The organism is Halobacillus sp. B23F22_5, from assembly GCF_043497085.1.
GTDB lineage: Bacteria > Bacillota > Bacilli > Bacillales > Halobacillaceae > Thalassobacillus.
In genome coordinates, this window is sequence record NZ_JBIEKI010000012.1 from 1 (window position 1) to 57,671 (window position 57,671).

The window sequence follows — 57,671 nt, forward strand, 5'->3', positions numbered from 1 at the left end:
AAAGACAGGGTTTTAAGAATGATTGAATTTGTATAGTGAAAGTTAAGGTTATGGTTGGAAAAATATTGAAAAATAGATCGGTCATAACTCTCTTTTCGCAACACTCATTGTTAGCTTGACGGTTATGCACCGCTTCCCTACGCCCCTTGTCATAGGAAGTTCTCGAAGGAAACTGCCCATGATAATAGGAAGAAGACTTTGGCCTTTTATATCCTTTGTAAATGCATCAGGATGAAGGTTTCAACTACATTCTTTCTCTTTTTGAAGGGTCCGTTTAATAAACTGGCTGGATGGGAAGGGAATGGTGAGACTCCCGCGGGAGAAGGGGCTAGGCAAGATCCCACAGGGCTTTAGCCCGAGGAAGCTTGCCAGGTCCCCCGCAGGAAAGCGAGCCGTTTCCCAGACCATCCTATTCCTCTCAAAATAACGGACCAAATCATCTCGAAACTGAGTATTCAGCTAAAGGGAACTTATATGTGAAATCACCACTGAAATTAGAGACATAAAAAAAGACTGTCTCTACAGAGACAGTCCAGGAAATCAGCTGCGAATTCCAAAGAACTTTTTAACTTTAGTAAAAAAGCCTTTTTCCTCATCAAAAGAAAGCAACGGAACTGATTCACCTAATATCCGGCGAGCAATATTCCGATAGGCCAGCGATGACTTTGTATTCGGGTGCAACGCGACAGGTTCACCGCTATTAGAAGCCTTAATCACTTCATCATCATCCGCTACCACCCCTAATAAATCGATGGATAACACGGATACTATTTCATCCACATCCAGCATATCTCCATTTTGGACCATATGGTGACGGATACGATTGACAATCAATTTGGGTGGTTCTATATCTTCTTGTTCCAATAAACCGATGATTCGATCGGCATCACGAACACTAGATTTTTCCGGGTTGGTTACGACAACCGCCTTATCTGCACCTGCTACGGCATTTTTATAGCCTTGTTCGATTCCTGCCGGACAGTCTATGATTATGTAGTCGAAATCCTGCTTTAACTCGTCTACTATTTTTTTCATGGCTTCTGGTGTAACTTCAGACTTGTCACTTGTTTGCGCTGCCGGAAGCAATTGCAGACAGTCGAAACGTTTGTCAGGAATTAAAGCCTGTTTGGTCTTCACGCGTTCCTGCACCACATCCACAAGATCGAAAATAATACGATTCTCCAGCCCCATTACTACATCAAGGTTACGCAACCCGATATCCGTATCAATCAGGCAAACCTTTTTGCCAAGTAATGCAAGTGCTGTACCGATATTAGCGGTAGTTGTCGTTTTCCCGACACCGCCTTTACCAGAAGTTACAACAATAGCCTCACCCATTAAACATTCTCCTTTCAAAGCTGCTGATGTCCGGCCTTTTTTTTATGATATCCTGTAGTCGGTCAATCAAAATTTTGTCTGCATCTTCATCTAAATAGCCGCACTCCATATAGACTCCCTCTGTTTCATGATCAGGGGCCCTGCTGATTGCATTGGCGATTCTTAACTGGCTCGGCTGCATGTAGGATGCGGCGATCACAGCACGGGAGTCCCCATCAACACCAGCATGTGCAATACCCCGAAGGCTTCCCATTACAAATATATTGCCCGTAGCCATAACCTTACCGCCGGGATTTACATCTCCGATCAATAATAGGTCTCCTTCTACATTGATCACTTGACCTGACCTTACCACCCTGACTAAAGGTTTTACCTCGGCATGCTTTTTCCATTCTGAAGCTTCCTCTTTTGTAAGTACATTAGATTCTATCTTTCCGACCACAAGGTTTTGGTTGTCCCTGACTACTTCTTTCAACTTTTCTTTTTGTTCCTTGGTAACATACCGGTTTCCAAGTTGAATCTTAACTGATATCAGCCGGTCCTCTTCCAGCAAAGCATTCAAAGAAAGTTTTTCTTTTAATTCTCCTAATACATCTTCATACGCACATTGATCGTCTATTTTTAAAATAAGTCCGTCTCTCGTGCCTTTAATTGTTATAAATTGTTGATTTGCTATCACGTTAGTTCCCCCTAACCTGCAAGGATCTGCTTCCCGATGCAAAAAGGAAGATCAGTTGCTCAGTAAATTTGCCGCCCACTTTTCCAGTTTTCCTTTTATTATAGGATAGGCAAGTAAAAAGAAGAGAAGATTCGCTATCCCTGTCGGCAGCAATCTATTTTTCAAAAACACTTCCCACGTCATTTGGGTCACCTGGACGAAGGAATAGATAGTATATAAAAGTAACTCTGTCAGCACCAGGCCAAGCACTGCTAGCAGAATAGCGACGATAAAGTTACCGTGAAGCATTTTTTTTAGCCCATGCAGTAAGTAGATCACGATTCCATATGTGAACATATAAACACCTAAAATGCTTGTATAAACCATATCGATCAATAGACCAAATAGGATTGCATATAACAGGGAGTAATAGGTATCATCATTATCAAAAAAAACAGTGATAAGGACAAGGAGGACAAGTACCCAATGAGGTGTAATCAGTAAATCCGAATAAGCTAATTTTGGCGGCAGCAGGCTCATTGCCATACCTTGGAATACAAGAAGAAAGAGTAAAATCAAAGGAAGATAGAATCGTTGTATCATTCCTCTTCCTCCTCATTTTGCCGCTCCATATCATAGGTAGGCATGCTCCTGTCTACAATCATCACCTGATTGATATCATAAAGATCAGCAGCAGGCTCTACGTAGGCTGTTTGTGTTAAACCATACTCATCCATTTCAACCTTAGTAACCTCTCCAATCAGTAACCCTGCAGGAAAGACTCCACCTTTCCCGGAAGAAACAACCTTTTCTCCTTCCTTGATCTCTGCGTCATAGTCAATTTCTTTTAATAATAATGACTCAGTATCTTCATCGTATCCCTGAATCAGGCCATGGATCGGCTGGTCTTCCTGCCAAACCCAGGCAGAAATCCTGTTGGACAAACCGAATCCGCTCAGTAATCGGACAGTAGAATGAAACTTGTCGGTCGACTGAATTTTCCCAATCATTCCTTCGCCTGTAATTACTGCCATATTCCTTTTGACCCCATGGGCTTCTCCACGGTTCACAATCATCTGGCTAAACCATCTTTCAGAACTCCTTGCTATGACTGATGCATCAATAGGATCATAATCTGTCAGACTATCCTGGTAATCGAGGCTTGAACGAAGTTCTTCATTCTCTTTTTTCAGCATCTGATTTTCTTGCATGATACTTTTATATTGGGATAGACGTGATTTCAATATTTCGTTCTGTTCATATGTTTTACTGATATCTTGTATATTTTCGTATGTGCCTTGGATAAATTGTACGGGTTGGTTAAATATAGTTTGTATCCACCCGACCGAATCATGGACAAATTTCTCCGGCCAGGTAAGTTCACTCCGCTCTCTTAGCGAAAAACCAATCAAAGCGACGAGCAAAATGAAACTGACGAGTACAAGAATAAGTCGTTTTTTTTTGAAAAATGAAGGCATAGAAGCGTCAGTTACTCCATTCTGGCTCTTGAAGCCACGTTAGGCTGCGCCTTGAAGTGATGAATGTATTCCAAGGATTTCCCCGTACCGATCGCTACGCAATCAAGTGGATCATCAGCTACAAAAACAGGCATTTTTGTTTCATCACTGATAACTTGATCCATATTCTTCAGCAAAGCACCACCACCAGTCAATACAATTCCTCTGTCCATGATATCAGCTGCCAGTTCAGGAGGTGTTTTTTCGAGTGTATTTTTCACAGCATCAATAATAGCATCTACTGTATCTTTTAAAGCTCCGGAAATTTCAGCAGCTTTGATAGATATTGTTTTTGGCAGTCCTGTCAATAAATCTCTTCCGCGGATATCCATTTCTTTATCTTCTTCGGGACTGCCGGCTGCACCTATTTCCATTTTGATATTTTCTGCGGTACGCTCTCCAATCATCAAGTTGTATTGTTTCCGGATATATTGAATGATCGCATCATCCATTTCATCTCCGGCTAACCTGATAGATTGAGAGGTCACGATTCCGCCTAAGGAAATAATCGCTACTTCGGTAGTACCTCCTCCGATATCTACCACCATACTTCCGGTCGGCTCCCATACAGGAAGTCCCGCTCCAATAGCAGCGGCAAAAGGTTCAGCAATCGGGTATGCTTCTTTCGCTCCGGCTTGTTTAGTTGCATCGATGACAGCACGTTCCTCGACCATCGTAATACCTGAAGGTACACAGATCATAACGTTCGGCTTTCTTGCAAAGCTTGATCTATTTTTCATCGCTTTATTGATATAATACTTCATCATTTCAGCGGTAGTATCATAATCGGCAATAACGCCGTCTTTCATAGGTCGTACAACAGAAATGTTGCTAGGCGTACGTCCAATCATATTTCTGGCAGGATTCCCCACCGCTTCAATGTTGCCTGTCGTAATATCACGAGCTACTACTGAGGGCTCACGAACTACGACTCCTTTGTTCTTTATAAAAACCAACGTATTCGCTGTGCCTAAATCAATTCCTAAATCTTGTGAAAAACCAAATAAACCCAATACCGATCTCCCTTTCTACTCTATCTCGAGGGTATTCTAATTCGTTAGTAATATCTAATAATATTTGCTGTTGAAAAAATTCAGTAAGCAAGAGAAAGAAGCGCCTATTATAAGATCCAGCTTATAAAAAGGCGCTAATTTTCACTATCTATTCAATTATACGAAAAAAATGAAGAAATGGATAGTCTTACAAGTACCCTTTTTCTTTAAGAGAGACAAATTTCCGATCACCAATCACTAAATGATCCAACAATTCGATACCGATCATCTTCCCTGATTCTGCTAATCTTCTCGTTACATTGATATCTTCTTGTGATGGGGTCGGATCACCAGAGGGGTGGTTATGAATGCAAATAAGTGAGGCAGCTGACCGCTTGACGGCTTCTTTATACACTTCACGCGGGTGAACGATTGAGGCGTTGAGACTTCCAATGAAAATCGTTTGTCGATGCAGAACTTGATTTTTCGTATTCAGAAAAAGGCATATAAAATGTTCCTGTTTAAGTCCTCGCAGCTCTTCCATTACAAAGTCCGCCCCATCCTCCGGGCTGCGAATGATATAGCGTTCCGGGGGCTTCATTTGATGAATTCTTTTACCAATTTCTAAGGCTGCCTGGATGAGCACAGCTTTAGCTGTACCTACTCCTTTGATTGCTGTCAATTCTTCAATTGTAGCATCCTTCAAAAGATCCAAGCCCTCAAAGTGTATCAGTAAACGCTGGGACAAGTTCATCACTGAATCGTTCTTCGATCCACTGCCAAGGAGAATAGCTATCAATTCCTGGTTCGATAAATGACGGGGGCCATGTTCTATCATACGCTCCCTCGGTCTATCAGCTAAAGGCACATCTTTCAACATAACCTGGGCATCTGACAAATTCACTGCACCCTTTCCTGTTTTTCCTCACAATTTATTTTCAGGAGGGGGTGATGTTGAATTTTTCAAGCTCTTTCACCAGATAAGCGATAGGAAGCCCGACGACATTATAATAATCACCGCGGATTCCTTTTACCAACAATGCTCCTTTCGTTTGTATTCCATAACTTCCCGCTTTATCAAAAGGGTCTCCTGTATCTACATAACGATTGATATCTGTTTCTGTTAATTCCATAAATTCTACGTCGGTTTTTACAGAAAAGATTTTAGATTGATTGTATCCCCGAATCATCACCCCTGTATGAACGGAATGGGAATTGCCGCTTAACAGCTGGAGTGTTTCGATTGCTTCCTTTCGGGTTTCCGGTTTTCCCAACACGTGCCCAGCAAAGCTTACCACTGTATCCGCTGTTACTAATACTTCATTTTCTGTTGTAGCGATTTGCTCAGCTTTTACCTGTGCAAGCTTCTGAACTAACATTTCAGGGTCATTAATCTTAACGAGGGATTCATCCGCATCGCTTGTCCTGACTGCAAATTGAAAGCCAGCCAATTCAAGCAGACTTTTCCTTCTCGGTGAAGCTGACCCTAACACTAATGATTTGTACATCCTGACACCCTTCCCAATAACAAAACTGTGAGGTTCTAACCAGTGTATTAAACTTTCAAGAAATAATAAAAATAGTTATAATGCATTATAACCTCTTCTCTATTCTACAATATCTGGTTTTTATTATAAGCTTTTCCTACTTTCTTGTTTAATAATTAAAGTAAAATAAAAAAATAGGTACGTAAAGCACCTATTTCTTAAGAATACCTTCATAGCTTTTCCAAACTTTTAATAAAAGCACATCCTGTTGGCTACGGTTATTCGATTCATTAAAATTCTTTATGGCAGCTTTAAGCTCATTGAATGTTTCATTTTCAGGCAGGCGTCCAGCTAGATGATTCCATTCCTCTGTCGTCTCTTTTCCATCCAAAGTCGAATAGAATAAATCAGCGAAACCGCTTAGAGGTTCCGCTCCTTTTAGGTTCACCTTTTCATTTGCTGCGACTTCCCAAGGTTTGACATAGGTTTGAAGGTCATCTTTAAGTAGTGGGGATGCTTTTTCATTGGCAGACTCATAGCTTCTCGCCAGCCCTGTAAACAGGAAAACATCGCCCTCCCGCTCCCAAACGACAGTAGGATATCCTTTTTCTATATAGTTTTGACTCCATTCTTCGGCTTTCTCTATGCTCGTAAAATATCCTGCCTGAACCACATACGCTTCGACAGCCGGGAGCTTAATGGCTTTTCCCCCATCCGTTGTTACTGTTTCAGCATTTTCAGTATCTGTTCCTCCTGTATATGCGACAGGATTATCAGTTGCTGCTCCATCACTTTCAGTAATCCCTACAAACATACGGAGTAATATAAATCCTAGTAAAAGCCCTAACAATAGTGCTGCAATTACTGAAGCGATGATATTCTTAATGGGAGAAGATAGCTTCTTTTTCCTTTTCTTCTTTTTATAATAGGGATGTTTCTTCCAAGCTTCGGGTTTGATTACTTTTTTCTGTTCCGAGTGTTCATATTCATAAACTTCTGCCGTAGCAGCTTGTTCTTCTTGAGAAGTAGCTACCTCCTTTATCGCTTCCTCGTCCTCACGTGGGATTAATGTCTCTTTACCATTCATCCTTATAGAGATTTTATCCTGCTTGTCCACTAGATCCACCACCTCTGGGTCGTTTTGTACCACTCTACCAAAAGTGTTTAAAAAAAGTAGACGAAACTTGTCACCAGAATGCAATTAACGTTCGACAATTTCTTTTTGTAAAAAATAATACCTTAGGTAAAGATCCTGTTATTGTTGTTATGGATTTTTCATAAGTGACTTAATTATTGGGCCGAAAAGTCGAAGACTTGACTTCGAGATATTGTAAGAGGGGAAGGGGCGTAGGGGAACGAGTCGCTTTCCACGGGAGTTCGCTGAGCCTCCTCGAGCTAACGCTCTGTGGGGTCTCACCTGGAACTCTTTTCCCGTAGGAGTCTCCCGTTCCCCTACGCCCCTTGCCACAAAAGATTATCGAAATCGCCCTTGAATGTCCATATATAATTTTTGAATGAAAGCCTATCACAATCACGGATTGATCGTACTTTCCTGTTCAAAAGCACCCTATTCTTGATAGGCGTTTCAAGATTCTAACCCCTTGTATGGTGGCTGGGAAAACGGTGAGACTCATAGAAAATGCTACGCATTTCTTCGTGCGCTGATTATTCAAGATGCAAATTCAAAGTCCTGTGGGATGAATATGGTCGTGGAGATCCCGGAAGGCGAAGCCTGAGGAAGCCCTGTTAAAAGAAACCGATGTACCATAGCAGGATTTTGTCACTGTAAAAGAAGGCAGTCAGTGATCCAAAGATGATAAATGGGGCAAAGGGGATGGGATGGCTTCGCGATGCTTTCCCTGACAACATCAGAACCATACCGAGGCAAGCTCCACTAATGACAGACAGAAAAAAAGAAACCATCAAACCTTCTATCCCCATGATGAAGCCAATTATTCCAAACAACTTCATATCTCCAGCCCCCATGCCCCCATTACTAAGACGAATAATCATTCCTATGAGCACTATACCGAAAATCCCCCCAAGAAAAGCATTGCCCCAGGAAACCATAGGCTGAAATATACGAAGTACCAGGAATAGTATGAAAAATACGAGTAGCACTTTATCTGGGATATGCATATAAGCCATGTCACTCACGAAAATAATGCTAAACAAGGATATTAATAGTAAAGCTGTGAAAAGCTCTAATGTTAATCCAAAAATGTTATAGCTGTACGCAAATAAACTACCGGTGAAGAGTTCTACAAAAGGATAAATAATAGAAATAGAGGTGTGACAGTACCGACATTTTCCTTTCAGGTGAAAGTAAGATAAAACAGGGATCAAGTCCTGCCAGGAAAGCTGATTGTCGCATGAGGGACAGTGGGAACGGTGATGACGGAAAAAAGATCGTTTTGGAATTCGAAAGCCGACTACATTGAAAAAAGAACCGAATACCAAACCAATAAGGAAGAAATAAAAAATAAGAATTAGGTTCATTAACCATTCTCCTTCGAGGGAATTGGGGGATAGGAAAAACGAAGATAAGGTGTAGAATTTACTAGAGATAGCTATATTGACTATTCAGCTACCCCTAGTAAACTTTCATAGTTGGCAACTTTGTTGCGTCCTTGTTGTTTTGCGCCTACGTACATAGCCCGGTCCGCATGGCGGACAAGCTCAAGTGCTTCTTCACAGTGGTCGGGATAAGCTGCTACCCCAATACTTGCTGTAATGGAAACAGCAGCCGGTCCATCCTGGTCTACAATATGATCATAAGCATAAAAAGTGGATGAAGCTATACTTTCCCTTAGTTTGTCAGCGGTCTTCATCGTTTCACTAAGATTATAGGAAGGTAATAAGATAACAAACTCCTCTCCACCATAGCGAGCTACCAGACCTTCACTTCCAATCAGATTACTTAACAAATCTGCCACATCGCAAAGAATCTCATTTCCGCTTTGGTGACCATATGTATCATTTACTACCTTGAAATGATCAATATCCAATAATATAAGTGACATAGGCTGATTTGTGTTTTTAAGGGTCAGAAATGTTTTATCCAATTGCTCTTCAAAGTAACGGTAATTATATAGGTTCGTGAGTGGACAACGTTCACTTTTATTTTTGGTGAGCTCATAATTGTTCGCATTTTCAATAGCTACAGCAAGATAATTGATCAAAATGTCTAATATCATATACTGATACTTTTCAAATGCGCGCTTTTGATTAGAAATGACCGTAATAACCGAAACGATTTGATTATTTCGGAAGACAGGAAGCGATAAAACGCTTTCTCCGTCATTCGGAATAAAGTTACTATCCAAATGCAGCCACTCGCGTCGACTTTGGTACCGTACACCCTTTCTTTTTTGCCATACATAGCCGCTGACACCCTCCCCCGGCCTTAAGGTGAATTCGGTGATGCTATGTTGCCCGCTTCCATCATAAAACCTCATCAGACTCAGGCTTTTCTCGTCTTTCACATTAAAAATATAAATGTATTTCAGGGGTAAGAGATCTGCTACCCGTAGGATGAAAAGGTCGATCACTTCCTTGGACTTCAGACGTCCCGTAAGCTCATGACCGATATCACTCGTCTTTTGCAGGTATCCATTGATCTGTTGGCTGGTATGGTAAAGCATGAGCATGGCAGAAATAAAAACAAAAGGGATACCTACGTAATAAACAGCCACGACTCCCAGCTCAGAATATAGCCTGAACAAAACAAAACCTACAGGGAAAATGAGCACAGTGGTATAGGTTTCCCATAAAGTAGCACGATCAATCAATTGAAACCGTCGCTTCTGCAAAAGTACTCCTAATACTTTAATCAGTGTCTGATTCACTAAAAATATAGTCATCGCATAAGCAAGAATAGGAAAGATGTCATACAACTCATTATAGGCAGCATTACCATGCTCTCCCCCAAGAAGATAGTAGACTATAGCGCCAACGATACTCGTCACTAAAAACATCAGCATGTTCATCGGAAAGCGGTGTAGATCCTCCCGTGTAATCCGCATTTTTATTAGTAGGGAAATAACACCTATTTGGGTCAGAACTATTTCCATGAATAAGCCGAAATAAAGAAATACCGCCAGACTGACACCCTGGATCAGAAAAATCGGGCCCTCTTTAAATATCAGAGGGAATAAAGAGACAATACAAATTAAAATGGCAAAAGAGAATAGATCAGCCATTATACCTTCAAAACCCGGTTCCATATAACTATATACTCCATATAAACTAATCGGCCAAACGAAAAGCCAGGCCAGCCATATGGCAATCCTCTTCTCTTTCGTCATCACATGCATCTCCCTGCATCAAATCTATTATACTTTTACCATTTATTGCTTGATGATGAATGCAAAAGATGTATTTATAGCGTAAGCAATTTTCAGATAATTATTATACTATCATACCTTTGACCTATATTCAAAGTATTTTCTGACATCAGATATGAAATATAGCGAGCCTGCCACAAGCAATACGTCGTTATGGGTCATTTTACCCACAACGTTTTCCAGGGCTTCCTCCCACACTTGTTCTGCGCTAGCATTGTCCCCATCATAAACTTCCTTCAATAAACGCGCCTCCATTGCCCGAGGAAAGTTGAAACTTGTGAATGTGATGTGATCAAAATTGTCTTTAAGCTGCTCCAGCATTCCTTTAACCGGTTTATCTTCCAGGGCTGCATAGAGTAGAAATTTACGTTTGTCAGGGAAATGCTCACCAACTGTTCTCATCAAAGTTTCCGTACCCTCTTCATTGTGGGCCCCATCTATGATAACCAAAGGCTTTTCAGATACCCGTTCAAACCTGCCAGGCCATTTTGTTGACATAATACCATTATAGTAATCTTCCCGGTGGAACGGATAACTTTTATCCCGTAGCACCTCCATAATCTCTAAAGCAACTGCAGCATTCGCTTCTTGATGTCTTCCTTTCATACGGCTTGTCAGTAATTGGGATTGATAGGAACTATTTGAAAAGAAAAAGTGTTCTCCTTCTTCATCACTGCTTTCATGACTTATAAAGAAATCATGGTTCAATCGGAATAGATTCGAAGATGTCTCATGACACTTCTGCTTAATTACATTAATAGCTTTTTCGCTTTCTACAGCAGTGACCACTGGTACATTATCTTTGATGATGCCAGCCTTTTCTACAGCAATTTTTTCGTAACTGTCACCAAGAATTGACATGTGATCGAGCCCTATATTAGTAATAGCCGCTACAATAGGCTGAATAACGTTAGTTGAATCAAAACGCCCCCCTAAGCCTGTTTCCATGATTACGAAATCAAGACTTGCCTGCTTGAAATATAATAGGGCCATGGCGGTAATGACTTCGAATTCAGTTGGTTCTCCTAATGGTGTCTGGCCTAACTCTTCAGCTAAAGGCTTGATTGTCTTTACAAGCTGCACCCAATCATCATCTTGGATTGGTTTTCCATTTACACTGATCCGTTCATTGAAGTGAATGATATAAGGAGAAGTGAAAGTACCGACATCCTTTCCTTGTGCTTCTAACAGATTCCGCAAAAAAGACAGTGTCGAACCTTTTCCATTTGTCCCAGCAATATGGATGGCATTCAGCTCTTGTTCTGGATGATCAAGCTTTTCCATCATCCATTCCATCCGTTTCAGTCCTGGTTTAATTTTGAATTTTTCACGACTATGAATCCATTCAATCGCCTGCTCATACGTCAACATCTGATATTTCTCCCTTCACAACAAAGAGAGGGCATCCCCACTTGGAACACCCTCAAGTTTTCCTACTCTTTAAGCTTTCAACTCTTGGATACGTGCTTCTACTTTTGCCCGCTTATCTAAGTAGTCGGTTTCTTTTTCACGTTCTTCCTGGACCACGTGCTCAGGAGCTTTTTTGACAAAACCTTCATTCGAAAGTTTCTTTTGTACTCGCTCCACTTCTTTATCCCATTTTTCCCTCTCTTTTTCCAGGCGTTGAATCTCATCTTCGATATTGATCAGTCCAGCTAAAGGAAGGTAAAGCTCAGCACCTGTTACTACAGCAGACATCGCTTTTTCTGGAGCTTGCAGACTTGTTGCAATCGTAAGTTCACTTGGATTACAGAAACGCTCCAGATAGTGGCGATTTGTTTCTAATTCTTTCTCCACTTCTTCATTTTTTGCCTGAATCAGCAACTGAATTTCTTTGGACATCGGCGTATCCACTTCCGCGCGAATGTTACGAACTGCACGAATGATTGTGACTAGCCGTTCCATTTCACCGACAGCTTTCTCATTATCGAATTCCGTCTTAACTTTCGGCCATGCTGCTTGAGTAATAGACTCACCTTCATGTGGCAAATGCTGCCAAATCTCTTCTGTAACAAATGGCATGAATGGATGCAGCATTCTCATAATGTTGTCTAGTGTATAAGCAAGCACGGAGCGAGTTGTTTTAATCTTCGCTTCATCTTCACCATATAAAGGCAGCTTTGCCATTTCAATATACCAATCACAAAACTCATCCCAGATGAAATTATATAGGTGACGCCCAGCTTCCCCAAATTCATAGCGGTCGATATTCTTTGTCACTTGTTCTACCGTTTGGTTCAAGCGAGTTAAAATCCATTGATCTGCAACCGATTTTTCTCCGGACAAATCAATATCTTCATACTTCATATCTCCCATATTCATTAATGCAAAACGGGAAGCATTCCAGATTTTGTTGACAAAGTTCCAGGTTGATTCTACTTTTTCCCATTGGAAACGCAGATCCTGCCCAGGCGCTGACCCTGTAGATAAGAAATAACGTAGTGAGTCCGCTCCATACTTTTCAATGACATCCATCGGGTCTACCCCGTTGCCAAGAGACTTACTCATCTTCCTGCCTTCAGCATCTCTGACCAGACCATGAATCAAAACGTCTTTGAATGGGCGACGATCTGTAAATTCGATGGACTGGAAAATCATGCGGCTCACCCAGAAAAAGATGATATCATAACCGGTTACCAAAGCATCTGTAGGGAAGTGACGTTGAAAATCTTCATTGTTTTCATCCGGCCAGCCCATTGTGGAGAATGGCCACAATGCGGAGGAGAACCATGTATCCAATACATCTGTATCCTGCTCCCAATTTTCTGCATCCTCGGGAGCTTCTTTTCCTACATAAAGTTCCCCAGTTTGTTTATGATACCAGGCCGGGATGCGATGTCCCCACCATAATTGTCTTGAAATACACCAATCCCGGATATTTTCCATCCAATGAAGGTAGGTTTTTTCAAAACGATCCGGTACAAAGTGCACCTTGTCATCACCTTGCTGGAGCTTAATCGCTTCCTTCGCCAGCGGCTCCATATTGACAAACCACTGAGTAGAAAGGTAAGGCTCAACGACAGCCCCGCTACGCTCGGAATGGCCTACCGAATGATCATGATCTTCGATTTCGAATAAAATGCCTTGTTCCTGTAAATCCTTCACCAGTTGTTTACGGCATTCGAAGCGGTCCATTCCCTGGTACTTGCCTGCGTTTTCATTCATGGTCCCGTCTTCGTTCATGACAAGAATCCGTTCTAAGTTATGACGGTTTCCAATTTCAAAGTCATTTGGATCATGAGCAGGGGTGATTTTCACTGCACCTGAACCAAATTCCATATCCACATAATCGTCCGCTACAATTTCAATTTCACGGCCGGTAACAGGCAATGTAACCTTTTTACCAATCAGATGCTTATAGCGTTCATCTTCAGGATGCACAGCAACTGCAGTATCGCCTAACATCGTTTCCGGACGGGTAGTAGCTATTTCAATATGACCGGAACCATCACTTAATGGATATTTCATATGATAAAAATGCCCGGTAACATCTTTATAAATAACCTCGATATCAGAGAGCGCGGTTTTCGTAGCCGGATCCCAATTGATGATATATTCACCACGATAGATCAAATCTTTTTCATATAGCTTTACAAAAACTTCTTTAACTGCATCAGATAACCCTTCATCTAAGGTGAAACGCTCACGGGAGTAATCCAGTCCCAGCCCTAGTTTCTCCCACTGGGTGCGGATGAAATCCGCATATTCTTCTTTCCAGGACCAGGCCTGTTCCAAGAATTTTTCCCTTCCTAGATCATAACGGGAAAGGCCTTGTTCTTTCAGCTTGGCTTCTACTTTTGCCTGGGTTGCGATACCTGCATGGTCCATACCTGGAAGCCATAATACATCGTAGCCTTGCATTCTTTTTGCTCGTGTTATGATGTCTTGCAATGTAGTATCCCATGCGTGACCAAGGTGTAGTTTACCGGTAACGTTCGGTGGCGGAATGACAACTGTATAAGGTTCTTTCGATTTGTCACCTGTTGCTTCGAAAAATTTTCCATCCACCCAGTATTTGTATCTTCCATTTTCAACTGTGGTCGGATCATACTTGGGCGGTAATGATACTTCCTGATTGGTCATATTGCATTTCCTCCTTTAAATTACCGTGATTAGAAAGACTTGGCTTATCGCTAAGTCTTATGGCGAAAGCCTAAGTTTTTTTATACTTTTTTCCTTTAACAAAGTTAAACCTTCATAAAGTAAAAATAAAAAAATCCCCTTCATCCAAAAAAGGACGAAAGAGATTGATTCCGTGGTACCACCTTTATTCACAAGGTATAATATTTCTCCCTTGTGCGCTTCATTCGTTAACGGCTTCAAACCGGCTCCTTCTACTTTTATTCGTTTTCAAAGAAGCTGCGTCCGGGGCGACCTTCTAGCATACAATATCCTGGAAAACTTTCAGCACATGTTTCCCTCTCTGTAGGTTTGCATCCTGTACTCTTCCCCATCACGGCATTTCACGTGTTCAATTATATTTCATATTGTATAGAGAAATGTATTTAAAATCAACAGTTACTTAGTTCTTGATGCTAAAATCCGCATTTTCATCATTTTATCCGATTCATCATATTTTATACAAAAGAGGTGATTAAAATGAGTAGACTGTATCGTTACCGGCTACCTCCATGGTGCCGCAGGTGGCTTTACATCATCGAAAAAGCGATGCTGCCACTTATGATTTTTCAATTACTACGTACACTCCTCTTTCCAACTACATTGGATGTATTTCTGCTTGGCATATTCATCGGGATTTTCATTGCGTTTCATCTGGAGTGGATATAGACTCGTTTTCTTTTGCTTGCTGAGCTTGAAAAGAAGAAAAAAGAGATTCGGCAATCATCCGCCCATATACCATTCGCCGAAAACTTTTCTCTAATTTCTGTACCTTTTCAAGCTCACTTGATTTTTTATCCTCTGCTAATTGATCCAACCGGTAAAAATAATGATGAGGATCAATGAGGTGAATCGCTAAAAGAAGACGATCTTGGTTTGTCATTCCATATAATTGCTCATACACTGGAAATTTCTTGATATATTCTTCAACAGGACTATCATGAAAACGGAAATCATTCAGAAAAAACCTGCTGACGTCCAACATGGCAGGTCCAACAAACATTTGCTCCCAGTTAAGAAAATAGCTATGACCATGATATTGGATGATATGATCGTTTTTCAGATTGCCATGATTAATGACCTGTGGTAGATCCCCGGATATATTTTCGCGATCAGGAAACTCCTTAAATAAATCTTTCATAAATTCTAAAGAATAATGAATCTGCTTATATTGTGAACAAACAGCCAGTCCCAGCGGGGGCATATAATGACGCTTTTCAAACTCCTCTATCTTAACGAGCAGATGTTGATGCGCTTGCTCGCTCGCTTCTCTTCTATTCCATAGATATTCAACATAGTGGTGATTATCCAGAGATGTCTGCTTCGTTTGTTTATGCAATATCCCCAGGCTGCGATAAAAACTTTCTATATCATGACTTGGATACTCATCCTTGGTGTGCTCCACCCATGGGGTAAGATAATAAAGCCAATTTTCGATTTTTACATATGGGGTTCGATCCCTGGTTCTGGCTATCGGTGGCGCGAGTTGTCCCCCGTTAGCTTCCAGCCATTCTGCAATGGAAAGCCATTTGCTTTCTTCATTGGAGTGATAGCGGGACTGTTTTAGCGCAAAATCACCAAAATCGGTTTGAATACGATATAACTTATTTGTGATTTGTTCGGTTCTATGAATCGACATCCCATACCTGTGGATAATAGTTTGTAAGTAATTCAAAAAATCCCTCCCTCAAAACAGATCGGGCTGTCGAGGAAGGGATGGAATCTTCCAGGACAGCCTTTTAGGAATCCTATTATGATTGCGAAGGAATATAAATGATTTTACCAGGTCTAAGATCATCTTCGAATACATTATTCACCTTCGTCAAGTTAGTTATGGAAATTTGATAGCGGTCTGCAATACTTTCAAGTGTATCTTCTTCTTGAACAATACACATTTTCATCTTTGTATAAGTTTCTTCGCGGTCTTCAAACATACTGAAGAGTAATTGGTTACCAATATTCCGGCTTTCAGCATCAGCTTCTCCCTCATCATCTTGTACTTCCATCTCACCCTCCATATATTCTAAGGAAGGAGATGCCTCATAGGATGGTGACGGGCTCGGCTCATTCTCTTCTACTTCCGGAGCGGCTCCATGGTTAAAAAATTCAGAGAGTGTCTGGACTTTTTTATATTTCCAGCGATCCCCACTTGAAGATTCTGATTTTGATTCAACTGCTTCATCCTCGATGATTGAACTCTCTTGCTCCAAAGATAGAGAATTTTCCTCAGGAGATGTGAACACTTCATCATTTTCTGGGTAATCCACTTCAAATTGATAGGATTGTTCCCAGGCAGTGTTGTTTTCACTCCTTTCCTTGGAAGATGCAGGTTTCTCTTTTTCTCTATCCGCTTCCTCTATTCCATGAATAGCGACAGTGGCATGCAGTTTGAGTTGGTTTGCAGAAGGCAATTCATAATCAAAAACGTCAATACTTACAGATACATCATCTACATTTTCAACACGATTCCTCGGTATGGAAACCTCTACAGGAAATTGATGATAAAACTGGCTTGCCCCCTCTTCTTCCTGCTCCACTCTTTCGACTAGCTTTCTGGAAGGGAAAGGTGCTACAGTTTCCGTTTCTGAGTCCTCTCCTGATTTAGCAAAGTACTCCCCAGTAAGATTGATCGCCCCTTGAATCAATACTGTCTCATCCAAGGGATGAATGACAATTTCCGGATCCAGTGAAATCCCCATCAACTCATTGACTTCCTGTCCTCTTTCAAACCATAACGATTCGTCTAAATAAAAAGAAAACACATTGGCATTATCATTAGTCACGTACTTTTCCTCCTCCCTTGTGACGCAACATCCATCTCTGTTCCACTTTATGCACAGGGAAGGGAAAATATACGAAACAAAAAGAAAAGCCCATACAAAAGGCTTAGAGGAAAAATTCCTCTAAGCCTTTTTATGCCATAATAACTCTATGGCCTTATCTATTTGGGGTGGGTAAGTTTCTATTTTTTACTGTAATCAGAAAATACTTTTCTTGCTGCTTCTATTGTCTTTTCAATATCTTCATCCGTATGAGCAGTGGATAAGAATAAACCTTCAAATTGAGAAGGCGGTAAGAAAATTCCTTCTTCAATCATTCCACGATAATACGTTGCAAATAATTCTAAATCAGAGGAGCTGGCTGTTTCAAAGTTATAAACCCCTTCTTTATTGAAGAAAAAGCCTACCATGGACCCCGCCCGATTTACTGTAAATGGAATATCATTTTCTATTGCTGCATCCGTAAACCCTTGGATCAGACGGTCCACTTTTTCATTGATCGCTTCATAAGCATCCCTATCCATCGCTTTTAATGTTTCGTATCCTGCTGTCATTGCTAATGGATTTCCTGACAATGTTCCTGCCTGATAAATATCACCAGTAGGCGCGACTCGCTCCATGATTTCTTTTTTGCCGCCGTAAGCTCCAACAGGAAGTCCGCCACCAATGACCTTGCCAAGGCAAGTCATGTCAGGCGTTACACCGAAATGGCCCTGAGCACAGTTATAACCTACGCGGAACCCGGTCATCACTTCATCAAAAATCAATACTGTTCCATTATCTTCTGTAATTTGGCGAAGTTCCTGCAGGAAATTATCCTGTGGAGGTACAACTCCCATATTTCCGGCAACAGGTTCTACAATTACTGCTGCCAGATCATCACCAAATTGTTCAAATGCATAGCGCACACTCTCCATGTCGTTATATGGCACGGTAATCGTGTTTTTGGCTATTCCCTCTGGGACACCTGGAGAATCAGGCAGTCCAAGTGTAGCTACTCCTGAACCTGCTTTAATCAGGAGAGAATCTCCGTGCCCGTGATAGTTTCCTTCGAATTTCAAAATTTTGTTCCTGCCCGTGTATCCTCTTGCAACACGTAGCGCACTCATTGTCGCCTCCGTACCTGAATTAACCATCCGAACCATTTCAATAGAAGGTACACGGTCGATGACTAATTGAGCAAGCTTATTTTCAATTTCTGTCGGGGCACCAAAGCTTGTCCCTAATTCTGTAATAGATTTAAGCTTTTCTACGACACGGTCGTCCGCATGCCCGAGAATCAATGGTCCCCAGCTTAATACATAATCAATATACTCATTTCCATCGATATCGTAGATTTTTGACCCTTTCCCCCGTTCCATAAACACCGGGTCCATTTGGACAGATCTGAAAGCACGTACCGGTGAATTCACTCCGCCCGGCATCAGCTGCTCGGCTTCTTTATAAGCTTCAATTGAACGATCAAATTTTTTCATTGCTCCGCACCACCTTAGAAATATTATTCCTTGAGCCAGTCTGCTACATCCTTAGCAAAGTAAGTGATGATTAAATCAGCGCCAGCACGTTTCATCGAGGTCAATTTTTCCATGACGATTTCTTGTTCATTGACCCAGCCATTCATCGCTGCTGCTTTTATCATAGAATATTCTCCACTGACATTATAAGCAACAAGCGGGGCATTAAAACGGTCTTTCACTTCCCGCATGATATCCATATAGGATAAGGCTGGCTTGACAATAAGAAAGTCAGCCCCTTCTTCGATGTCAGATTCCGCTTCTCGCAAGGCTTCCAAGCGGTTGGCAGGATCCATCTGGTAGGCCCGGCGGTCACCGAATTGAGGCGAACTATGGGCAGCATCCCTGAACGGGCCATAAAATGCTGAAGCGTATTTCACAGCATAGGACATAATCGGAATCTGACTGTAACCCGCTTCATCCAATCCTTGTCTGATAGCAGCGACAAACCCATCCATCATGTTGGAGGGAGCGATGATATCAGCTCCTGCTTCAGCCTGGCTGACAGCAGTTTTGACCAGCAACTCCAAGGATGGATCATTCAAAACTTCCCCATTTTCTACGAGGCCGCAATGACCATGGTCCGTATACTGACAAAGACAGGTATCTGCAATTACAGTTAATGAAGGAACATCCCGCTTGATTTGCCTGATTGCTTCCTGTACGATACCGTGTTCGCAATGAGCCTGTGATCCTTGAGCGTCCTTTTCATTCGGTACGCCAAAGACGATCACCGAACGAATTCCTTTTGACTGCAAATCCTCCATTTCTTCAGTCAAATAGTCTAAAGATACATGGAAAACACCTGGCATGGAGGATACTTCATTTCTGATTCCTTTTCCTTCTACCACAAATATAGGATAAATGAGATCATCTTTTGTTAATTTAGTTTCTCTGACTAACGCACGCATGGATTCCGTACGGCGCAGGCGGCGATGTCGCTTAAATTCTTTACTGTTCATCTATATCTATTCCTTTCTCACTGAAATAACTTTCCATTAGTTCGACCATACCTTCCGTCGTATAATGCCCATCTGGCATCAGGACGTTCATAAACCCTTCCTGTTTTGCTTTCTCCTCAGTTGTAGGCCCGATGCAAATACAAGGGACAGAGAGGTATTTGTTAAATTTCTTGTGCTTGTGACATAAACGGGCGAACGCTTCTACCGTCGAAGGGCTCGTGAAAGTATAAGCATCTATAGAAATGTTTTCCAGCGCCTCCATTAATGGTCTTTGATCCTTCGCTAATAGCGTATCATACACGGTCATTGATTGGAAAAAAACATGCCCCCTCAATGCTACAGGCAGAACATCCCTCGATAAATTCCCCCGAACCAATAATGTTGAACCGGGACTATCATATTTTTTCAAAAATTCCTCTGCCATCACTTCTGCGGTATATGTACTGGGAACGAAGTCTGCAGATACCCCATATTTTATAAGCGTTTTTTCTGTTTTCTCGCCTACGGCTCCTACCTTCAAATTTTCAGGCCATGATCTAGATTTCTTGTCCCATAACTTGAAAAAAAACCTCACGCCATTAGAGCTTGTGAAAAAAATCCAAGCGAATTCGTGAAGTTGTTCTATAAACTGCTTATTTTCTTGGTTATTGCGCAAAGTGAAATGAAGCAGCGGGACCTCTATCGGGGTCCCTCCTGCTTGCCTTATTTTATCCGATAATGAGGCGGCCTGAATTTGAGCACGGGTGACAAGAATATTCCTGCCCGTCAGTGCTCCCATTATTGATCCAGCTCCTCTTTCGCATCATCCACAATCTTCTGGGCGCCGTACTGTTTCAAATGATCAGCAGCTTCTTTCCCCACCGCGATTGGATCTTCCCCTTTGAACGTCTCCTTTAGAATGGTTTCCCCATCAGGCGTACCTACGAGCGCAGTCAAGACGACTTCCTCTCCTTCGAGATAGGCATAGCCACCGATTGGAACTTGACAGCCACCATTTAAGTCGTGAAGAAATTTACGTTCTGCTGCGACTGTCTTTTCCGTATAACTGTCATTGATTTTCGACAACAATTCGCGTAATTCATTGTCAGATTCTCTTGTTTGAATGGCTAATGCCCCTTGACCGACAGCCGGGACACAAACGTCTTTATCCAAATACTCAGTAACCAGGTCCTCGCTCCAGCCCATGCGCTTCAAACCAGCTGCAGCAAGAACGATCGCATCGAATTCACCGTCTCTTAATTTTTTAAGACGCGTATCGATATTACCTCGGATCCATTTTACTTCAAGGTCAGGACGGGCTGCACGAATTTGGGACTCTCTTCTTAAACTGCTTGTACCAACGACCGCACCGGCCGGCAGATCCTTCAATTTTATATGATTATTAGAAACGAACGCATCGCGGTGATCCTCACGTTCTGGAACAGAGGCAATCATCAAGCCTTCGGAAATGACAGAAGGCATATCTTTCATGCTGTGAACAGCCATATCAATTTCTTCTTCATACATCGCTTTTTCAATCTCTTTAACAAACAAACCCTTGCCACCAACCTTGGATAAAGTGACATCCAAAATCTGATCTCCTTTAGTCGAGATACGTTTAATTTCAAATTCAGCGGCTGGCTCCACCTTTTTCAATTGATCGATGACCCATTCTGTTTGAGTGATTGCTAAATTGCTTTTTCTTGAACCAATAATAATTTTACGCACCAAATTGCCTCCTCAATCTTAAAAGTGGAAGTTCGACAGTGAACCGAATAAAAAGAAGTTAACGAGCAAAAACAAAAATGCCGCAGCATTATACACAGCTATCGACCTGCCTTGATACCCTTTCACTATCCGTAAAAATAAAAAGATTATATAGACGAATAACACAATGAACGAACCCATTGTCTTCGAGTCATACCAATAAAAAACATCATCCGAGTTATATCCCCATACCACACCGAGTATGACAGCTAATAACAGTAAAGGGACTCCTCCAGTCACTGACAGGTAAGAGTAGTGATCGAGTTTAGATAAGTCTCCCAAACGCCACAACCGCTTATCCCATTTTTTTCTTTTCAACAAGCGGTATTGCAGCAGGTACATTAGTGAAAAAATAAACGAAAACGTAAAAAAACCGTAAGAGATGAGTGCCAATGTGATATGAGCGACAAGCATTTCATCTATAAAACGAACCCCTTGTTCTACTAAATCAGCCTGCGCTTTGGTAGTGATATGGAGCAGCATGACTGAGAAACCAACCACATTCGTAAAAAATACTAGAAAATCCACACGGTACAAGCGGTTGATGATTAATGAAAAAGTCACTAGAATCCAAGCATAAAAATATAATCCGTCGTAAACGCTCATTACTGGAAAGTTATCTTCAATAAAAACTTGTGTTAATAAAAAAATGGTTTGCAAAGACCAAACCATACTAAGTAACCAGAAGGCTGCAAGGTTCGCCTTCCGGTTTTGTTGAATGAAATCAATAAAATAGCCAATAACACTTAGAGCGTAAATGAAAATAATAAACTCATAAAGCCATTTCACATCAAGCATATAGTAATCCTTCCTTACTAGTGTGTGGAAGCATTTCTTATGGAAGGAAGGGATAGTTCCCCATTCCGATCCAGGGACACCACTTTATTATCTTTCTGTTGCTGCTCCTGGATTTCATTCTGCACCCGCTCTTCGATGCCGAATATCTGCGTGAACAGCCGCAGTGACTCATCTGCATCTGGTTGAGCTGCCAATTCTTTGGCCTGCAAAATAGGGTCTTTCAACATCTGATTGATAATACTTTTCGTGTGCTTGTTCAACACTTTCTTCTCCCGCTCAGTTAAATCAGGCATTTTACGCTCAATGCTTTTCATCGTTTCTGATTGGATCGATAAAGCTTTATTCCTTAGAGCGGAGATAACTGGCACTACTCCAATGGTTTGCAGCCAATCCTTAAATGCGATGATCTCTTCTTCAATCATGATTTCGATAACCTCTGCTGCCTGTTGTCTTGCAGCCAGGTTAGCATCAACAATCCCTTGTAAATCATCAATGTCATATAAAAATACACTTTCTAATGCTTCCATAGCTGGATCCAGATCCCGTGGTACAGCAATGTCTACTAAGAATAACGGCTTCCCTTTGCGCGCTTTCTGAATAGGAGCCATCACTTCTTTAGTAATCACATAATCTTTAGCACCAGTGGAACTGATTAGAATATCCGCATCTTTCAATGTCTTTGACAAATCATCAATCGTTTTAGCTTCTCCATTGAATTGGTCGGCAACTACTTGTGCTTTAGCAAGCGTTCGATTGATTACGGTAACCTGCTTCACCCCGGACCCTTGCAGGTTCTTGGCAGCAAGTTCGCCCATTTTCCCTGCACCTAAGATGACTACATGCTTGTTGACGAGGTCACCGAAGATTTTACGAGCCAGTTCAACAGCAGCGTAACTGACGGACACTGCATTTTCTCCAATTTCTGTTTCTTTATGGGAACGCTTAGCAAGTGTTACTGCCTGCTTGAATAATTGGTTGAAAATGGTACCGGTAGTTTTCGCTTCTTGCCCCTGTAAGAAGGCCTGCTTCATTTGCCCAAGAATCTGAGTTTCACCCAGGACCATGGAATCTAAACCACAGGTTACGCGCAGCAGGTGCTCCATGGCACCATCGCCTTCATAAATAGACAAGTAAGGGGAGAATGTCTCTTTCTCCACCTCAAACCAATCAGACAAGAACTGTTTGATATAATAGCGTCCTGTATGAAGTTGATCAACGACGGCATAAATTTCCGTTCGATTACATGTGGAAATAATCACGTTTTCTAACACACTCTTTCGCTGGTTCAATTCAACCATAGCTTCCGAAATGTGGTTTTCAGAAAACGTGAGTTTTTCCCTGATTTCTACTGGGGCTGTTTTATAATTTACGCCGACAACTAAAATGTGCATATCATCTACCCCCAAAAAACTTTCCTGACGAGCAGTATTTTATAAAGTACATTATAACATGAGAAATAGTACTAACTGATGGAAATTGTGAACAGAATATGAAACTCTATGGTAGGATTGAATAAAAGATAAATAAATGTAATTCCTTCGTAAACAAATCAAACCCGACTGTAATGTACCACAACCTAGGTATATACGCAACAATTCGACATATGTAAGGGGAGGCTGGACATGAAAAGACAGAACACTTTTACAGGTTTTCTATTGATTGGTTTAGGAGCTTATTTTTTACTGCGACAATTACATATTCCCCTATTAACTGATTTTTATTCTTGGCCGACAATTTTAATGATTATCGGTATTTCGTTTTTATTACATAGCTATATTACGAATGAATTCCATAATATTTTTGCTGGCGCTGTACTGTTAGGATTCGGGATCCACTTCCACGGGCTTACTACTTATCGATTTTGGCTTGATCATTGGGGTGTCTACCCGCTCATCATCGGAATTGCGTTCGTACTTCGCTCTAATAAAACAAAACATGGGTTGATACCGGGGCTATTATTAGTTGTTCTTGGTTTATTCGCCTTATTTTCTCCGGTTAACCCAGGATGGTTTCATTGGGTCTATCAGTTATTTGCCCTTATTGAGCAATTTTGGCCATTAGCATTGATCATTATCGGCCTTTTCCTCTTAAAGAATAAGAAGAATACTAAAAATAAAAGAAAAAAATAAAATCCCGGGCCTTTAGCCCGGGATTTTAATTATAATATAGAACTCAAAAATTCTTGTGTGCGTTGTTCTTGAGGGTTATCAAACAATTGGTTAGGCTCTCCCACTTCAACGATACGCCCGTCATGCATGTACACGACTTTATCGGCAACTTCACGAGCAAACCCCATTTCATGGGTGACAACAATCATTGTCATCCCTTCTTTCGCAAGTTCTTTCATAGTTGCCAGCACTTCCCCTACAAGTTCTGGATCGAGAGCGGAAGTTGGTTCATCAAATAGCATGATATCCGGTTTCATCGCCAACGCACGCGCAATGGCCACTCGTTGTTTTTGTCCACCGGATAAACGCGAGGGATAATCATCTGCTTTATCTCCCAGGCCTACCTTAGCTAATAATTCCTTTGCTTCTTCTACCGCCTGTGCTTTTTTGATTTTTTTTACTTGAGTAGGAGCCTCTATGACATTTTCCAGCACCGTTTTGTGAGGGAATAAGTTGAAATGCTGAAATACCATTCCCACCTTCTGCCTTACCTCATTCAGGTTATCTTTTTTAGGGTCTGTCTCTTTTCCTTCAATAATAACCTTTCCATCATTTTTCAACTCTAGAAAGTTTAAACAGCGCAGTAACGTACTCTTCCCTGAGCCACTTGCCCCTATGAGTACAACCACTTCACTTTCTTTTACTGTAAAATCTATATCTTTCAACACATGAAGAGCACCAAAAGATTTATTCAGTTTTTCTACTCGAATCATTTCTCTAACATCTGACACGCTTTTGTTCCTCCTCCTTTAATCACTTGCTGCCATTTTCTTTTCGATGAATGATACTACTAATGTCAACAAGAATACTAGTATCAAGTAGTAAACAGCACTCACCAATAACCAGGTCATATAATCAAAGGTATTGGCCCCCATCGTAGTAGCCGCTCCAAAAATTTCTGTCAATCCAATAAATGCCGCGAGAGAAGAGTCCTTTAAACCAATGATGAACTGGTTCCCAAGTGGAGGGAGGGCTCTTCGGAATGCCTGCGGCAGAATGATCCTTTTCATCGTCTGTGAGCGATTCATTCCAAGAGATCTGCCTGCTTCCGTCTGGCCTTTCCCGATCGACTGAATCGAGCCTCTGAAGATTTCAGCTATATAGGCCCCATTATGGAATGCCAAACCTAACGTCGCAGACCAGAATCCTGAAATCATCGCTATTTCAGTAAGCCCATAATAGAAAACAAATATTTGTACGATTAATGGTGTACCTCTTACTATAAAAATATAAAAGTTCGCTATCCATTCCAAAACTTTGATTTTTGATATTTTCATTAATGCAAAAAATAGTCCAATAAATATAGCAATGAATATCGAAACTGCAGTCAGCTTAAGCGTCAGCCATGCAGCTTCAGCAAAAAGATTTCTACTTTCGAATAAGGCTTCACCAAATTTGATGATATTCAAGTACAAAACGTTCAGCTCCTCCTCATGTTTAAAAAACCTGGCTTATCGCCAAAACTTTATGGCGAGAGTCTTAGTATTTTTTATACTTTAACCATTCAGCCCAGTTAAGCTTTTTAAAGTGTAAAAAGAGCACGCCCGGCGTGCTCTTCTATTGACTTTTTCACTCTGGTTTTGTGGTGATATCTTCTCCAAAATATTTTTTACTTATTTCTGTTAAAGTCCCGTCTTCACGGAGTTTATCAATTGCTTCATTGACAGCTTCCAAAAGTTTCTCGTTATCTTTTGCTACTGCTACTGCCTGTTCACTACGCTCAATCATTTCTTTACCTTCGATATTCAAACCTTGGCCCTTTGCTTCTTTACCAGTTAGAAAGTCAGTGATTACCGCATCATGACGTCCTTTATCCAATGATTGTAATGCCACGACATCACTGTCATAACTTTGAACCTTATCGGTTACCTGATTAGCGAATTCTACATACGTAGAACCTTTAGAAACAGCAATTTCTTTACCTTCTAAATCATCCAGGGATTCTACGTCACTATCGGGGCGAACAAAAACCTGGGCACCTGAGTAGTAGTAAGGGGTGGAGAAATCAACTTCCTTTTGACGTTCAGGGGTGATTGTGTGGCTGGCAACTGCGGCGTCAAAACGACCGGTTTTTACACCTTCTACAATCGATGCAAACTTGAACTTCTTTTGATTCGGCTCTAAGCCCAGCTCTTCAGCAATTGCATTAGCAACGTCTATATCAAATCCTTCCATCTCTCCAGAAGGTCCGGTTGAACTGAATGGACGAAATTCACCAGATGCAGCAAAAGTGAATTTCCCATTTTCTACTAAATTGTATTCGCTTCCCCCTTGAGATTCACCATTCTGTTGTTCTGTTGATTCTTCCGACTCACCGGACCCACAGGCAGCAAGTACGAAAAGCATTAATACACTAAATAAGAACAAAGGTAATTTTTTCATTTCTCGTAATCCTCTCCTTTTCTTTTTTTAGAATGAGAACACCCTTCATCATAACAATCAATCTGATTTTTCTCAAAATTCAAATCAGGCTATTATATCGAACAAAGCCCGCCTGGGCTAGGAAGAACAACGTAAACATTGCTTTTCCTTAGAATTTCAGTGGAATACTCGACTTACTATGTAAATATTTAACTATCCAAGTTTATAATACCCTTTTTTGTTCAAGTTAAACTTGTTTTTTTATAAAAAACCCGACCATCTACTCAAGATGACCGGGTTTTCACTTAGTTCAAATAGGATAGCATAGCTGTCCATGCTTTATCTTTGCCTTCTCCTGTTTCAGATGAAAAAGGAATGACTATATCCTCTTCTTCTACTTCTAGGGTTTTCCTTACAACTTTTATATATTGATCACGTTTATTTTTTGGGATTTTATCAAGTTTTGTAGCTATCACCATTACCGGCAATTCGAAATATTTCAAGTAATCGTACATCATGATATCATCTTCAGTTGGCTGGTGACGAATATCGATGATTAAAGCGGTAGCTCGCAGGTTTTCTCTTTCTGCGAAGTATTCTTCCATCATCTCGCCCCATTTTTTCCTTTCTTTCTTGGAAACTTTAGCATACCCATAGCCAGGTACGTCTACAAAATAAAACTTTTCATTTATTTTATAAAAATTCAAAGTCTGAGTTTTTCCAGGTTTAGAAGAAGTCCTGGCAAGACTTTTCCTTTGGATCATTTTATTAATAAAAGATGATTTTCCAACATTAGATCGGCCTGCCAATGCTATTTCAGGTAAGTGATCAGACGGGTACTGCTTTTTACTGACAGCACTGATGACAAGCTCAGCATCATTTACTTTCATTTTTATCCTCCAACAAAGCATGTTCTAGCACTTCATCCAAATGTTTGACAGTCACATATTCTAAATCATCACGAACACTTTTCGGGATATCCTCTAAGTCTTTTTTATTATCTGCAGGGATAATAATTTTACGAAGGCCCGCTCGATGAGCACTGAGGGATTTTTCCTTCAGACCTCCGATCGGTAATACCCGTCCACGCAGTGTTATTTCCCCAGTCATACCCACTTCTTTTCTGACCGGACGACCAGTTAATGCTGAAACAAGGGCAGTAGCCATTGTAATACCTGCTGATGGCCCATCCTTTGGTGTAGCGCCTTCAGGTACGTGAATATGAATATCATTCTTTTCAACGAAATCCACGTCGATTTTTAATTCTTCTGCTCGAGAACGAATATAGCTGAAAGCTGCCTGGGCTGATTCTTTCATTACATCTCCAAGCTTACCTGTCAGCGTCAGTTTACCCTTTCCTGGATAAATCGATACTTCAATAGAAAGTGTATCTCCACCTGCGGAGGTATAAGCCAGGCCAGTAGCTGTTCCGATTTGGTCTTCCTCTTCCGCCTGTCCATAACGATATTTGGGACGGCCCAATAATTCTTCCAATAACTTCTCTGTTACAACTACACGCTTCTTTTCCCCTGCAACTATGATTTTTGCAGACTTCCTGCAAATAGAAGCAAGTTCTCGTTCCAAGTTACGAACGCCAGCTTCACGTGTATAGGTCCTAATCAGTTTTAACAAAGCTTCTTCACGGAATTGCAATTGGCCCTTCGTCAAACCATTTTCTTTAATTTGCTTAGGAAGCAAATGCTCCTTAGCAATATGGAGCTTTTCAACTTCTGTATAGCCGGCAATCGAAATGACTTCCATCCGATCAAGTAATGGGCCTGGAATAGCAGCCATATTATTGGCTGTTGCGACAAACATTACTTTGGAAAGATCATAACTTTCTTCAATGAAATGGTCACTGAATGTACTATTTTGTTCTGGATCAAGAACTTCCAGCATGGCTGCTGATGGGTCCCCGCGGAAATCGCTTGCCATCTTGTCAATTTCATCCAGCAAAAAGACTGGATTGATTGATTCAGCTCTCTTCATCCCCTGAATAATCCGGCCAGGCATAGCCCCGATGTAGGTACGCCGGTGACCGCGAATTTCAGCATCGTCACGTATTCCTCCCAGGGAAACTCGTACAAACTTTCGGTTGACTGCCCTGGCAATCGACTTTGCCAGTGAAGTTTTACCGACCCCCGGAGGACCAACCAAACATAAAATAGGTCCTTTGATAGATTGTGTCAGCTGCTGGACAGCTAAATATTCTAATACTCGCTCTTTCACTTTTTCGAGTCCATAGTGGTCTTCATCTAAAATCCTTTGAGCATTGTGTATTTCCAGGTTGTCTTCCGTTTCGGTACTCCACGGGAGTGATACCAGCCATTCGATATAGTTCCGGATCACAGAGCTTTCTGCTGAACTTTGTGGTACTTTTTCGTAGCGGCCTAACTCTTTTAGTGCCACTTCTTCTATACGTTCTGGCATGTTTGCCTCATGTATCTTTTCTCGTAATTCAGCTACTTCTCCACTTTTTCCGTCTTTATCTCCCAGCTCACTCTGGATGGCTTTCATTTGCTCCCGGAGATAGTATTCTTTTTGAGTTTTTTCCATCGAACGTTTGACTCGTTGACCAATTTTCTTTTCAATTTGAAGGACTTCTTTTTCATTACTTATTTGTTCGATTAGATGCCGTAACCGTTCTTTTACGTTGACAGTTTCCAGAACTGCCTGCTTTTCTTTCAGTTTTAATGGTAAATGGGAAGCGACCATGTCGGCCAAGTGACCTGGTTCATCGATATCGGCTACTGTATCTAAGGTTTCTTTACTGATTTTCTTTGAAATTTTAATAAATTGTTCGAAATGTTGTAATAGCGTACGCATTAGTGCTTCTTCTTCATTAATACTGCCATGCTGGTCCTTATGTGTTTCTACATCTACCACATAAAATTCCTCGTCAGATAAGAAATTGAGGATTTCAGCACGAACCAGCCCTTCCACAAGTACACGGTTTGTGCCATTAGGAAGTTTAACCATTTGTTTCACTTTAGCTATGGTGCCAAATGGATAAATGTCCACTTGAGTTGGGTCATCGATATTCATTTCTTTTTGAGAAGCTAAAAATATCTCATTATCATTCATCATTGCCTGCTCTAGGGCTTTGACGGACTTATCTCTACCTACATCAAGGTGTAACACCATTGAGGGATATACAAGCAGTCCTCTTAGGGGCAGGAGGGGAATCTGTTTCTTTTGATCAGCTGTCATATTTTGCGCACCTCCAAATGGATTAGCAATTTCGTACTTTTATCGTATTAAATAGCAAGTACATTGTAAAATGAATAAGGTCTTTTGACCGGTTTCTTCCTGATATTTAGTGTTACCTATGTAGTACATTTCATCCTATATAACCTGCTCTACCATCATTCTGTATCAATCCAGAAAGCAGTAATGAAAGCAGGCCGCGCTACAGTCTGATTGCAGCGCGGCCTGAATCTTCAGCTCATTCGCTTTGACGATAACTATCTAAGCTTAAGCACTTTCTTTTGGTGATTCTTTATTTTCATCCTGAACGGTTCCATCGGTCAAAACCAGCTTCGGTTTACCATCCTCATTCACAACAGTTTCTTTGGTAATGATACATTTTTCAATATCATCCCTGGATGGCAGGTCATACATGACATCTAACATGATGTTTTCAATGATGGAGCGTAGTCCACGAGCACCTGTTTTCCGTTCAATTGCTTTTCTCGCAATTTCACGAAGCGCATCTTCTTCGAATTCCAACTCGACATCATCGATTTGTAACAGTTTCTGGTACTGTTTAACAAGAGCATTTTTCGGTTGTGTAAGGATTTCAACCAATGCATCTTCATCTAGAGGCAACAAGCTTCCAATGACAGGAAGACGTCCGATGAATTCTGGAATCAAACCATAACGAAGGAGATCTTCCGGTAGAATTTTTGAAAGTAATTGACCTTTATCCAGTTCTTCATTTGTATCTTCGGAACCGAAACCAATTACCTTCTTACCAAGACGGCGTTTGATGATTTGATCGATTCCATCAAATGCTCCCCCAACAATGAATAAGACATTTGTGGTATCAATCTGAATGAACTCCTGATGTGGATGCTTTCTTCCACCTTGAGGAGGTACACTGGCTGTAGTACCTTCCAGAATCTTAAGCAATGCCTGCTGTACCCCTTCACCCGAAACATCACGTGTAATAGATGGATTCTCTGATTTACGGGCCACTTTATCAATTTCATCGATATAGATGATGCCTTTTTCTGCTTTCTCTACATCATAGTCTGCAGCCTGAATTAGTTTAAGCAGGATATTTTCTACATCTTCTCCTACATAACCAGCTTCAGTCAAAGAAGTAGCATCTGCTATAGCAAAAGGCACATTCAAAATACGTGCTAATGTTTGAGCTAGTAATGTTTTACCGCTACCTGTAGGTCCAATCATACAGATATTACTTTTCGCCAGCTCGACATCATCATTCTTAGGAGTAGCATTTACACGCTTATAATGGTTGTATACTGCAACCGACAAGTTCTTTTTTGCTTGATCCTGCCCGATAACATAATCGTTCAGGATTTCACGGATTTCCTGCGGTTTAGGTACTTCCTTGAATTCTACTTCTTCTTCATTCCCGAGTTCTTCTTCTACAATTTCTGTACATAACTCGATACATTCATCACATATATAAACACCTGGTCCAGCTACAAGCTTTCTAACTTGCTCTTGGCTTTTCCCACAGAAAGAACATTTCAACTGTCCCTTTTCATCATTAAATTTAAACATCCAATTCACCCCTTATTTATATCAGCCAAAAAATCTATAAACATTTCGGTCTCACCAATTGCAAACAGTTTCTTTAGCTTATCATAACAAATATAAGTTGGCATACAAAGTAAAACACTATAAGAATGACACATTTTCTGTTACTTGCGTCAACCCCATTATGTAGATTTGTAAGTAATAAGTCAAACAATAGAATATACCTAAATTCGACATAAAATGTTGTTCTAAATACTGTCCGTCCCACTTCTTATAATATATGTAATTACAACCCACCTTCATTCTTGCAGTTACAAAATAGTCTATCTTTCCTTTACCTAATATATACATGGATATGAGAAAACAAGGCACGTTAGCCGCGCCTTGTTTTTGAATGAAAAATTATTTGGTTTTACTGTTGTTGACTAGCACATCGATTGCATTACGGACTTTTAGATCTTCTTTGATCATGTCCGTGTTGCCACCAAGCATTTGTGTAAGATTAGCTACATCTGTTTGATACATTCCAGCCATGTTTTCCAGCTCAGCGTTGACGTCTTCATCAGATACTTCCACATTTTCTTCGTTAGCGATTGCTTCTAGAGTCAAGTTAGTCTTAACCCGCTTTTCAGCATCTTCTTTCATTTGTTCACGAAGACCTTCTTCATCGGATCCAGTGAACTGGAAGTACATATCTTTAGTCATGCCTTGCATCTGTAGGCGTTGCTCGAATTCCTGGATCATACGGTCGAGTTCTGTATCAACCATCGCATCTGGAATTTCCACACTCGCATTTTCAGATGCTTGCTGAACTAAAGAGTCACGCTTCGTATTTTCAGCGTCTGTCTTTTTCTGTTCTTCCAGGCGCTCACGAGTTTTCTTTTTCAATTCGTCTAATGATTCAACTTCTTCATCTACATCTTTAGCGAATTCATCATCAAGTTCAGGCAGTTCTTTTGCTTTTACTTCATGAATTTTAACTTTGAAAGTAGCTTCCTTACCAGCTAGTTCTTCTGCATGGTATTCTTCCGGGAAAGTAACTTCTACTTCTACTTCTTCTCCAGCTTTTTTCCCTTGCAGTTGTTCTTCGAATCCTGGAATGAAGCTCCCGGAACCGATTTCCAAGGAGTAGTTGTCCGCCTGGCCGCCTTCGAATGCTTCACCATCAACAAAGCCTTCAAAGTCCATAACAACCGTATCGCCTTCTTCAACTTCCCCTTCTTCTTTTACCACAAGCTCTGCTTGCTTCTCTTGAAGTGTTTTCAATTCGTTCTCTACATCTTCGTCAGTTACTTCTGTATCCATTTCTTCCACTTCAAGTCCTTTGTATTCGCCAAGTTCTACTTCAGGCTTAACAGTAACTTCGGCTGTGAAGGTTACTCCTTTACCCTTTTCAATTTCTTGTACATCTACTTCCGGACGATCGACAGGTTCAATTTCAGTTTCCTGTACAGCGTTCATGTAAGCTTCTGGAAGAACGATATCCAATGCATCCTGGTAGAGAGATTCTACACCAAAGCGCTGTTCAAAAAGTTTACGTGGCATTTTCCCTTTACGGAATCCTGGCACTTGTACTTGCTTCACTACTTTTTTAAACGCTTGATCTAACGCACGATCAAATTCTTCGGCAGGGACTTCTACCGTAAGGACCCCTTGATTACCTTCTTTTTTTTCCCATTTTGCTGACATAAAAATTCCCTCCAACATCTATGATTTCCTTTCGCCAATGGCGAGGTTCATTTTTTCTCTGATTCTATTTACATACGAATCTAAATTTGCAACCACTACATTATAACATAAAAGAAACACCTTTCAACATATGTATCCCTAACGAATAAGGAATTTACTATAAAGGTAATGCTATTCTTCCATTATCAGTGCATAGTGCTGCTCGCATAAAAGAATTTCGTGTTTGTACTCCTCCACTTTTTCTGATTCTTCGACGACTGGAGAAGGCAGCTGCAAGTATTCATGTCCCAGTTGTCTTAAGGCAGCAACAATTTGCGGCACTTCTTCTTCCCCCGGAAACAATGGATACCGGACAAACAGGTAGCGATAAAGCAAATTCTGTACAATATCATACATTGTCGGATTCTTTTGCTCCATATCACCCAGCCTCATTTTCATTTGCTGCATCACATAATCAGAATGAAGTTCTTTCAATTCAGATGGATTGATACGTTCAGTCAATCCAAATTTAGAAACTTCCATATTACGATTGACCTGATGTTCCTGAAACCATTGGATAATCCCTGTTTTAATTATTGGATGCAGTTGTTCTGATGTAAGCAGGTCCTCAAAAGGTTGAATATAAGGAGCAGCACTTAATTTTCTAAGTTTGATGATCGACCGCCATTGCTTATGTATATCTTCATCACTCAAGCCTTCAAAAAATTCATCTACTAACTTGTTGTTTTGCTGTTCGTCATCTTCCTGGACCAGCTTCCTGCTAACTTCATATAATTGCCAGAATTGGGTGCGCATTTGTTGGGGCATATCTTCTTCCTGGAAGACTTCATCCAATAAACCTACCAATTCTTCATATCGGCTGGTTTGAAACAGGATTGTTAAATAAATATGTAAATATTGATAATAATTATCCTCATCGTGTTTCATGAGGTATTCACAAAGCTCCTCAGCAGCTTCATACTTTCCGAGCTCCATCAAACTGACCAGTTTCCCTGTCACAACATCGTGTGAAGCGACATCATGTTCAAACAAAGGTTCAAATGTTTCCAGCGCTTCCTCATAACGCTTCTCTTGTATGGCCTTTAATCCCTCGTTTTCCAGCCTGGTTTTCCATTTGGGGAACATGACAATATTCCCTTGTTTCTTTTTCATAGGACACCCTTCCTAACCGCTCTATGTATTAACCTCTATTATCTTTCTATCTTTTCCCGAGTTCAAGTAAAACAAACATTTAATTTATAAAAAATGCATCCTGAAATTTTTATGGTAGCTTTATTCTTTTGACTCTGTTAATGGCCGTTATTGATCTTTCCTAATAGGCTTACTCAACTATAGGGCCGAAAAGTCGAAGACTTTATTTCGAGATATTATTGGAGTTTAGGGCTCCAGGAAACGATTCGCTTTCCGTGGGCGTGTGCTGAGTCTCCTCAGGCTACGCCTTGCGGGGCCTCAGCTATCACTCAACTCCCACAGGAGTCTCACCGTTTCCTTACGCCCCTTGCCATAATTAGGAAGTTCTCGAAATCACACTTGTGAAAACCGCCCATATAGAAAGAAAACTATGCCTCGTTTTATAAATGCGTCAATATGAAGGTTTAAGCTACATACTTTCTCTTTTTGAAGGGTCCGTTTAGTACAACTGGCTGGATGGGAAGGGAAACGGCGAGACTCCCGCGGGAGAAGGGGCTAGGCGAGATCCCGCAAGGCGAAGCCTGAGGAAGCTTGCCAGGTCCCCCGCAGGAAAGCGAGTCGTTTCACAAACCATCCCATTCCTATCATGGTAACGGACCCGATTGTCTTGAAACTGAGTCTTCAAGTAAAGGGAGCTTATCTGTAAAATCAACACTGAGATTTAGCATAGCCGTATTTAGGTAAATAAAAAAAGCATTGGGCTTCCCCAACGCTTTGTATGTAGTAATAAAATGGCGTCCCAGGCAGGATTCGAACCTGCGACCCACAGCTTAGAAGGCTGTTGCTCTATCCTGCTGAGCTACTGGGACATTGTAAATGAAAATGAAGGATATACCTATAAAGATGATACAGTTTTAGAAGAGCGGGTGATGGGAATCGAACCCACATCATCAGCTTGGAAGGCTGAGGTTTTACCACTAAACTACACCCGCATAATATAAAAGATGTTTTTTCGTCTTGCTTACGCACTGTCATGCCTCTTTTGTGATTTTATGGAAACTATCAAACTTCTCAAGGCACTGAAAAATATAGGTATGTAACAGCATGGTCTTTTTAGAGACAAGACCTATTATATTAACTCTCTTTTAGTTTGTCAACACCTAAATCGGGTCAGAGGTCTAGCCCTCTGACCTTAAAGATGTATGAAATTTTAACTCTATTGGCTGATGATTCATATTGTAATACTGAAGCTTTACATCGCTTTTGTCCGTCCAGCTTAACAATGCATAAGTAGGCTCTCTATGGTCTCTCGGCTGACGACAGCTGCCGGGATTAATGAATAACCGGTTGTCCACTTTTTCAGCACCCGCCATATGGGAATGTCCAAAACAGACAACATCAGCTCCAGCTTCTTCAGCCCGATAATTCAACGGCATTAATGTTGACTTTATATTGAAAAGATGTCCATGAGTAATGAAAAATGTCATTCCTTCAATAGTAAAAGACTTTTCTTCTTCCATACCAGGATCAAAGTCTACATTGCCTTTAACGTAATAGAAGCCTCGCAGTTCTTCAGAGGAAAGTTCAAGCTCAGAATCTCCACAATGAATCATACCATCTACTTGCCCTTCATACGTTTGTTTAACATCCATTACCTCATCAGTCATTCCGTGGCTATCACTCATTATAAGAATACTTGGCATAGAAAACCCTCCTCTCACACTAGTTCTTTCAGCCAATTCTCTACTTTTATAATTGCATCCTTGCGATGACTGATGGTGTTCTTTTCCTCTGGTTTAAGTTCGGCCATGGATCGGTCATACCCATCCGGAATAAAGATGGGGTCATATCCAAACCCGTTTTCGCCTTTCGGCTCCAAACCGATGCTTCCCTCGCATGTCCCTCTTTTTACAATAGATTCCTGACCAGGCTGGATAATAGCTATACTGCAAACAAACCGGGCGGTCCGGCTTTCTGGAGCTACCCCTTCTAATTCAGCTAAAACTTTCTCCAGGTTTTTTTGATCATTTTTTTCTTCACCGGCATATCGTGCAGAATATATCCCTGGTCTGCCATCAAGGGCATCTATTTCAAGACCTGAGTCATCCGCCAGCACGGGTGCTTTTAACTTTTTGGAAATCGTTTCTGCCTTTATTAGGGCATTCTCTTCAAAAGTCTCGCCTGTCTCTTCAATATCACCAACTGGTTTCTCTAAATCAAGAAGCGACCTGACTTGGATGCCATATTTATGGAATAATTCCTGAAACTCTTTGACTTTACCTACATTTTTGGTAGCTATAATCAGTTCTTTCATTTTTTATCACTTGCTATCACTTTATCCACTTGGTCTGTATAAGAACCAATCGCTTCTTTTTGGATAGTAAAAATCTCTTCCATCCCTGTTTGTGCTAATTCAAGCATATTCTGCAATTGAGACATAGAAAAAGTCGCTTCTTCCCCAGTGCCTTGTAATTCTACAAACTCCCCGTTTCCTGTCATGATCACATTCATGTCAACATGTGCTTTACTATCTTCTTCATAACATAAATCAAGGATTTCTGAACCATCAGGAAGCACCCCGACAGAAATAGCTGCTAAGTAATCTTTAATTGGCATTTCTTTCAATACCTTTTTATCGAGAAGCTTACCAAAAGCAAGTACTACCGCTACAAAAGCACCAGTAATGGAGGCTGTACGAGTCCCTCCATCCGCCTGAATCACATCACAATCTACCCAGACAGTTCGTTCACCAATTTTATCCAGATCAACCACAGCTCGTAATGCTCTTCCGATCAAGCGCTGTATTTCCATTGTTCTACCGGAAACCTTCCCTTTGGAAGATTCACGGATGTTCCTCTGATCCGTAGCACGAGGAAGCATTGCATATTCAGCGGTAATCCAACCTTTGCCTTGGCCGCGCATAAAAGGGGGAACGCGATCTTCGACACTGGCATTGCAAATAACCTTTGTGTTTCCGACCTTGATCAACACAGATCCTTCTGGATGCATTACATATTCTGTTTCTATTTCAATTGGTCTCAACTGATTTCTCTTTCGCTCGTCTGATCTCATGATAACGTCCTCCTTTTTCCATATCCTTGCCCATCTTAACATAATTAATCAGAAATGCGTAGCATCAGCATGATTCATCGCACGTCAAAAAGCCCCCTGTTCCGGGGGCTTTTAAAAACTTAATTATAAACTATCTGCTCCAATGATATCATTTCTTGTAACAGGTTCAGCGTACGGAGAACCTTCTTCACTGTAAACTTGATCCATTCCATCCACCTGTACTTCCACGGCTTCTACATCAGCTTGTTCAGTCATTGTCATAACTAAACTCTTCATAACATGTTTGGAAACAGATTGCTTTTCTTGATTGGAGAGTAGGGCTTCATTAAATGATAAGGTTAAAACCCCCTCCTCCAAGCTTGTCCCTTTCAGTTCAGCTTCATCGTTGAAAGCTGATAACAGAGGAAGATCGAATGCAGGTCCTTCCACTAATGCCTGGACGATTGACTCATAGGATTGATCATTCGATGTATTGAGATGAGTGGTTACAGGTACATAATAGAATTCTTGATTGTCGTTTTGTGCAGGATAGTAAAGCGTAACTGCTTTACTATCCACCGGGTCAGCATCGTCACTCGCATATACATTAATCCCATCCGCTCTGGAAACTCCACTGGAAATCGGGGTGCCATTAACCGGCATAACCTCTTGCTCATGGCCATTGATCCACAATTTAATGCGATCGACACTATCAAATTGGGTAAGCGTATAGGTCATCGCCTGTAAAATCTTTTGTTCATCCTCTGGTGCATAATCTGCAAATTCTTTTGAGACATCAACAATCATTGTCCCATCCTTAAGATTCAATCCCAGAATTTCTGTACCTGCTGGCAGCACTGCTTCGAACCCATTAGGAAGCAGCTCTGTTACTGGACCACCCTTCACCAGATACTGCAGCGATTGGGTAGCTACCTCTTTACTGGAAATGTTAGGAAGATCCAAAGTTTGAGGTACTACCATTCCATTGGCATCTAATAAATAGAGTTCACGGCTGGTAGTTCCTGTCGCTTCCTCACTTGCTTCTTCGCTTGTATCCTCAGCCGTTTCACCGGCGTTCATCTCTGCTTCCTCACCATTTTTATCTATATAGTCTACGTCCTGAGGTGCGTCCATCTTTTCTATGGACTGCTCGCCTTCAAAAAAACATCCTGTTAATAACAAAGTGCTCGACAGGCCGATCACCAGTGTGCCAATAACACGCATTTTCATGCTTTCCCCTCCTATGATGGTTTGTACTATTATATATACGAGCACGTGGGGAATTTAGACCAAAGACCTGATTATTAAAAATCAAAAAAAGCCGACTGGAGGATTTCCAGACGGCTTAAAAAGGTAAGTATCAGTCTATAATAGCTGGTTTCAAATATTGTATCGGTTCTTCAAACCAAACGTTGGCTACTTTTTCAAATTTATCCAAATCACCCGTGGAGTAAAATTCATGATTCGGTTTCTCTTCTCCCTGATAATTTAAATCCTGATAGGCTAAAATCAAACTTACTTCACGGGCAGTTTCTTCCCCGGAACAGATGACTTGTATATTTAATCCCATTTCTTTCTGAATCAGATGCCTTATTAATGGGTAATGGGTACATCCTAGAATCATCGTGTCGATGCCATTATTCACCTTAAGTGGGTGAAGCGAATTTTTAACAGTTTCCTCAGCTACTTCACCTTCTAATATCCCGTCTTCTACCATCGGCACGAATGCCGGACAGGCAAGACCTTTTACGACAATGCTTTTATCGATACCGTGTAATGCTTTTGTATAGGCTTCACTGCTGATTGTTCCTTCCGTTCCTATTACACCTACCCGTTTATTCTTACTTACCTTAATAGCAGCTCTCGCTCCGGGTTGAATGACTCCGATAACCGGAATATCCAATTTTTGTTGTAATTGATCCAAGGTGAACGCGGTTGCTGTGTTACAGGCAACTACTAATAATTTAATATTTTTTTCAAGCAAGTGATTAACCATTTGCCACGTAAATTCAATCACTTCTTCTTTTGACCTGGGGCCGTACGGGCAGCGCTTTGTATCCCCCAGATAAATCAGTTGCTCATTAGGCAGCTGTCTCATCAACTCTCTCGCCACCGTTAACCCGCCTACTCCAGAATCGATAACACCAATTGCTTGTCGCACAAACCTTCCTCCTCTTTCTTAGTTGACTGATCATTCTGTTGCTTGTTGATCGGATTCCAGCATTTGATCATGAAGCATATGCAATAGCTGGTTTAAGGTTTCGACCTGTTCAGCAGGCACATTTTTCAATACACCTTCTAAATAAGCCTGTCGTTTTTCAATAACTTCATGAATGATTGCCGTCCCCTTCGCTAAAACATGTATGCGCACTACACGACGATCCTTAGGGTCTCTTATCCGCTCTACCAGTTCGTTTTTCTCCATTCGATCCATAAGGTCCGTGGTAGTGCTGCAGGCAAGATTCAGATGATTAGAAAGTTCACCGATCGTCATGTCCCCTTTCTCTAACAACCATTGCAATGCTAGGAATTGCGGGGCTGTAATCGGATAATGGTTTAATATTTCCCGGCCTTTTTGTTTTATAATACCGGATATGTATCTCATTTCTTTCTCGATTTCAGAAATTACGGTTGTTGATTGGGTCTTTGCCAAATCCACGCACTCCTCAATGAATAAGCTTTTCCTACATTCTCATCGTTTCCGTATAAAATTTCAAGAAAGAAGTTTATATATTTCTTCTTCATTTAAAAATATGCAAAGCAAATATTAGAATAACCTGGCTCGACGCCAGGTTATTCTGGCTAAGCCTTTTTATTTTCTTATATTCTAATCCTTTAGAAAAGGTGAATTTTCTTTAAGTATAAAAAAAGAATCACAAAAAACTTGTGATTCTTGAAGGAACGGTAGTTCATTAACCGTCAATAAAAAGTGAACTAAAGCTTTAATTCCCCCATCCTTAACAGCTCAATGACCGCTTGGGATCGCCCCTTGACACCCAGTTTTTGCATGGCATTTGAAATATGGTTGCGGACAGTCTTTTCAGAGATAAAAAGTTCGTTTGCTATTTCTTTTGTGGTCTTATCTTGGACAAGGAGCTCAAAAACTTCTTTTTCGCGTTTCGTCAGGATTTGTTTTGGCCTGTAGTCGTTCTCCTTCAAATGTGTACCCCTCCTTGCTCTCTGAGCTGCCCTGAGAGGGAATTATTTAGTCATGATATCGTATGAAGGGAGATTGACTGCTGTTCCGCTTCTATGAAGATTTGGAGATTAATCCTAATTCTTGGGCTTGTAATAGTGCTTCCGTGCGTGATCTGACATTCAATTTATTAAATATTCCAGTCAACGTATATTCTACACTACGCTGGGACATATGAAGCTTTTGGGCGATTTCCCTGTTCGTCAGACCAGCAGCGATTTCTTGCAGAATCGATTGTTCTTTTTCATTCAAGGAGATAGCAGCCCCTTCGGGTGAATCAGCCTGATTACTCGGACACGCTTCAGTCCTGCGTAATTGCTTGAATAAATGGAGCGGAATAACTACTTCATCCCGCAACGCACACCGAATAACTGTCACTAATTCTTCCTTACTTGCGGTTTTACTTACAAATCCAGAAATATCAGCTTCAACAAGCATATTGAAGTGAGTGCTCAAATCAAATCCTGTATAAATCAATATGATGATATCGGGGAAGCGGCGCCTCACCTTCTTTGCTAATTCGACTCCATTTAAACCTGGCATGTAAAGATCAAGCAAGAGGACATTGTATTTGTTTTCTGCCAAGTAGGTGTCTGTCTCTTCACTGTTAGCAATTACATCTACTTGAATATCCTCTTCTTGTTCCAACATCGCTTTTGTACCTTCGCCGACAGCTGGATGATCGTCAACTATTAATATATTATTCATGCCAATACCCCCTTGTTAACCGTAAGAGGAATGGAAACTTGCATCTGAAAACCTTTCCCAGGTGCTGTTTCTACATTCATTTCTCCAAAAAATCCGTTAATCCTTTGCTCAATTCCTGATAGACCGAAATGAGAGAAAAGATCCTTTTGCACGGAATAATCCATCCCTATCCCGTTATCAGCATACTGTAAATAAATGTTGTTATCGTCACTATATAAATGCAACTTTACAATTTTTGCATCCGAGTGTTTCATGGCGTTCGAAAGCAATTCCTGTACAATTCTATAAATTGCCAGGATTCTTTCCTGATCTAATTCCGCCTCAAACCAGCGATCATCAAAATAAACAGTAAAATTTGAACGCAATTGGTATTGCTGAATCAAGTTACGGAGTGATTGAACCAACCCTAATTCCTCAATGAAAGCAGGGCGTAATTCATTACAAGTTTCTCTAATTAAATGAATACTGTCTAGTAATGACTCCCTGAACATGTTCAACTCCGTTTTCAAACTTTCAGATAATGTGGGACGATTTTGTAATAAATCATCCACTTTTCTATATAGATACAATTGCTCCTGAAGTACCGTATCATGAAGGTCGATGGATAATTGCTTTCTTTGATTTTCTGCTATCGTAAAGAGCAGACGTGACAACCAAGTCGGGTATTGCTGAGTTTGGTCATTTTTCAATGCTTTGAGTTCTTTCACCAGGTCTTCTATCAACGATAAGTTCTCAAGCGCAATATTTGTATTGTGAGCGATAGTTTGAAGGTACGTCTTTTCATCACGATTCAACGTTGTGTAATCTTTCTTTCCTGTACACCACAGCAAAGTCATTTTATTCAATGAATGACCGACCACAATCCCAAACCCTTCATCGGTCTCAATCAATTCACCAATTTCAGCAGGCGAATCTTTCAGATAACTCTCGACATAACCAAATACCCCTTCTGGTACATTTTTGTAAACACAATAAAATTGGTTTTTCAAATTTTTCGAGAAGACATGGACTTCTCTTACATTCAATACATTTTTTATTTCATAACGTAAACGTTTCAGTAATTCCACTACATTTGTTTCCTTTTTCATATCCTGGGATAACCGGTGCATACTATCCTGGTAGCTATATTTAGCTGCAATCAGCCTACGCTGCAATCGAAAGTCGAGACTTTCTTTCAAAGATAAAAAAATGATGAAGACGACATGGATAAATAAATATAACTGCACAAGTGTAATAGCAGGTAATAAAGGGTCTACTAACATAGATCCAACCACTAAGATAATAATACTGGGTAAAAAGCTGATGATTGTATAATATCGGACCCTTCCCATGACAAAGGTAATATCCATCAATCGTTGTCGTGTAACCAAATACACGAACGTAACCGGTAATGCAAAAGCAAAAATAGCTGCAACATCCAATGGAATAATATGCTCACTAATAAGCAAACCTGGAATAAGATAAAATAAAATATAAGGCAAAAAAGCGATACCCATTCCAAGGTTTATATATTTGAACATAGGACCGTAACGGGTTGTCCTGTATTTAAAATATCCGGAAAGGATCAATCCAAGTGAAAATAGAATCAGAAAAAATAGAACGATAGCTGGCAATCTGTCCATAAATGACGGATAATAAAGCGTCATCAAAAAGTACGCTTCCGCGGAAGATATCGCACCTACAATAATATACAACAATTGATAGATATAGCGGGAAAACCATTTAACATCAAATTCATTAAAATATTCATATAAGAAATGCAACAGTATTACTGGCGCAAAAAGAAACATTGCTACATTGAGAAAAGAGGCATATAAATCATTGCGAATTGCTCCGCTATTCGTCATATACCCAAGAGCAATAGTCAAAAAAAACAATATCAACAAATGAGAAGAATGCCGCGGGCGTCCTTGTCCATATAAAACATAGGCAATACCTGATATCACTAAAAAAAACAATACAGGCAGAATGATGTAGAGCAGCCAATGTTGCAGACTCACTCCATCAATATTTTCATATAGCACACGTTGTCCCTCGTGTTCGACCGTAAACGTGTGTACCTTTTCAATTTCTCCATTCAAAGGTACCGAGAAGTGTTCAATCGGAGGCTTACCGTCAATTGAAATGACACTACTACCAATGGGGACATTATTGTTAATCGCCCACCCTTGCTTTTCTAATTTTACAATTGTCACTTTTCCAGCCCGCTCCTCTACTTCAATTCCTATGTAGGGGTAAGCCAATGATACGTATAACAAATAACAAGCTGACAGAACAAAGAATAAACTTATGATTAAACTTTTCTTGCTGAAGATCCCCACGGTGCTCCCCTCCTTTATGAAAACATTACATTATAAAAAGAAGTCAGCAGTCAACCGCTGACCTCTCTATTATACAAAATCTTAAAAGAATTTTCGCTGTCAAATACAAGCAGTCGATTGTTCTGCCAGTTTCTCTTTGAATGCTTCATCAAGAGGGACAGATTTCCCTGTCACTGAGTCGACCTGCACGAGTCTCCCCCGTCCGGTTAAAGCTATGTCACCATCCTGATTGACTGCAAGATAATGAAGGTCAAAGGAAGTATTTCCAATATGATCGGCTTTCACGTAAATATCCAGTGTATCATCGAAATATAACTGTCTATGAAAATCACATTGAAGGTCTGCGACTACCGGCACTACTTTCTGTTCTTTATTCTTGTGCAGAAAAAAACCTAAGTGCTTCATAAATTCAATACGCGCTTCTTCAAAATACACAAAAGGAACTGTATTGTTCATGTGTCCGAATTGATCGGTTTCGGAAAAGCGGATACGAACTTGAGTATTAAAGTGAAAACCAGCTCTCCACTTCTCCAGGTCATTGATATATGCTGCCTTTTTCATCGGAACTTCCTCCATTCAGGTAATATTACTATGTAATAAAAGAGCCCCTCCGTGATAGGCGAGGCTCTTTTAAATGGATAAGCGTATGATTACAGCTTGTTGTCGCTACCGAAAAAGCTTTTGAAAGATTCAATAGCAGTATCACGATAGATTGCTGCAAGAGATGTGGTCAATGGAATCCCTTTCGGGCATGATTGCACACAGTTCTGTGCATTTCCACAACCCATGATTCCTCCGTCTCCCATGACTGATTGCAGACGTTCACTCTTATTCATTTCCCCTGTTGGATGGGAGTTGAATAAACGCACTTGAGAAATAGCAGCAGGTCCAATGAAATCTGACTTACTGTTAACATTCGGACATGCTTCCAAGCAGACACCACAAGTCATACACTTGGATAATTCATACGCCCATTGCCGCTTGCTTTCTGCCATACGAGGACCAGGTCCTAAGTCATACGTTCCATCAATCGGTACCCATGCTTTTACTCGCTTCAATGAGTCGAACATACGGCTTCTATCTACTGCCAAATCACGTGTGACCGGGAATGTACTCATCGGAGCCAAACGGATTGGCTGTTCTAACTGATCGACTAATGCCGTACAAGACTGACGTGCCTTTCCATTGATGATCATGGAGCAGGCGCCGCAAACTTCTTCCAAACAGTTCATATCCCAAAATACAGGCGTTGTTGCTTCCCCTTTTGCATTTACAGGATTACGACGAACCTCCATTAAAGCGGAAATGACATTCATATTTTCACGATAAGGGACCTCGAAAGTTTCTTCATATGGGGCAGAATCAGGACTATCTTGTCGTTCGATGATGAGTGTGATCATTTTTTTCTCTTCACTCATGATCATTTACCCCCTTTGCTTTTTGAATAGTCACGCTTACGTGGCTTGATCAAGGAAGTGTCCACTTCTTCATAGGTGAACACAGGTTTGTTCTCGGCTTTATCATACGTGGCAATGGTTGTCTTGAGCCATTCTTCATCATTACGTTCCGGGAACTCTGGTTTATAATGGGCCCCGCGACTTTCATTACGATTGTATGCTCCAAGCGTCATGACTCGAGCTAACTGCAGCATATTTTGTAATTGACGGATGAACATAGCTCCCTGGTTGCTCCAACGGGAGGTGTCATTGACATTGATACGCTCATAGCGTTCCATAAGCTCCTGGATTTTCTTATCTGTCTCAAGCAATTTAGCATTGTCACGGACAACCGTTACATTATCTGTCATCCATTCCCCAAGTTCTTTGTGGAGCTGGTAAGCGTTCTCGTCTCCATCCATTTTCATGATTTTTTCAAAATTATCCTTCTCAAGCTGTAATTGTTTTTCAAATACGCTCTCATCGATATCTTCATAAGTCTTTTCTAAGCCATCGATATATTTCGCCGCATTTGGTCCAGCTACCATACCGCCGTAAATGGCAGAAAGTAACGAATTGGCACCAAGACGGTTAGCACCGTGTTGGGAATAATCACATTCACCAGCTGCAAAGATTCCTGGAATGTTGGTCATCTGGTCAAAATCGACCCACATGCCACCCATAGAATAGTGGACAGCAGGGAAAATCTTCATTGGAACTTTACGAGGATCTTCACCGACAAACTTTTCATATATCTCGATGATACCACCAAGTTTGACGTCTAAGAATTCAGCATCTTTATGAGAAAGATCCAGGTATACCATGTTCTCGCCGTTTATTCCTAATTTCTGATTGACACAAACATCAAAAATTTCCCGTGTTGCGATATCACGAGGCACAAGGTTTCCGTATGCAGGATATTTTTCTTCAAGGAAATACCAAGGCTCTCCATCTTTATAAGTCCAAACTCGTCCACCTTCACCACGAGCAGACTCACTCATCAGACGAAGTTTGTCATCACCAGGGATGGCTGTAGGGTGAATTTGGATAAACTCCCCGTTCGCATACTTTACGCCTTGTCGATAAAGCGCACCTGCAGCAGAACCAGTATTGATAACAGAATTGGTTGACTTGCCGAAAATGATTCCCGGTCCGCCGCTTGCCATAATTACCGCATCGGACTTGAAGGCTTTTATTTCGTGTGAGTGCAAGTTTTGAGCAACTACCCCTCGGCCGGTACCTTCTTCATCAATAATAGCCGAGATGAATTCCCAGCCTTCATATTTAGTAACTAGTCCGTTCACCTCATGACGACGGACTTGCTCGTCTAACGCGTAAAGCAACTGTTGTCCTGTTGTTGCGCCAGCAAATGCTGTGCGGTGATGTTGTGTACCACCGAAGCGGCGGAAGTCCAACAGCCCTTCAGGGGTACGGTTGAACATAACACCCATACGATCCAATAGATGGATGATGCCAGGAGCTGCATCAGTCATCGCTTTAACTGGTGGCTGATTGGCAAGAAAATCACCGCCATATACAGTATCATCAAAGTGTTCCCACGGGGAATCACCTTCACCTTTTGTATTTACGGCTCCATTAATACCGCCTTGCGCACAAACAGAGTGAGAACGTTTTACAGGTACAATGGAAAGCAAATCGACGTGAACGCCTGCCTCTGCCGCTTTGATGGTTGCCATCAAACCAGCCAGACCTCCGCCGACAATAACTATATTTCGATCGCTCATTTTTAAAACTCACTCCCTCTAAGTACTTTCATTTCTATCTAAATACGTTATGTTTAATTTAAACTCCATAGGCGAATGTGAATAGTGTGCGTACGCCTATATACGAAACAGCCAAGAAAACGATGATGCTTGCATACGTCATGATGCGTTGAGATCTTGGTGTCATCGTAATTCCCCAGCTGACAAAGAAAGACCAAAGTCCATTTGCAAAGTGGAAGGTTGTTGATACTACACCCACTACATAGAACCAGAAGAAAAATGGATTAGTCAAAATATTCTCCATCAATTGGTAATTGAGGTCTACCCAGCCCAAACCAATAGCTATACGAGTTTCCCATACATGCCATGCGATGAATATCAAGGTGATTACTCCGGTGTAGCGCTGGAGCATAAACATCCAGTTACGGAAATATCCATAATTGGAAACATTGTGTTTTGCTGTGAATGCAATATACACCCCGTAGATGCCATGAAAAAGAATCGGTAAGAAAATGATGAAGAGTTCAAGTACATACCGATATGGTAAACTTTCCATAAAATGTGCTGCAGCATTGAATGCTTCTGGACCTCTTGTAGCAAAAAAGTTAACCGTCAAGTGCTGGATCAAAAAGATCCCGATGGGAAGGACCCCAAGTAAAGAATGGATTCTTCTGTTAATATAGTCGCGATTTCCCGCCATGTTTTACCCCCCTCAAGTTAAATGAATAGTTTGTTATGTGTACATTATCACCAATACTGAGGTTCAAGAATTGAAAAAATCCGCCTAAAATGTAAAGGTCGTCTCTCAATAGGCACTCCAGTAATATACAAGTTCCAAGACAGCGCTTCCTTAGACACTAAAGGCTTTCTTCTCTCTATGTGAACACTCATCCATTATAAAAGCGCTTTAAAAAGCGCACGAACAAAATAAAGCATACGCCTGAAACAGGACGCAAGCCCGTTCCTCTTATACTTTGCCATATTAAAGCGGTAATGGCAAAGTATAAAAATTCATGGGGGTGTAAGCCCCGCTTGGCGTATTTTGTTGATAAATGTACAAAAAGTGACATATTTATTGTACTTCTATCGGATGGGAGCGTCAAGAAGCCAACTTAAGAATTTAGAGAAAGAGATTAATCAAAAATAACTAAATCATTCAATTTTGGTTGCACTATAATTCAAATCAAGTGATAATGAATCATGTAGAAAGGAATGACCAATTATGAAGGGAAACACAACAACCAAGATCAACCTGGATCAATTACAATCGCTTGTACATACAGGAGCGGGTTATGACCTGCTCAGGTACTATACACTTCCGGACTTATTGGGGAAAGAAGCACCTTTCCTCCTTTATTACATGGGGAAAAATCTGGCCAGACAGAGCGAGATAAAAACTTTAGATGATATCATCCAATATTTTCAGCAATTTGGCTGGGGTTCCTTATCTATTTCACAAGAAAAGAAGAAAGAGACCCGCTTCGAACTAAGCGGACATGTGTTAGAAAAAAGGTTACAAAACCCTCTACTGGAAGTAGATTTCAGGATGGAAGCCGGCTTCCTCGCTGAGGCAGTAACCGTCATCAATGATGTGAATGGAGAGGGCTTTGAAGAAGTTGATGAAAAGAAATACCGGGTTACATTCACTGTAATGCATACATAAATGAAAGAGCCAGCTCATTCTTCCGCTGGCTCCTTTTCTTGCTTTTGATTCAGTTGTTCTAGTATCGTTTTCGCAACTGGTAACGGAATACCTAATTTAGTAATATCTTCAGGTGACGCATTTCTGATTTCTTGTACAGACTTGAAGTGACGCAATAACAACTTTCTTCGCTTTTGGCCTACACCTTGAATTTCATCTAATTCTGACTGAATTGCCCCTTTTCCTCTTAATTGCCGGTGGAATGTGATAGCAAATCGATGTACTTCATCCTGGATTCTTTGAATCAAGTAAAACACTTGGGATTTTCTGTCTAATTCTACTACCTGCGGCGGTTCCCCATACAATAGTTCACTTGTTTTATGCTTATCATCCTTAGCCAGCCCACAAAGTGGAATATCTAAACCAAGCTCATTTTCAAGCACATCCATAGCAGCGCTCATTTGGCCTTTAGCACCATCAACTAGAATCAAATCAGGTAAAGGGGCCCCTTCTTTCAAAACTCTCGAGTACCTGCGGCGGATAACTTCCCTCATCGTCTCATAATCATCCGGCCCTTTTACATTACGGATTTTATACTTACGATATTCTTTCTTATGAGGTTTGCCATCAATGAATACGACCATAGCAGAAACCGGGTCAGTTCCCTGTATATTAGAGTTATCAAATGCCTCAATTCGTCTTGGGGTTTCAATATGAAGCTTTTCACCAAGTGTTTCAACCGCTTTGATCGTACGTTCCTCATCCTGTTCAATCAATGCAAATTTCTCATCCAAAGCTATTTCCGCATTTTTCATTGCCAGCTCTACCAGCTCTTTTTTACGGCCCCTCATAGGGATATGGACTTTGGTATCCAATACACCTTCCAGTAAATCGATATTCGTAGCGACTGGTACCAGCACCTGTTTTGGGTAAGGGTGATTCTGATGAAGGTAAAAACGGCCGATATAGGATAAAAACGTTTCCTCCGGGTCATCGAAGAAAGGAAAGAGGGCAATGTCACGTTCGATCAGTTTACCTTGCCTTACAAAGAAAACCTGGACACACATCCACCCTTTATCATAAGAATAACCGAACACATCACGGTCGACTTGATCATTCAGTGTCATTTTCTGTTGTTCCATTACAGACTCGATATGTTCGATTTGATCTCGCAATTCTTTCGCCCGCTCAAAATCCAAGTCCTCTGAAGCCTGATACATCTTTTTCTTGAGATCTTTTTTTATTTCTTTATGCCCTCCGTTCAAAAAAGAAGTTATGTTTTGGACTATATTTTGATTCGTTTCCTGAGAGACAGGATACTCACAAGGTCCAAGACATTGGTGCATGTGATAATACAGACAGACTCTATCGGGCATGGTATTGCATTTTCTTAAGGGGTAAAGCCTGTCCAGCAGCTTCTTGGTTTCACGTGCGGCTAATACGTTAGGATAAGGCCCGAAATATTTCCCTTTATCCTTTTTGATTTTTCGTGTAACAATCAAGCGGGGCTGCTTTTCTGCTGTGATTTTTAAATAAGGATATGTTTTATCATCTTTCAACAGCACATTATATTTAGGGTCATATTTTTTGATAAGATTCATTTCCAGGATCAATGCTTCTATTTCAGATGTGGTGACTATATATTCAAAGTCTACAATTTCCTGAACCAGTCGCTGTGTTTTTCCGTCATGAGCTCCTCTGAAGTAAGAACGGACTCGATTTTTTAACACTTTTGATTTACCTACATATATAATCGTGTCATTTTTATCTTTCATTAGGTAACAGCCTGGCTGATCAGGAAGGACAGCTAATTTCTCTTGTATTTGCTGGTTCATAACCACTCCCCTCCCATCTATCGGGTGTATGATAAATTTATCATATTCTGCCATGTATATACAGAATCATGTTCTCTTCCATTTAAAAAGCCACGTTACAGATGCAACGTGGCTTAGGGTATACAGAATTACGCAATATTAAGCATGTTTGTTGATAAGGTCAGTAAGCGCTTCTTTTGGCTGGAAGCCGATTACTTGATCTACTACTTTTCCATCTTTAAAAAGAAGTAGTGTCGGGATGCTCATTACTCCATATTTGCTAGCTGTTTCCTGGTTTTCATCCACATCCAGCTTTACAATTTTTACTTGATCGCTCATTTCGTCATCAATTTCTTCTAGTACAGGAGCGATCATTTTACAAGGTCCACACCAAGGTGCCCAAAAATCGACTAGTGCTAGACCTTCATTAGTTTGCTCTGTAAAGTTTTGATCAGTTGCAGTTACAATTGCCATTAAAAATTCCTCCTCGAACAATCTTTTTAAACATAGATAGAGTATATCATGTCCTAAAATTAGTGGCTAATACTTTGTTTATACCACAAATCAGCTTCTCTTATGCAAAGAAATACCGGAGCATGAAAACTTGCTCCGGTATCTTTCTATTAAGCATTCACTTTAATTTGTTTAATTTCTTCAATTAACTTCGGCACTACTTCAAAGAGATCCCCGACAATACCGTAATCAGCTACATTGAAAATATTAGCTTCCGGATCTTTGTTGATGGCTACAATCACTTTCGAGTTGGACATTCCCGCCAAGTGCTGGATAGCCCCGGATATGCCAGCCGCAATATATAAATCCGGTGTAACTACTTTACCTGTCTGACCAATTTGAAGGGAATAATCACAGTACCCTGCATCACACGCCCCACGAGATGCACCGACAGCTCCTCCTAACACTTCTGCCAGCTCTTCTAATGGTTCAAAGCCTTCTGCACTCTTCACGCCTCGCCCACCTGCTACAATCACTTTAGATTCTGATAGATCGACACCCTCAGACCCTTTACGAATAATATCTTTGATGATGGTACGAAGATCTGCAATTTCAACGCTCTTGGAAGTTACTTCACCAGAACGTGAATCATCCCGGTCCAGTGCGGCGATGTTATTTGGACGGATTGTGGCAAAAATGACTCCGTCTGTAATGATTTTCTTTTCAAACGCTTTACCAGAATAGATAGGTCGAGTAAAAATAACATTTCCACCTTCATTGCTCACTTCTGTGGCGTCTGAAATCAACCCGGTTTCAAGCTTACTGGCAAGCTTAGGTGTCAAATCTTTACCGACAGCTGTATGACCCATTACGATTCCTTCAGGACTTTCATCATCAATCACTGCTTTAATCGCTTGTCCATAGCCTTCAGATGTATACGTTTTCAATTTTTCGTCTGAAACAGTGATGACACGATCTGCACCATAGTAGACCATTTCATTTCCTTGTTCAGTTAAATCACCATCACCGCACAACACACCTACCACTTCACCATCCGGACTAATTTGTTTTGCAGCTGCGATGGCTTCAAACGTTACATTACGTAAAGCGCCTTCACGAGCTTCCCCAATCACTAGCATTTTTTTACCCATAACCGATTCTCCTTTCCCGGTAACTCCAATATTTATAGTACTTTCGCTTCGTTTCTTAATAAGGAAACAAGTTCTTTCACTTGATCGTCAATTTCACCCTCCAGTACTTTCCCTGCTTCTTTCTCAGGAGGAAGGAAAATATCCACAGTTTTCGTTTTAGGTTCTACCTCATCTTCATCAAGATCAAGATCATCCAATTCTAATTCTTCCAATGGTTTTTTCTTCGCCTTCATGATTCCAGGCAAGGATGGATAGCGTGGCTCGTTCAACCCTTGTTGACAGGTCACTAATAATGGCAGGGAAGTATCTACCTTTTCCACGTCACCTTCCACATCACGTTCGATCTGTACAGTTTCACCATCTATAGTAATGGAAGTAATCGTCGTAACATAAGGAATATTCAATCGTTCAGCTAAACGTGGACCGACTTGGCCACTCGCTTCATCGATAGCTACATTCCCGGCAAGGATAAGATCGACATCTTTATCCTCGAAGAAAGCTTCTAAGATTTTGACAGTAGTATATTGATCGCCATCTTCCAAATCATCTTCTGTATTGATAAGGACTGCTTTATCTGCTCCCATAGCAAGCGCAGTACGCAGTTGTTTTTCTGATTCCTCTTCACCAATGGTGACGACTGTGACTTCACCGCCATGTTCATCACGGAGGTTGATCGCTTCTTCCACCGCATATTCATCATATGGATTAATGATGAATTCAGCGCCTTCCTCGTCAATACGCGCATCATTGATGGTGATTTTTTCTTCCGTATCAAATGTTCGTTTCAACAACACATAAATATTCATACAAAAACCTCCTAGACTATTGATCGTTAAATTTAGGTTTTCTTTTTTCCATAAATGCCTGGATACCTTCTTTGGCATCTGCCGTGCCAAACGCTTCTCCAAAAGCTTTCGCCTCTGCCAAAGCTCCTTCTTCAAACCTGGAACTGCGGGTGTATGTCACCAATTCCATCACTTGACGAATCGTCGGACCACTTTTTTCCGCAATTGCGTCTGCTAACTTTTCCGCAGCGGCAAACAATTCTTCTTCTGGAAAACTTTTATTTACCAGACCTGCGCGAGCCGCTTCTTCGCCGGTGATAGGAATCCCGGACAACATCATTTCGTATGCTTTTGCAGCACCTACATATGCAGGCAGCCTCTGCGTTCCAGCAAAACCAGGGATGATACCCAGGTTCAGTTCAGGTAATCCGAATTTTGCATTATCAGCTGCATACCGAATATGGCATGCCATTGCAAGTTCCAGACCACCGCCCAGTGAAGCACCATGAATGGCTGCTATGACAGGAACGTTAAAATTTTCCACCCGGTTGAACAGTGCCTGTCCTTTTTGGGAGAGACTTGTGTAATCGGATTCATTTTGCAGTGAAGTAAATTCTTTGATATCAGCTCCCGCTGAAAAGAATTTACCTTCCCCCTTTAAAATGATCGCTTTAATGCTGCTATCCTTTTCTACCTCATCCAATCTTTCTGAAAGTGCCTCCAACAAAGACGTAGATAACGCATTTGCAGGCGGACTTTGTAATGTAAGTGTAGCTACATGGTTTTCTACATGATAGGATATGTTCCCCAAACCACTACCTCCCCTTGCTAAGATCTATATGTCAAGCCACGGACGATCAAGTCATGGACCGTCCCGGCCTGTTCAACTAAATCGTAATGCTGCTCTTTCATCACCCAGTTAGTGACTGCTTCATCCAAGGTTCCGAAAATCATCTGACGGACCAGCCGCGTGTCGATGTCATTCCGGAAAATTTCATCCTGGATCCCCTCTTCTATTATTTGATCAATAACGGTCAAATACCTTTTTAAAACTTCATTTATTTTCAATCGTAAATCTTTATTTGATTGTCTTAACTCCAACTGTGTGACGATAGCAAGATGATGATCTGCTGTGAGCTGTTTAAAATGCATTTCAATCAACTTCAGCAACTTTTCAACCGCTGTCTGCTGTGAATTGGTTTCTTCCTCAATTTTCTTAATGAAGTTTCCCATCTTTTGCTGGAATAAAGACACCAATATATCTTCTTTATTTTTGAAGTACAAATAAATGGTACCATCTGCCACCCCTGCTTGTTTTGCTATCTTTGAAACCTGCGAGGAATGGTATCCATTTTCAGCAATCACTTTGACAGCTGCATCTATGATTTGCGTATACTTCGGCTTATTTTTTTTCATTGCAATCTCCTGCCTTATCTCTTCTGAAAATGAATGAATGGTCATTCATCTATTATTCTACATTCCTATTTTGTTCCTGTCAATAAAAAGAGGACAAGCCTCTCAAGGTTATACAGGTTCCGTACTTCCTGTACCCTGTTTGTTTTTTTCTTCTTCGATAAGGGTCCTGCGCAATATTTTCCCTACAGCTGTCTTTGGAAGCTCATCTCTGAATTCATAAATTCTCGGTACTTTATAGGCTGCCATATGCTTTCGACAAAAATCATTCAATTCCTGCTCCGAAACAGAAGAATCTTCCCTTTTAACAATAAATGCTTTAACCGTTTCACCCCGGTAAGGATCTGGGATGCCTACGACTACAGCTTCCTGGACCGCCTCATGCTCATAAAGCACTTCTTCTACTTCTCTTGGATAAATATTAAATCCGCCAGCTATAATCATATCTTTTTTCCGGTCTACCACGTAGAAGTAACCTTCTTCATTCATATAACCCAAATCTCCAGTACGGAACCACCCTTCAGCATTCAACACTTCATCTGTGTCTTCTTTTCGTCCCCAATACCCTTTCATTACTTGAGGTCCTTTCACTACAATTTCTCCCACTTCCTCAAACTCAGCTTCTTCATCACTTTCCATTCTAAAAATCTTCGCATCTGTATCCGGCCATGGTACGCCGATACTACCATTTATTCTTCGACCCCATACAAAATTAGAATGTGTGACCGGCGATGTCTCTGTCAGTCCATATCCTTCTACTAATTTTCCACCTGTCACTCGTTCAAATCTCTCTTGAACTTCTACAGGTAAAGGTGCTGAACCACTAATACAAGCTTCAACAGAAGATAAATCATACTTTTTCAAACTAGGATGATTCAACAGTGCAATATAAATAGTCGGTGCTCCAGGAAACAATGTTGGTTTCTGTTTATCGATTGTTTTCAACACTTCACCGGCATCGAATTTTGGCAGTAGAATCATTTTCGACCCCATCATAATTGATAGATTCATCACTGCTGTCATGCCATACACATGGAAGAATGGGAGAACACCGAGTACTATCTCTTCACCCCTTTTACATTTATACAGCCAATTCATTGACATTTGCGTATTAGCTACCAGATTCAAATGGGTCAGCATTACACCCTTCGGATAACCAGTAGTTCCTCCTGTATATTGTAATAATGCAAGATCTTCCTCAGGATCGATATCAACAGGCGTCACTTTGTCCTCCGTAGATTGCAGAATATGCTCCCAAAGATGCGTATCATTCGTTTGTTCCGGTGTAACTACCAGTTTATATTGCCGTTTTTGAATGAACGGATAGATTCGGTTTTTAGGAAATGGCAAATAATCCTTGATGCCTGTTATGATCACATGCTCTAAATCAGTATTCCCTTTGACATTACTTACTTTAGGATAAAGTATATCCAGGCAGATGATCATTTTTGCTCCGGAATCGTTCATCTGATATTCCAATTCCCTTTCCATATATAATGGGTTGGTTTGGACGACAATTCCTCCAGCCATCAATATTCCATAATAGGCTATCACCGACTGGGGGCTGTTCGGCAGCATGATTGCCACCCTGTCTCCTTTTTCTAAACCCAGCTTTTGCATATATGCGGCAAATATCTCTGTTTGTTGAAGCACTTCTTCGTACGTAAGTTCTTTGCCCATAAAATGAAGCGCTTTCTTTTTGGGGTATAGCTCAGCCGCTTCATATAAAAATTGGTGCAAGGCTTTTTTGTCATAATCTAAGGTAGCGGGAATTTCTTCTGGGTAATGACGGTGCCATGGTCTTTCAAACTTTTCTGTCATCAGAATTCCTCCCTTTACTTCGCTTATATCTATTATAACGATTTATGCCCATAAAATGAATTATTATTTGAAAATTTGAAAAAATAACGTAGGTCTATAGTAACAAAAAAAGGACAAAAGACAGGCTTCAAAGCCCGTCCTTTGTCAATTCAAAATAACAAAAACCACGCCGACAATAATGAATAGGACTGAGACGACACCCAGCACCTTTGCTAATGTTTCCATGCTTATTGTTCGCCCCTTAAATAATATTTGCTCCAATAACAAAAGAAAGACCGACCGATATAACTAAAGAAATAAATCCTACAGCCCGGTTATCATTTTCTATTTCCGCATCTATTTTGAAATTAGGTGTCAAAAATTCGTAAATGAAATAGCCGATCAAGAGTAAGAAGAAACCATACAATCCCCAACCCATGGTTTGCAGCAAAGAATCATTGTGTTCAATGGAATAACGAAAAATATTGGCAATGCCGAATATTTTTCCTCCTGTTGCCATAGCTACAGCTAAATTTCCTTGTTTAATTTCTTTCCAGTTGTTGTACCGGGTTACCAGTTCAAAAACTGCCATAAAAATAACCAAACATAAAATAACCACACTGTATCTTGCTGCAGTTTCAATTAATGGGTGCTCCCAAAAGCTATTCATCTACGATCCCCCCCTGTTTCTCAAGCTAATTCTAACACAGTAACTCCACCGCCGCCTTCGTTCATTCCGCCAGAACGGTGAGACTTGATAGCAGAATGGTTATCTGCGAAATTTTTAACACCATTCCTTAACGCTCCTGTACCTTTCCCATGAATGATGGAAACTCTAGGGTACCCGGCTAATATGGCATCATCAATATATTTTTCTAAACGGTTTAAGGCTTCTTCATATCTCTCCCCACGTAAATCCAATTCTGTCTTTACATGGTAGCCTTTACCTTTGACTGTAGCCATTGTTTTTTCCTTCAAAGGCTGTTCAGACTTGATATATTCTAAATCTTTCCGCTTAGCCTTTACTTTCATTATCCCAACCTGGACTTGAAACTCATTTTCACTTATCACATCTATAACTGTACCGTTCTGATTCAAAGAAAGCAGCTTGACTTCGTCTCCAGCTTTTAACTCACGTTTACTTACACTTACCGGTTTCTTTTGTTTCTGTTTCTTGTCAGCAAGTTCAGGGCGGGCTTCTTCTAATGTTTTACGCGCTTCAATCCATTCATGTTCCTTGAAATCTGCCTGTTGTTTCCGGTTACGTAGTTCTTTTACAATTTCTTCAGCTTCCATTCTAGCCTTTTCTACAGCTTTTTCAGCCTTCTGTTCTGCACGTTGATAAAGTTGTTCCCGCTTATCTTCGAACTTTTTCCATTTATCTTCTAATTCTCTGTGAAGCTCCTGGGCCTGTTCTAATATCCTCTCAGCTTCCTCATAATCCCGGTCCGCTCCCCTTGTGGATTCTTCCAGAGAAGCAATCATATTTTCCACACTTTTCGAATCACTGCCAATATGGCCTTTAGCTGTTTCTATTACGTCTTCATCCAATCCTAAACGTCTTGATATCTCAAAAGCATTGCTTCGTCCTGGCACGCCGATCAATAACCGGTAAGTAGGCTGTAAAGTTTGTATATCAAATTCAACCGATGCGTTAATGACACCTTCCCGGTTATAACCATAGGCTTTTAATTCTGGATAGTGGGTGGTAGCAATCACTCTTGCATCCCTTTTAACTACTTCATCCAAAATAGACATAGCCAGTGCTGCTCCTTCTTGCGGATCTGTACCGGCCCCCAGTTCATCGAATAACACCAAGGTTTTGTCATTGACGTGTTGTAGT

Annotated in this window: 53 protein-coding genes, 2 tRNA genes and 1 other annotated feature (1 of these 56 running past the window's edge); of the genes, 3 read left to right on the top strand and 52 right to left on the bottom strand. The window is 40.9% G+C overall.

Features of this window, described 5'->3' with window-relative positions:
- Positions 1–540: 540 nt before the first annotated feature.
- From minD to ACGTN9_RS14735, 12 genes are all read right to left on the bottom strand, one after another.
- A complete protein-coding gene (minD, locus tag ACGTN9_RS14680; RefSeq protein ID WP_499594002.1) occupies positions 541–1,338 on the bottom strand; it encodes a septum site-determining protein MinD in 798 nt (265 codons plus the stop codon).
- Positions 1,331–2,017 (bottom strand): septum site-determining protein MinC, encoded by a 687-nt coding sequence (gene minC / locus ACGTN9_RS14685; protein WP_499594004.1) that lies wholly within the window; start codon positions 2,015–2,017, stop codon positions 1,331–1,333. The genes minD and minC overlap by 8 nt, the downstream gene beginning before the upstream one ends.
- A 51-nt stretch (positions 2,018–2,068) precedes the next feature.
- Complete coding sequence (gene mreD, locus ACGTN9_RS14690) at positions 2,069–2,599, bottom strand: rod shape-determining protein MreD (protein ID WP_499594006.1); 531 nt, start codon at positions 2,597–2,599, stop codon at positions 2,069–2,071.
- Entirely contained in the window at positions 2,596–3,474 is an 879-nt protein-coding gene (gene mreC / locus ACGTN9_RS14695) for a rod shape-determining protein MreC (protein WP_499594008.1), read from the bottom strand. Before mreC ends, mreD begins: the two co-directional genes overlap by 4 nt.
- Before the next feature lie 11 nt (positions 3,475–3,485).
- Entirely contained in the window at positions 3,486–4,526 is a 1,041-nt protein-coding gene (locus tag ACGTN9_RS14700) for a rod shape-determining protein (RefSeq protein WP_499594009.1), read from the bottom strand.
- 187 nt (positions 4,527–4,713) lie between these two features.
- Positions 4,714–5,385: a RadC family protein gene (gene radC, locus ACGTN9_RS14705; RefSeq protein WP_093044475.1), complete on the bottom strand. Its 672-nt coding sequence runs from the start codon at positions 5,383–5,385 to the stop codon at positions 4,714–4,716.
- Between the two features lie 58 nt (positions 5,386–5,443).
- Positions 5,444–6,013, bottom strand: coding sequence for a Maf family protein (locus ACGTN9_RS14710; protein ID WP_499594011.1), 570 nt, complete (start codon positions 6,011–6,013; stop codon positions 5,444–5,446).
- Between the two features lie 190 nt (positions 6,014–6,203).
- Positions 6,204–7,109 carry a hypothetical protein gene (locus tag ACGTN9_RS14715; RefSeq protein WP_499594013.1) on the bottom strand — a complete coding sequence of 302 codons (906 nt, stop codon included), beginning with the start codon at positions 7,107–7,109 and terminating at the stop codon, positions 6,204–6,206.
- A 629-nt stretch (positions 7,110–7,738) separates the two neighbouring features.
- Entirely contained in the window at positions 7,739–8,491 is a 753-nt protein-coding gene (locus ACGTN9_RS14720) for a prepilin peptidase (RefSeq protein ID WP_499594015.1), read from the bottom strand.
- Between the two features lie 80 nt (positions 8,492–8,571).
- Positions 8,572–10,299 (bottom strand): sensor domain-containing diguanylate cyclase, encoded by a 1,728-nt coding sequence (locus ACGTN9_RS14725; RefSeq protein WP_499594017.1) that lies wholly within the window; start codon positions 10,297–10,299, stop codon positions 8,572–8,574.
- Between the two features lie 111 nt (positions 10,300–10,410).
- A complete protein-coding gene (locus ACGTN9_RS14730; RefSeq protein ID WP_499594019.1) occupies positions 10,411–11,709 on the bottom strand; it encodes a bifunctional folylpolyglutamate synthase/dihydrofolate synthase in 1,299 nt (432 codons plus the stop codon).
- Positions 11,710–11,778: 69 nt separating this feature from the next.
- Positions 11,779–14,421, bottom strand: a complete 2,643-nt coding sequence (locus ACGTN9_RS14735) for a valine--tRNA ligase (RefSeq protein ID WP_499594021.1) — start codon at positions 14,419–14,421, stop codon at positions 11,779–11,781.
- A 147-nt stretch (positions 14,422–14,568) separates the two neighbouring features.
- Positions 14,569–14,804, bottom strand: a binding site (T-box leader).
- 133 nt (positions 14,805–14,937) lie between these two features.
- Here ACGTN9_RS14735 and ACGTN9_RS14740 point away from each other — a divergent pair.
- Positions 14,938–15,126: a YszA family small membrane protein gene (locus ACGTN9_RS14740; RefSeq protein ID WP_093044327.1), complete on the top strand. Its 189-nt coding sequence runs from the start codon at positions 14,938–14,940 to the stop codon at positions 15,124–15,126.
- On the opposite strand, the gene ACGTN9_RS14745 is transcribed toward ACGTN9_RS14740, so the two are convergent.
- The 8 genes from ACGTN9_RS14745 to hemA all read right to left on the bottom strand — a co-directional run bounded on the left by ACGTN9_RS14745 (position 15,098) and on the right by hemA (position 23,648).
- On the bottom strand, positions 15,098–16,132 hold the full coding sequence (locus ACGTN9_RS14745; protein WP_499594023.1) for a hypothetical protein: 1,035 nt from the start codon (positions 16,130–16,132) through the stop codon (positions 15,098–15,100). The two genes, ACGTN9_RS14740 and ACGTN9_RS14745, sit on opposite strands and share 29 nt — an antisense overlap.
- A gap of 76 nt (positions 16,133–16,208) precedes the next feature.
- Positions 16,209–17,240, bottom strand: a complete 1,032-nt coding sequence (gene spoVID / locus ACGTN9_RS14750; RefSeq protein ID WP_499594025.1) for a stage VI sporulation protein D — start codon at positions 17,238–17,240, stop codon at positions 16,209–16,211.
- Positions 17,241–17,419: 179 nt separating this feature from the next.
- Positions 17,420–18,712, bottom strand: coding sequence for a glutamate-1-semialdehyde 2,1-aminomutase (gene hemL / locus ACGTN9_RS14755; RefSeq protein WP_499594027.1), 1,293 nt, complete (start codon positions 18,710–18,712; stop codon positions 17,420–17,422).
- A 23-nt stretch (positions 18,713–18,735) separates the two neighbouring features.
- On the bottom strand, positions 18,736–19,713 hold the full coding sequence (hemB, locus tag ACGTN9_RS14760) for a porphobilinogen synthase (RefSeq protein ID WP_499594029.1): 978 nt from the start codon (positions 19,711–19,713) through the stop codon (positions 18,736–18,738).
- The gene (locus ACGTN9_RS14765; RefSeq protein WP_499594031.1) at positions 19,703–20,491 is read right to left on the bottom strand and encodes a uroporphyrinogen-III synthase; all 789 of its coding nucleotides are present in this window, start codon (positions 20,489–20,491) and stop codon (positions 19,703–19,705) included. Before ACGTN9_RS14765 ends, hemB begins: the two co-directional genes overlap by 11 nt.
- A complete protein-coding gene (gene hemC, locus ACGTN9_RS14770) occupies positions 20,491–21,420 on the bottom strand; it encodes a hydroxymethylbilane synthase (protein WP_499594033.1) in 930 nt (309 codons plus the stop codon). Before hemC ends, ACGTN9_RS14765 begins: the two co-directional genes overlap by 1 nt.
- Before the next feature lie 18 nt (positions 21,421–21,438).
- The gene (locus ACGTN9_RS14775) at positions 21,439–22,257 is read right to left on the bottom strand and encodes a cytochrome c biogenesis protein (protein ID WP_499594034.1); all 819 of its coding nucleotides are present in this window, start codon (positions 22,255–22,257) and stop codon (positions 21,439–21,441) included.
- Between the two features lie 17 nt (positions 22,258–22,274).
- On the bottom strand, positions 22,275–23,648 hold the full coding sequence (hemA, locus tag ACGTN9_RS14780) for a glutamyl-tRNA reductase (RefSeq protein WP_499594036.1): 1,374 nt from the start codon (positions 23,646–23,648) through the stop codon (positions 22,275–22,277).
- A 231-nt stretch (positions 23,649–23,879) separates the two neighbouring features.
- Between hemA and ACGTN9_RS14785 the strand changes: the two genes are divergently transcribed.
- Positions 23,880–24,386 (top strand): LiaI-LiaF-like domain-containing protein, encoded by a 507-nt coding sequence (locus tag ACGTN9_RS14785; protein ID WP_499594038.1) that lies wholly within the window; start codon positions 23,880–23,882, stop codon positions 24,384–24,386.
- Positions 24,387–24,415: 29 nt separating this feature from the next.
- On the opposite strand, the gene ACGTN9_RS14790 is transcribed toward ACGTN9_RS14785, so the two are convergent.
- The 23 genes from ACGTN9_RS14790 to ACGTN9_RS14900 form a co-directional block, all read right to left on the bottom strand.
- Positions 24,416–25,138: an amino acid ABC transporter ATP-binding protein gene (locus ACGTN9_RS14790; protein WP_499594153.1), complete on the bottom strand. Its 723-nt coding sequence runs from the start codon at positions 25,136–25,138 to the stop codon at positions 24,416–24,418.
- 36 nt (positions 25,139–25,174) lie between these two features.
- A complete protein-coding gene (locus ACGTN9_RS14795; RefSeq protein ID WP_499594155.1) occupies positions 25,175–25,825 on the bottom strand; it encodes an amino acid ABC transporter permease in 651 nt (216 codons plus the stop codon).
- A gap of 169 nt (positions 25,826–25,994) precedes the next feature.
- Positions 25,995–26,807 carry a transporter substrate-binding domain-containing protein gene (locus ACGTN9_RS14800; protein WP_499594040.1) on the bottom strand — a complete coding sequence of 271 codons (813 nt, stop codon included), beginning with the start codon at positions 26,805–26,807 and terminating at the stop codon, positions 25,995–25,997.
- A gap of 284 nt (positions 26,808–27,091) precedes the next feature.
- Entirely contained in the window at positions 27,092–27,676 is a 585-nt protein-coding gene (gene yihA / locus ACGTN9_RS14805; protein ID WP_499594042.1) for a ribosome biogenesis GTP-binding protein YihA/YsxC, read from the bottom strand.
- Entirely contained in the window at positions 27,663–29,996 is a 2,334-nt protein-coding gene (gene lon, locus ACGTN9_RS14810) for an endopeptidase La (RefSeq protein WP_499594044.1), read from the bottom strand. Before lon ends, yihA begins: the two co-directional genes overlap by 14 nt.
- A 264-nt stretch (positions 29,997–30,260) precedes the next feature.
- Positions 30,261–31,538, bottom strand: coding sequence for an ATP-dependent protease ATP-binding subunit ClpX (gene clpX, locus ACGTN9_RS14815; protein ID WP_499594045.1), 1,278 nt, complete (start codon positions 31,536–31,538; stop codon positions 30,261–30,263).
- Positions 31,539–31,916: 378 nt separating this feature from the next.
- Complete coding sequence (gene tig / locus ACGTN9_RS14820) at positions 31,917–33,203, bottom strand: trigger factor (protein ID WP_499594047.1); 1,287 nt, start codon at positions 33,201–33,203, stop codon at positions 31,917–31,919.
- A 171-nt stretch (positions 33,204–33,374) separates the two neighbouring features.
- A complete protein-coding gene (locus ACGTN9_RS14825; RefSeq protein ID WP_499594049.1) occupies positions 33,375–34,355 on the bottom strand; it encodes a tetratricopeptide repeat protein in 981 nt (326 codons plus the stop codon).
- Positions 34,356–35,126: 771 nt separating this feature from the next.
- Positions 35,127–35,203: transfer RNA gene (locus ACGTN9_RS14830), tRNA-Arg, on the bottom strand.
- Between the two features lie 52 nt (positions 35,204–35,255).
- Positions 35,256–35,326, bottom strand: a tRNA-Gly gene (locus tag ACGTN9_RS14835).
- Between the two features lie 186 nt (positions 35,327–35,512).
- On the bottom strand, positions 35,513–36,019 hold the full coding sequence (locus ACGTN9_RS14840; protein ID WP_499594051.1) for a metallophosphoesterase: 507 nt from the start codon (positions 36,017–36,019) through the stop codon (positions 35,513–35,515).
- A gap of 32 nt (positions 36,020–36,051) precedes the next feature.
- Complete coding sequence (locus tag ACGTN9_RS14845) at positions 36,052–36,648, bottom strand: XTP/dITP diphosphatase (protein WP_499594052.1); 597 nt, start codon at positions 36,646–36,648, stop codon at positions 36,052–36,054.
- Complete coding sequence (gene rph / locus ACGTN9_RS14850; protein WP_499594054.1) at positions 36,645–37,406, bottom strand: ribonuclease PH; 762 nt, start codon at positions 37,404–37,406, stop codon at positions 36,645–36,647. Before rph ends, ACGTN9_RS14845 begins: the two co-directional genes overlap by 4 nt.
- Positions 37,407–37,529: 123 nt before the next feature.
- Positions 37,530–38,615 carry a GerMN domain-containing protein gene (locus ACGTN9_RS14855; protein ID WP_499594056.1) on the bottom strand — a complete coding sequence of 362 codons (1,086 nt, stop codon included), beginning with the start codon at positions 38,613–38,615 and terminating at the stop codon, positions 37,530–37,532.
- Between the two features lie 130 nt (positions 38,616–38,745).
- The gene (gene racE, locus ACGTN9_RS14860; RefSeq protein WP_499594058.1) at positions 38,746–39,546 is read right to left on the bottom strand and encodes a glutamate racemase; all 801 of its coding nucleotides are present in this window, start codon (positions 39,544–39,546) and stop codon (positions 38,746–38,748) included.
- A gap of 30 nt (positions 39,547–39,576) precedes the next feature.
- Positions 39,577–40,038 carry a MarR family winged helix-turn-helix transcriptional regulator gene (locus ACGTN9_RS14865; protein ID WP_499594060.1) on the bottom strand — a complete coding sequence of 154 codons (462 nt, stop codon included), beginning with the start codon at positions 40,036–40,038 and terminating at the stop codon, positions 39,577–39,579.
- Positions 40,039–40,319: 281 nt separating this feature from the next.
- Positions 40,320–40,544, bottom strand: a complete 225-nt coding sequence (locus tag ACGTN9_RS14870) for a helix-turn-helix domain-containing protein (protein WP_499594062.1) — start codon at positions 40,542–40,544, stop codon at positions 40,320–40,322.
- Between the two features lie 91 nt (positions 40,545–40,635).
- Positions 40,636–41,289 (bottom strand): response regulator transcription factor, encoded by a 654-nt coding sequence (locus ACGTN9_RS14875; protein WP_499594064.1) that lies wholly within the window; start codon positions 41,287–41,289, stop codon positions 40,636–40,638.
- Positions 41,286–43,610, bottom strand: a complete 2,325-nt coding sequence (locus ACGTN9_RS14880; RefSeq protein ID WP_499594066.1) for a sensor histidine kinase — start codon at positions 43,608–43,610, stop codon at positions 41,286–41,288. The genes ACGTN9_RS14875 and ACGTN9_RS14880 overlap by 4 nt, the downstream gene beginning before the upstream one ends.
- A gap of 99 nt (positions 43,611–43,709) precedes the next feature.
- The gene (locus ACGTN9_RS14885) at positions 43,710–44,171 is read right to left on the bottom strand and encodes an acyl-CoA thioesterase (protein WP_499594068.1); all 462 of its coding nucleotides are present in this window, start codon (positions 44,169–44,171) and stop codon (positions 43,710–43,712) included.
- 89 nt (positions 44,172–44,260) lie between these two features.
- Positions 44,261–45,028: a succinate dehydrogenase iron-sulfur subunit gene (sdhB, locus tag ACGTN9_RS14890; RefSeq protein WP_499594070.1), complete on the bottom strand. Its 768-nt coding sequence runs from the start codon at positions 45,026–45,028 to the stop codon at positions 44,261–44,263.
- A gap of 2 nt (positions 45,029–45,030) precedes the next feature.
- Positions 45,031–46,791 (bottom strand): succinate dehydrogenase flavoprotein subunit, encoded by a 1,761-nt coding sequence (gene sdhA, locus ACGTN9_RS14895; RefSeq protein WP_499594072.1) that lies wholly within the window; start codon positions 46,789–46,791, stop codon positions 45,031–45,033.
- A 58-nt stretch (positions 46,792–46,849) separates the two neighbouring features.
- Complete coding sequence (locus ACGTN9_RS14900; protein WP_499594074.1) at positions 46,850–47,470, bottom strand: succinate dehydrogenase cytochrome b558 subunit; 621 nt, start codon at positions 47,468–47,470, stop codon at positions 46,850–46,852.
- A gap of 522 nt (positions 47,471–47,992) precedes the next feature.
- Between ACGTN9_RS14900 and ACGTN9_RS14905 the strand changes: the two genes are divergently transcribed.
- Entirely contained in the window at positions 47,993–48,433 is a 441-nt protein-coding gene (locus tag ACGTN9_RS14905) for a YslB family protein (RefSeq protein ID WP_499594076.1), read from the top strand.
- Between the two features lie 14 nt (positions 48,434–48,447).
- On the opposite strand, the gene uvrC is transcribed toward ACGTN9_RS14905, so the two are convergent.
- The 9 genes from uvrC to ACGTN9_RS14950 form a co-directional block, all read right to left on the bottom strand.
- On the bottom strand, positions 48,448–50,247 hold the full coding sequence (uvrC, locus tag ACGTN9_RS14910) for an excinuclease ABC subunit UvrC (RefSeq protein ID WP_499594078.1): 1,800 nt from the start codon (positions 50,245–50,247) through the stop codon (positions 48,448–48,450).
- 138 nt (positions 50,248–50,385) lie between these two features.
- Positions 50,386–50,700: a thioredoxin gene (gene trxA, locus ACGTN9_RS14915; protein WP_093044270.1), complete on the bottom strand. Its 315-nt coding sequence runs from the start codon at positions 50,698–50,700 to the stop codon at positions 50,386–50,388.
- A 149-nt stretch (positions 50,701–50,849) separates the two neighbouring features.
- Positions 50,850–51,830 carry an electron transfer flavoprotein subunit alpha/FixB family protein gene (locus ACGTN9_RS14920; protein WP_499594080.1) on the bottom strand — a complete coding sequence of 327 codons (981 nt, stop codon included), beginning with the start codon at positions 51,828–51,830 and terminating at the stop codon, positions 50,850–50,852.
- A 32-nt stretch (positions 51,831–51,862) separates the two neighbouring features.
- A complete protein-coding gene (locus ACGTN9_RS14925) occupies positions 51,863–52,636 on the bottom strand; it encodes an electron transfer flavoprotein subunit beta/FixA family protein (RefSeq protein WP_499594082.1) in 774 nt (257 codons plus the stop codon).
- A 16-nt stretch (positions 52,637–52,652) separates the two neighbouring features.
- Positions 52,653–53,426: an enoyl-CoA hydratase gene (locus ACGTN9_RS14930; protein WP_499594084.1), complete on the bottom strand. Its 774-nt coding sequence runs from the start codon at positions 53,424–53,426 to the stop codon at positions 52,653–52,655.
- 17 nt (positions 53,427–53,443) lie between these two features.
- Positions 53,444–54,031, bottom strand: a complete 588-nt coding sequence (fadR, locus tag ACGTN9_RS14935; RefSeq protein ID WP_499594086.1) for a fatty acid metabolism transcriptional regulator FadR — start codon at positions 54,029–54,031, stop codon at positions 53,444–53,446.
- Between the two features lie 108 nt (positions 54,032–54,139).
- The gene (locus ACGTN9_RS14940) at positions 54,140–55,849 is read right to left on the bottom strand and encodes an AMP-binding protein (protein ID WP_499594087.1); all 1,710 of its coding nucleotides are present in this window, start codon (positions 55,847–55,849) and stop codon (positions 54,140–54,142) included.
- Between the two features lie 241 nt (positions 55,850–56,090).
- On the bottom strand, positions 56,091–56,498 hold the full coding sequence (locus tag ACGTN9_RS14945) for a DUF350 domain-containing protein (protein ID WP_093044258.1): 408 nt from the start codon (positions 56,496–56,498) through the stop codon (positions 56,091–56,093).
- A 20-nt stretch (positions 56,499–56,518) separates the two neighbouring features.
- A protein-coding gene (locus ACGTN9_RS14950; protein WP_499594089.1) for an endonuclease MutS2 crosses the window boundary here: on the bottom strand, positions 56,519–57,671 show its final stretch. 1,193 nt of this gene lie beyond the right edge of the window; only the last 1,153 of its 2,346 coding nucleotides appear in the window; the start codon falls outside the window, past its right edge — the gene reads right to left on this strand; it ends in the stop codon at positions 56,519–56,521.

What these genes read in the sequence shown, in the direction of transcription:
- minD (WP_499594002.1), bottom strand. Translation starts at nt 1,338, where the DNA reads ATGGGTGAGGCTATTGTTGTAACTTCTGGTAAAGGCGGTGTCGGGAAA.
- mreD (WP_499594006.1), bottom strand. Translation starts at nt 2,599, where the DNA reads ATGATACAACGATTCTATCTTCCTTTGATTTTACTCTTTCTTCTTGTA.
- mreC (WP_499594008.1), bottom strand. Translation starts at nt 3,474, where the DNA reads ATGCCTTCATTTTTCAAAAAAAAACGACTTATTCTTGTACTCGTCAGT.
- radC (WP_093044475.1), bottom strand. Translation starts at nt 5,385, where the DNA reads ATGTTGAAAGATGTGCCTTTAGCTGATAGACCGAGGGAGCGTATGATA.
- ACGTN9_RS14710 (WP_499594011.1), bottom strand. Translation starts at nt 6,013, where the DNA reads ATGTACAAATCATTAGTGTTAGGGTCAGCTTCACCGAGAAGGAAAAGT.
- ACGTN9_RS14720 (WP_499594015.1), bottom strand. Translation starts at nt 8,491, where the DNA reads ATGAACCTAATTCTTATTTTTTATTTCTTCCTTATTGGTTTGGTATTC.
- ACGTN9_RS14725 (WP_499594017.1), bottom strand. Translation starts at nt 10,299, where the DNA reads ATGACGAAAGAGAAGAGGATTGCCATATGGCTGGCCTGGCTTTTCGTT.
- ACGTN9_RS14730 (WP_499594019.1), bottom strand. Translation starts at nt 11,709, where the DNA reads ATGTTGACGTATGAGCAGGCGATTGAATGGATTCATAGTCGTGAAAAA.
- ACGTN9_RS14735 (WP_499594021.1), bottom strand. Translation starts at nt 14,421, where the DNA reads ATGACCAATCAGGAAGTATCATTACCGCCCAAGTATGATCCGACCACA.
- ACGTN9_RS14740 (WP_093044327.1), top strand. Translation starts at nt 14,938, where the DNA reads ATGAGTAGACTGTATCGTTACCGGCTACCTCCATGGTGCCGCAGGTGG.
- hemL (WP_499594027.1), bottom strand. Translation starts at nt 18,712, where the DNA reads ATGAAAAAATTTGATCGTTCAATTGAAGCTTATAAAGAAGCCGAGCAG.
- hemB (WP_499594029.1), bottom strand. Translation starts at nt 19,713, where the DNA reads ATGAACAGTAAAGAATTTAAGCGACATCGCCGCCTGCGCCGTACGGAA.
- ACGTN9_RS14765 (WP_499594031.1), bottom strand. Translation starts at nt 20,491, where the DNA reads ATGGGAGCACTGACGGGCAGGAATATTCTTGTCACCCGTGCTCAAATT.
- ACGTN9_RS14775 (WP_499594034.1), bottom strand. Translation starts at nt 22,257, where the DNA reads ATGCTTGATGTGAAATGGCTTTATGAGTTTATTATTTTCATTTACGCT.
- hemA (WP_499594036.1), bottom strand. Translation starts at nt 23,648, where the DNA reads ATGCACATTTTAGTTGTCGGCGTAAATTATAAAACAGCCCCAGTAGAA.
- ACGTN9_RS14785 (WP_499594038.1), top strand. Translation starts at nt 23,880, where the DNA reads ATGAAAAGACAGAACACTTTTACAGGTTTTCTATTGATTGGTTTAGGA.
- ACGTN9_RS14790 (WP_499594153.1), bottom strand. Translation starts at nt 25,138, where the DNA reads ATGATTCGAGTAGAAAAACTGAATAAATCTTTTGGTGCTCTTCATGTG.
- ACGTN9_RS14800 (WP_499594040.1), bottom strand. Translation starts at nt 26,807, where the DNA reads ATGAAAAAATTACCTTTGTTCTTATTTAGTGTATTAATGCTTTTCGTA.
- yihA (WP_499594042.1), bottom strand. Translation starts at nt 27,676, where the DNA reads ATGAAAGTAAATGATGCTGAGCTTGTCATCAGTGCTGTCAGTAAAAAG.
- lon (WP_499594044.1), bottom strand. Translation starts at nt 29,996, where the DNA reads ATGACAGCTGATCAAAAGAAACAGATTCCCCTCCTGCCCCTAAGAGGA.
- clpX (WP_499594045.1), bottom strand. Translation starts at nt 31,538, where the DNA reads ATGTTTAAATTTAATGATGAAAAGGGACAGTTGAAATGTTCTTTCTGT.
- tig (WP_499594047.1), bottom strand. Translation starts at nt 33,203, where the DNA reads ATGTCAGCAAAATGGGAAAAAAAAGAAGGTAATCAAGGGGTCCTTACG.
- ACGTN9_RS14825 (WP_499594049.1), bottom strand. Translation starts at nt 34,355, where the DNA reads ATGAAAAAGAAACAAGGGAATATTGTCATGTTCCCCAAATGGAAAACC.
- ACGTN9_RS14840 (WP_499594051.1), bottom strand. Translation starts at nt 36,019, where the DNA reads ATGAGTGATAGCCACGGAATGACTGATGAGGTAATGGATGTTAAACAA.
- ACGTN9_RS14845 (WP_499594052.1), bottom strand. Translation starts at nt 36,648, where the DNA reads ATGAAAGAACTGATTATAGCTACCAAAAATGTAGGTAAAGTCAAAGAG.
- rph (WP_499594054.1), bottom strand. Translation starts at nt 37,406, where the DNA reads ATGAGATCAGACGAGCGAAAGAGAAATCAGTTGAGACCAATTGAAATA.
- ACGTN9_RS14855 (WP_499594056.1), bottom strand. Translation starts at nt 38,615, where the DNA reads ATGAAAATGCGTGTTATTGGCACACTGGTGATCGGCCTGTCGAGCACT.
- ACGTN9_RS14875 (WP_499594064.1), bottom strand. Translation starts at nt 41,289, where the DNA reads ATGAATAATATATTAATAGTTGACGATCATCCAGCTGTCGGCGAAGGT.
- ACGTN9_RS14885 (WP_499594068.1), bottom strand. Translation starts at nt 44,171, where the DNA reads ATGAAAAAGGCAGCATATATCAATGACCTGGAGAAGTGGAGAGCTGGT.
- sdhB (WP_499594070.1), bottom strand. Translation starts at nt 45,028, where the DNA reads ATGAGTGAAGAGAAAAAAATGATCACACTCATCATCGAACGACAAGAT.
- sdhA (WP_499594072.1), bottom strand. Translation starts at nt 46,791, where the DNA reads ATGAGCGATCGAAATATAGTTATTGTCGGCGGAGGTCTGGCTGGTTTG.
- ACGTN9_RS14900 (WP_499594074.1), bottom strand. Translation starts at nt 47,470, where the DNA reads ATGGCGGGAAATCGCGACTATATTAACAGAAGAATCCATTCTTTACTT.
- ACGTN9_RS14905 (WP_499594076.1), top strand. Translation starts at nt 47,993, where the DNA reads ATGAAGGGAAACACAACAACCAAGATCAACCTGGATCAATTACAATCG.
- uvrC (WP_499594078.1), bottom strand. Translation starts at nt 50,247, where the DNA reads ATGAACCAGCAAATACAAGAGAAATTAGCTGTCCTTCCTGATCAGCCA.
- trxA (WP_093044270.1), bottom strand. Translation starts at nt 50,700, where the DNA reads ATGGCAATTGTAACTGCAACTGATCAAAACTTTACAGAGCAAACTAAT.
- ACGTN9_RS14920 (WP_499594080.1), bottom strand. Translation starts at nt 51,830, where the DNA reads ATGGGTAAAAAAATGCTAGTGATTGGGGAAGCTCGTGAAGGCGCTTTA.
- ACGTN9_RS14925 (WP_499594082.1), bottom strand. Translation starts at nt 52,636, where the DNA reads ATGAATATTTATGTGTTGTTGAAACGAACATTTGATACGGAAGAAAAA.
- fadR (WP_499594086.1), bottom strand. Translation starts at nt 54,031, where the DNA reads ATGAAAAAAAATAAGCCGAAGTATACGCAAATCATAGATGCAGCTGTC.
- ACGTN9_RS14940 (WP_499594087.1), bottom strand. Translation starts at nt 55,849, where the DNA reads ATGACAGAAAAGTTTGAAAGACCATGGCACCGTCATTACCCAGAAGAA.
- ACGTN9_RS14945 (WP_093044258.1), bottom strand. Translation starts at nt 56,498, where the DNA reads ATGAATAGCTTTTGGGAGCACCCATTAATTGAAACTGCAGCAAGATAC.